General features: G+C 66.3%; 59 protein-coding genes and 1 tRNA gene (2 of these 60 running past the window's edge). 32 read left to right on the plus strand and 28 right to left on the minus strand.

Going from position 1 to position 55,514, the window contains the following annotated elements; genetic code table 11:
* The 6 genes from LE190_RS08125 to LE190_RS08150 form a co-directional block, all read left to right on the plus strand.
* Positions 1-110, plus strand: partial view of a hypothetical protein gene (locus tag LE190_RS08125; RefSeq protein WP_225238253.1) — the end only. The gene continues 178 nt to the left of window position 1, outside the view; the window shows 110 of its 288 coding nt (coding positions 179-288); its start codon lies off the left edge, out of view; its stop codon occupies positions 108-110.
* Positions 111-137: 27 nt separating this feature from the next.
* Positions 138-1,313: a CpaE/TadZ family protein gene (locus LE190_RS08130; RefSeq protein WP_225238254.1), complete on the plus strand. Its 1,176-nt coding sequence runs from the start codon at positions 138-140 to the stop codon at positions 1,311-1,313.
* A gap of 27 nt (positions 1,314-1,340) precedes the next feature.
* Positions 1,341-2,687 (plus strand): TadA family conjugal transfer-associated ATPase, encoded by a 1,347-nt coding sequence (locus LE190_RS08135; RefSeq protein WP_225238255.1) that lies wholly within the window; start codon positions 1,341-1,343, stop codon positions 2,685-2,687.
* 8 nt (positions 2,688-2,695) lie between these two features.
* Positions 2,696-3,673, plus strand: a complete 978-nt coding sequence (locus LE190_RS08140) for a type II secretion system F family protein (protein ID WP_225238256.1) — start codon at positions 2,696-2,698, stop codon at positions 3,671-3,673.
* 15 nt (positions 3,674-3,688) lie between these two features.
* Positions 3,689-4,630, plus strand: a complete 942-nt coding sequence (locus LE190_RS08145) for a type II secretion system F family protein (protein ID WP_225238257.1) — start codon at positions 3,689-3,691, stop codon at positions 4,628-4,630.
* A 117-nt stretch (positions 4,631-4,747) separates the two neighbouring features.
* Entirely contained in the window at positions 4,748-4,927 is a 180-nt protein-coding gene (locus LE190_RS08150; RefSeq protein WP_225238258.1) for a hypothetical protein, read from the plus strand.
* A gap of 48 nt (positions 4,928-4,975) precedes the next feature.
* Here LE190_RS08150 and LE190_RS08155 read toward each other — a convergent pair whose 3' ends face one another.
* Positions 4,976-5,743 (minus strand): GIN domain-containing protein, encoded by a 768-nt coding sequence (locus LE190_RS08155; protein ID WP_225238259.1) that lies wholly within the window; start codon positions 5,741-5,743, stop codon positions 4,976-4,978.
* Between the two features lie 189 nt (positions 5,744-5,932).
* On the opposite strand from LE190_RS08155, the gene LE190_RS08160 reads away from it, so the two are divergent.
* Complete coding sequence (locus tag LE190_RS08160) at positions 5,933-6,643, plus strand: SapC family protein (RefSeq protein WP_225238260.1); 711 nt, start codon at positions 5,933-5,935, stop codon at positions 6,641-6,643.
* 23 nt (positions 6,644-6,666) lie between these two features.
* On the opposite strand, the gene LE190_RS08165 is transcribed toward LE190_RS08160, so the two are convergent.
* From LE190_RS08165 to petA, 9 genes are all read right to left on the minus strand, one after another.
* A complete protein-coding gene (locus LE190_RS08165) occupies positions 6,667-8,265 on the minus strand; it encodes a hybrid sensor histidine kinase/response regulator (RefSeq protein ID WP_225238261.1) in 1,599 nt (532 codons plus the stop codon).
* A 5-nt stretch (positions 8,266-8,270) separates the two neighbouring features.
* Entirely contained in the window at positions 8,271-9,080 is an 810-nt protein-coding gene (locus LE190_RS08170) for an alpha/beta fold hydrolase (protein WP_225238262.1), read from the minus strand.
* Between the two features lie 254 nt (positions 9,081-9,334).
* On the minus strand, positions 9,335-9,883 hold the full coding sequence (locus tag LE190_RS08175) for a DVUA0089 family protein (protein ID WP_225238263.1): 549 nt from the start codon (positions 9,881-9,883) through the stop codon (positions 9,335-9,337).
* A gap of 285 nt (positions 9,884-10,168) precedes the next feature.
* A tRNA-Thr gene (locus LE190_RS08180) sits at positions 10,169-10,244 on the minus strand.
* Positions 10,245-10,271: 27 nt separating this feature from the next.
* Entirely contained in the window at positions 10,272-10,757 is a 486-nt protein-coding gene (locus LE190_RS08185) for a ClpXP protease specificity-enhancing factor (protein WP_225238264.1), read from the minus strand.
* A gap of 125 nt (positions 10,758-10,882) precedes the next feature.
* The gene (locus tag LE190_RS08190) at positions 10,883-11,494 is read right to left on the minus strand and encodes a glutathione S-transferase N-terminal domain-containing protein (RefSeq protein WP_224943868.1); all 612 of its coding nucleotides are present in this window, start codon (positions 11,492-11,494) and stop codon (positions 10,883-10,885) included.
* Positions 11,495-11,593: 99 nt separating this feature from the next.
* Positions 11,594-12,355, minus strand: a complete 762-nt coding sequence (locus tag LE190_RS08195; RefSeq protein ID WP_225238265.1) for a cytochrome c1 — start codon at positions 12,353-12,355, stop codon at positions 11,594-11,596.
* 28 nt (positions 12,356-12,383) lie between these two features.
* Positions 12,384-13,799 (minus strand): cytochrome b, encoded by a 1,416-nt coding sequence (locus tag LE190_RS08200; protein WP_225238266.1) that lies wholly within the window; start codon positions 13,797-13,799, stop codon positions 12,384-12,386.
* A 1-nt stretch (position 13,800) separates the two neighbouring features.
* The gene (petA, locus tag LE190_RS08205; protein WP_225238267.1) at positions 13,801-14,415 is read right to left on the minus strand and encodes a ubiquinol-cytochrome c reductase iron-sulfur subunit; all 615 of its coding nucleotides are present in this window, start codon (positions 14,413-14,415) and stop codon (positions 13,801-13,803) included.
* A 236-nt stretch (positions 14,416-14,651) separates the two neighbouring features.
* Here petA and mscL point away from each other — a divergent pair, with 236 nt between their 5' ends.
* From mscL to LE190_RS08225, 4 genes are all read left to right on the plus strand, one after another.
* Entirely contained in the window at positions 14,652-15,065 is a 414-nt protein-coding gene (gene mscL, locus LE190_RS08210) for a large conductance mechanosensitive channel protein MscL (protein ID WP_225238471.1), read from the plus strand.
* 85 nt (positions 15,066-15,150) lie between these two features.
* Positions 15,151-16,281, plus strand: a complete 1,131-nt coding sequence (locus LE190_RS08215; RefSeq protein WP_225238472.1) for a Do family serine endopeptidase — start codon at positions 15,151-15,153, stop codon at positions 16,279-16,281.
* Positions 16,282-16,297: 16 nt separating this feature from the next.
* Positions 16,298-17,005 (plus strand): DUF2461 domain-containing protein, encoded by a 708-nt coding sequence (locus LE190_RS08220; RefSeq protein WP_225238268.1) that lies wholly within the window; start codon positions 16,298-16,300, stop codon positions 17,003-17,005.
* Positions 17,006-17,025: 20 nt separating this feature from the next.
* Complete coding sequence (locus LE190_RS08225) at positions 17,026-17,400, plus strand: cupin domain-containing protein (protein WP_224943883.1); 375 nt, start codon at positions 17,026-17,028, stop codon at positions 17,398-17,400.
* An 8-nt stretch (positions 17,401-17,408) separates the two neighbouring features.
* Here the strand turns inward: LE190_RS08225 and LE190_RS08230 are convergent, their stop codons facing one another.
* The 5 genes from LE190_RS08230 to LE190_RS08250 all read right to left on the minus strand — a co-directional run bounded on the left by LE190_RS08230 (position 17,409) and on the right by LE190_RS08250 (position 20,286).
* Positions 17,409-18,440 (minus strand): NAD(P)H-dependent glycerol-3-phosphate dehydrogenase, encoded by a 1,032-nt coding sequence (locus LE190_RS08230; RefSeq protein WP_225238269.1) that lies wholly within the window; start codon positions 18,438-18,440, stop codon positions 17,409-17,411.
* 14 nt (positions 18,441-18,454) lie between these two features.
* Positions 18,455-18,907, minus strand: a complete 453-nt coding sequence (locus LE190_RS08235) for an SH3 domain-containing protein (RefSeq protein WP_225238270.1) — start codon at positions 18,905-18,907, stop codon at positions 18,455-18,457.
* Between the two features lie 88 nt (positions 18,908-18,995).
* Complete coding sequence (secB, locus tag LE190_RS08240; RefSeq protein ID WP_225238271.1) at positions 18,996-19,454, minus strand: protein-export chaperone SecB; 459 nt, start codon at positions 19,452-19,454, stop codon at positions 18,996-18,998.
* 143 nt (positions 19,455-19,597) lie between these two features.
* A complete protein-coding gene (grxC, locus tag LE190_RS08245) occupies positions 19,598-19,861 on the minus strand; it encodes a glutaredoxin 3 (RefSeq protein WP_224943897.1) in 264 nt (87 codons plus the stop codon).
* A gap of 23 nt (positions 19,862-19,884) precedes the next feature.
* Positions 19,885-20,286: a rhodanese-like domain-containing protein gene (locus LE190_RS08250; protein WP_224943899.1), complete on the minus strand. Its 402-nt coding sequence runs from the start codon at positions 20,284-20,286 to the stop codon at positions 19,885-19,887.
* Between the two features lie 100 nt (positions 20,287-20,386).
* Between LE190_RS08250 and gpmA the strand changes: the two genes are divergently transcribed.
* From gpmA to LE190_RS08340, 18 genes are all read left to right on the plus strand, one after another.
* The gene (gpmA, locus tag LE190_RS08255; protein WP_225238272.1) at positions 20,387-21,133 is read left to right on the plus strand and encodes a 2,3-diphosphoglycerate-dependent phosphoglycerate mutase; all 747 of its coding nucleotides are present in this window, start codon (positions 20,387-20,389) and stop codon (positions 21,131-21,133) included.
* A 9-nt stretch (positions 21,134-21,142) separates the two neighbouring features.
* Positions 21,143-22,555 (plus strand): murein hydrolase activator EnvC family protein, encoded by a 1,413-nt coding sequence (locus LE190_RS08260; protein WP_225238473.1) that lies wholly within the window; start codon positions 21,143-21,145, stop codon positions 22,553-22,555.
* 10 nt (positions 22,556-22,565) lie between these two features.
* Positions 22,566-24,038 (plus strand): S41 family peptidase, encoded by a 1,473-nt coding sequence (locus LE190_RS08265; RefSeq protein ID WP_225238273.1) that lies wholly within the window; start codon positions 22,566-22,568, stop codon positions 24,036-24,038.
* Positions 24,039-24,134: 96 nt separating this feature from the next.
* Complete coding sequence (locus LE190_RS08270) at positions 24,135-24,893, plus strand: HesA/MoeB/ThiF family protein (protein WP_225238274.1); 759 nt, start codon at positions 24,135-24,137, stop codon at positions 24,891-24,893.
* 136 nt (positions 24,894-25,029) lie between these two features.
* Positions 25,030-25,473, plus strand: coding sequence for a type II secretion system major pseudopilin GspG (gene gspG / locus LE190_RS08275; RefSeq protein WP_224943926.1), 444 nt, complete (start codon positions 25,030-25,032; stop codon positions 25,471-25,473).
* An 8-nt stretch (positions 25,474-25,481) separates the two neighbouring features.
* Positions 25,482-25,961 (plus strand): GspH/FimT family pseudopilin, encoded by a 480-nt coding sequence (locus LE190_RS08280; RefSeq protein ID WP_224943927.1) that lies wholly within the window; start codon positions 25,482-25,484, stop codon positions 25,959-25,961.
* Positions 25,962-25,970: 9 nt separating this feature from the next.
* Positions 25,971-26,351, plus strand: coding sequence for a type II secretion system minor pseudopilin GspI (gene gspI, locus LE190_RS08285; RefSeq protein ID WP_225238275.1), 381 nt, complete (start codon positions 25,971-25,973; stop codon positions 26,349-26,351).
* Complete coding sequence (locus LE190_RS08290; RefSeq protein WP_225238474.1) at positions 26,351-26,983, plus strand: prepilin-type N-terminal cleavage/methylation domain-containing protein; 633 nt, start codon at positions 26,351-26,353, stop codon at positions 26,981-26,983. Before gspI ends, LE190_RS08290 begins: the two co-directional genes overlap by 1 nt.
* Positions 26,983-28,038, plus strand: coding sequence for a type II secretion system minor pseudopilin GspK (gene gspK / locus LE190_RS08295; RefSeq protein ID WP_225238276.1), 1,056 nt, complete (start codon positions 26,983-26,985; stop codon positions 28,036-28,038). Before LE190_RS08290 ends, gspK begins: the two co-directional genes overlap by 1 nt.
* 16 nt (positions 28,039-28,054) lie before the next feature.
* On the plus strand, positions 28,055-29,296 hold the full coding sequence (gspL, locus tag LE190_RS08300) for a type II secretion system protein GspL (RefSeq protein WP_225238277.1): 1,242 nt from the start codon (positions 28,055-28,057) through the stop codon (positions 29,294-29,296).
* The gene (locus tag LE190_RS08305; RefSeq protein WP_225238278.1) at positions 29,293-29,823 is read left to right on the plus strand and encodes a type II secretion system protein M; all 531 of its coding nucleotides are present in this window, start codon (positions 29,293-29,295) and stop codon (positions 29,821-29,823) included. Before gspL ends, LE190_RS08305 begins: the two co-directional genes overlap by 4 nt.
* On the plus strand, positions 29,820-30,593 hold the full coding sequence (gspN, locus tag LE190_RS08310; protein WP_225238279.1) for a type II secretion system protein N: 774 nt from the start codon (positions 29,820-29,822) through the stop codon (positions 30,591-30,593). Before LE190_RS08305 ends, gspN begins: the two co-directional genes overlap by 4 nt.
* Positions 30,593-32,950: a type II secretion system secretin GspD gene (gspD, locus tag LE190_RS08315; RefSeq protein ID WP_225238280.1), complete on the plus strand. Its 2,358-nt coding sequence runs from the start codon at positions 30,593-30,595 to the stop codon at positions 32,948-32,950. Before gspN ends, gspD begins: the two co-directional genes overlap by 1 nt.
* A gap of 7 nt (positions 32,951-32,957) precedes the next feature.
* A complete protein-coding gene (gene gspE / locus LE190_RS08320; RefSeq protein ID WP_225238281.1) occupies positions 32,958-34,391 on the plus strand; it encodes a type II secretion system ATPase GspE in 1,434 nt (477 codons plus the stop codon).
* A gap of 16 nt (positions 34,392-34,407) precedes the next feature.
* The gene (gene gspF / locus LE190_RS08325) at positions 34,408-35,628 is read left to right on the plus strand and encodes a type II secretion system inner membrane protein GspF (RefSeq protein ID WP_225238282.1); all 1,221 of its coding nucleotides are present in this window, start codon (positions 34,408-34,410) and stop codon (positions 35,626-35,628) included.
* Between the two features lie 22 nt (positions 35,629-35,650).
* Positions 35,651-36,316, plus strand: a complete 666-nt coding sequence (locus tag LE190_RS08330; RefSeq protein WP_225238283.1) for a hypothetical protein — start codon at positions 35,651-35,653, stop codon at positions 36,314-36,316.
* Between the two features lie 110 nt (positions 36,317-36,426).
* Complete coding sequence (locus LE190_RS08335; RefSeq protein ID WP_307734692.1) at positions 36,427-37,719, plus strand: Xaa-Pro dipeptidase; 1,293 nt, start codon at positions 36,427-36,429, stop codon at positions 37,717-37,719.
* A gap of 203 nt (positions 37,720-37,922) precedes the next feature.
* The gene (locus tag LE190_RS08340; RefSeq protein ID WP_225238284.1) at positions 37,923-39,929 is read left to right on the plus strand and encodes an ankyrin repeat domain-containing protein; all 2,007 of its coding nucleotides are present in this window, start codon (positions 37,923-37,925) and stop codon (positions 39,927-39,929) included.
* 97 nt (positions 39,930-40,026) lie between these two features.
* Here the strand turns inward: LE190_RS08340 and LE190_RS08345 are convergent, their stop codons facing one another.
* Positions 40,027-40,797 carry a hypothetical protein gene (locus LE190_RS08345; RefSeq protein ID WP_225238285.1) on the minus strand — a complete coding sequence of 257 codons (771 nt, stop codon included), beginning with the start codon at positions 40,795-40,797 and terminating at the stop codon, positions 40,027-40,029.
* A gap of 268 nt (positions 40,798-41,065) precedes the next feature.
* On the opposite strand from LE190_RS08345, the gene LE190_RS08350 reads away from it, so the two are divergent.
* Entirely contained in the window at positions 41,066-42,196 is a 1,131-nt protein-coding gene (locus LE190_RS08350) for a choice-of-anchor E domain-containing protein (RefSeq protein ID WP_225238286.1), read from the plus strand.
* 43 nt (positions 42,197-42,239) lie between these two features.
* Here LE190_RS08350 and LE190_RS08355 read toward each other — a convergent pair whose 3' ends face one another.
* The 12 genes from LE190_RS08355 to LE190_RS08410 form a co-directional block, all read right to left on the minus strand.
* Positions 42,240-42,974, minus strand: a complete 735-nt coding sequence (locus LE190_RS08355; protein WP_225238287.1) for a helix-turn-helix domain-containing protein — start codon at positions 42,972-42,974, stop codon at positions 42,240-42,242.
* Between the two features lie 180 nt (positions 42,975-43,154).
* Positions 43,155-43,355, minus strand: coding sequence for a hypothetical protein (locus tag LE190_RS08360; protein ID WP_225238288.1), 201 nt, complete (start codon positions 43,353-43,355; stop codon positions 43,155-43,157).
* Positions 43,356-43,374: 19 nt separating this feature from the next.
* Complete coding sequence (hslU, locus tag LE190_RS08365) at positions 43,375-44,718, minus strand: ATP-dependent protease ATPase subunit HslU (protein WP_225238475.1); 1,344 nt, start codon at positions 44,716-44,718, stop codon at positions 43,375-43,377.
* A 14-nt stretch (positions 44,719-44,732) separates the two neighbouring features.
* Positions 44,733-45,269, minus strand: a complete 537-nt coding sequence (gene hslV, locus LE190_RS08370; protein WP_225238289.1) for an ATP-dependent protease subunit HslV — start codon at positions 45,267-45,269, stop codon at positions 44,733-44,735.
* 110 nt (positions 45,270-45,379) lie between these two features.
* Positions 45,380-46,672 (minus strand): hypothetical protein, encoded by a 1,293-nt coding sequence (locus tag LE190_RS08375; protein WP_225238290.1) that lies wholly within the window; start codon positions 46,670-46,672, stop codon positions 45,380-45,382.
* A 219-nt stretch (positions 46,673-46,891) separates the two neighbouring features.
* Entirely contained in the window at positions 46,892-47,344 is a 453-nt protein-coding gene (dksA, locus tag LE190_RS08380; RefSeq protein ID WP_224943975.1) for an RNA polymerase-binding protein DksA, read from the minus strand.
* 245 nt (positions 47,345-47,589) lie between these two features.
* The gene (locus LE190_RS08385) at positions 47,590-48,663 is read right to left on the minus strand and encodes a CobW family GTP-binding protein (RefSeq protein WP_225238291.1); all 1,074 of its coding nucleotides are present in this window, start codon (positions 48,661-48,663) and stop codon (positions 47,590-47,592) included.
* 140 nt (positions 48,664-48,803) lie between these two features.
* Positions 48,804-49,739, minus strand: a complete 936-nt coding sequence (gene xerC, locus LE190_RS08390; RefSeq protein WP_225238292.1) for a tyrosine recombinase XerC — start codon at positions 49,737-49,739, stop codon at positions 48,804-48,806.
* Between the two features lie 4 nt (positions 49,740-49,743).
* Positions 49,744-50,409, minus strand: coding sequence for a DUF484 family protein (locus LE190_RS08395; protein WP_225238293.1), 666 nt, complete (start codon positions 50,407-50,409; stop codon positions 49,744-49,746).
* A gap of 106 nt (positions 50,410-50,515) precedes the next feature.
* Positions 50,516-51,796, minus strand: coding sequence for a porin (locus LE190_RS08400; protein ID WP_225238294.1), 1,281 nt, complete (start codon positions 51,794-51,796; stop codon positions 50,516-50,518).
* A 226-nt stretch (positions 51,797-52,022) separates the two neighbouring features.
* Entirely contained in the window at positions 52,023-53,075 is a 1,053-nt protein-coding gene (locus LE190_RS08405) for a porin (RefSeq protein WP_225238295.1), read from the minus strand.
* A gap of 273 nt (positions 53,076-53,348) precedes the next feature.
* Complete coding sequence (locus LE190_RS08410; protein WP_225238296.1) at positions 53,349-54,332, minus strand: LysR family transcriptional regulator; 984 nt, start codon at positions 54,330-54,332, stop codon at positions 53,349-53,351.
* A 70-nt stretch (positions 54,333-54,402) separates the two neighbouring features.
* On the opposite strand from LE190_RS08410, the gene LE190_RS08415 reads away from it, so the two are divergent.
* Positions 54,403-54,774 carry a cupin domain-containing protein gene (locus LE190_RS08415; protein ID WP_225238297.1) on the plus strand — a complete coding sequence of 124 codons (372 nt, stop codon included), beginning with the start codon at positions 54,403-54,405 and terminating at the stop codon, positions 54,772-54,774.
* A gap of 83 nt (positions 54,775-54,857) precedes the next feature.
* Positions 54,858-55,514 carry the 5' portion of an oxygenase MpaB family protein gene (locus LE190_RS08420; RefSeq protein ID WP_225238298.1) on the plus strand. The gene runs 201 nt beyond the window's last position, so only the first 657 of its 858 coding nucleotides appear in the window; it begins with the start codon at positions 54,858-54,860; the stop codon falls past the right edge of the window.

Genomic DNA, 55,514 nt, shown 5'->3' on the forward strand with positions numbered 1-55,514 from the left:
GCATCGATGGCCGCGCGGCCAAGGGCGCGCACGACCGCTACCAGCGCAGCTTCGCCGAGCCCGAGCGCATGCCACCAGCGATCTTCATCAGCGCTGGCGGCGCGCGCTGAAACCTGCCGTCCACTAGCCTGCCCGCCATGAAAGCCTTGCTCATCAGCCGCGCCAGCCAGCTCCATGCGGAGATCGCCTCCCTGGGCGCCGCGCGCGCGCCACTGCTGGAGGTGTGCGCCGTACGCGCCAGCCTGCGCGAGGCGCTCGACCGGCCCGAAAGCGCCAGCCTCCAGCTGCTCATCGTCGACGCCAGCGAGATCGAGCCTTCGGAAGCGGTATTGCTCGAACGCCTCGGACGCCAGTATCCGGGCACGCAGCTGATGCTGCTGGCCGACCAGCACCACCCGGAACTCCTGATCCGCGCCATGCGCGCGGGCGTGCGCGACGTCCTGCAGCTGCCACTGGTACAGCGCGCCTTCCATGAGGCACTGGACCGCGCCGCCGCCGCCGCCGGCATCTCGACCCTGCGCGAAGGGAAGGTACTGGCCTTCATCGCCTGCAAGGGCGGCAGCGGCGCCACCTTCATCTCCACCAATTTCGGATACGCGCTCGCCACCCTGTCGGCCAAGCGGGTACTGCTGATCGACCTGAACCGGCAATTCGGCGATGCCGCGCTGTACGTGTCCGACCAGAAGCCGGCCATGACCCTGTCCGACGTCTGCGCCCAGATCGCGCGCGTGGATGGGCCTTTCCTGGAATCCTGCGTGGTGCACGTGACTCCCGGCTTCGGCATGCTGGCGGCGGCCGACGACGCGGCCCACGCGAAAGAGGCCAGGCCGGAACACATCGACAGCATCCTGCGCGTGGCGCGCCAGCACTACGATTACGTGCTGCTCGACATCGGCCGCCAGATCGACGCGGTGTCGCTGCGCGCACTGGATGTCACCGACACCATCTATCCGGTGCTGCAGCTGGCCCTGCCCGATATCCGCGACGCGCGCCGCCTGCTCGACATCTTCCGCTCGCTCGGCTACGCGCTGGACGACATCCGCCTGGTGGTCAACCGCTACGAGAAGGGCGGCAAGCTGCGCCTGCAGGACCTGCACACGGCGCTCGGCTGCGAAGTCGTGCATACCTTCCCCAACGACTACGTCGCCGTCACCGATTCGGTGAACCAGGGCGTGCCGGTGCTGCAGCTGTCGCGTGCCAGCGCGGCCGCGCGCAGCCTGGTCGAACTGGTTGAACTGGTGACCGGCAGCCGCGTCCAGGAGAGCCGCGGCCTGCTCGAGCGCCTGTTCGGACGCGGCGAGCCGAACGACTGAACGCCATGCCATTTTCGGGAGCAAGCCATGTCGATACGTGAACGCCTCGCGGGCGCCGTCCAGGAGAGCCAGTCCGGCGCCCTGGCAGTGGAAACCGGCACCCAGGCCTACCAGGACCTCAGGAGGCTGATGCACCGGATGATCCTGGAACGCATCGACCTCGAACGCCTCCAGCGCCTCACCGCCGAGCAGCTCAAGCACGAACTGGCCCTGCTCATCCAGCGCATCATCGAGGAAGAGCGGATCGTGCTGAACCAGCACGAGCGCCACCAGCTGGTGCGCGACATCCAGCACGAGATGCTGGGTTTCGGCCCGCTCGAGCCGCTGCTGAACGATCCGTCGGTCTCCGACATCCTGGTCAACACCGCCAGCCAGGTCTATGTCGAGCGCCGCGGCAGGCTGGAGCTCACCGCCATCAGTTTCCATGACAATGCCCACCTGATGAAGATCATCGAGAAGATCGTGTCGCGCGTGGGGCGGCGGGTGGATGAATCGAGTCCGATGGTCGATGCGCGCCTGCCGGACGGTTCGCGCGTGAATGCGATCATCCCGCCACTGGCGGTGGACGGGCCGCTGCTGTCGATCCGCCGCTTCGGCGCCACCCCGCTGGCGGTGCAGGACCTGCTCGGCTACAAGAGCCTGACGCCGCCCATGCTCAAGGTGCTGGAGTGCCTGGGCGTGGCGAAGGTCAACATCCTGATCTCGGGCGGTACCGGCAGCGGCAAGACCACGCTGCTGAACCTGATTTCCGGGTTCATCCCGACCAGCGAGCGGATCGTGACGATCGAGGACGCGGCGGAGCTGCAGCTGCGCCAGCCGCACGTGGTGCGCCTGGAAACGCGGCCGCCGAACATCGAAGGCAAGGGCGAAGTGACCCAGCGCGCCCTGGTGCGCAATGCGCTGCGCATGCGGCCCGACCGCATCATCGTGGGCGAAGTGCGCGGCGCCGAGGCCTTCGACATGCTGCAGGCGATGAACACCGGCCACGAAGGCTCGCTGGCGACGATCCACGCGAACTCCCCGCGCGACGCGCTGGCGCGCCTGGAAAACATGGTCAGCATGGCCGGCATGAACCTGTCGGTGCGCGCGGTGCGCCAGCAGATCGTGTCGGCGGTGACCGTGGTGTTGCAGGTGACACGCCTGACCGATGGCGCCCGCAAGCTGGTCAGCCTGCAGGAAATCACCGGCATGGAAGGGGAGGTCATCTCGATGCAGGAGATCTTCCGTTTCGAGCAGACCGGAGTGGCGCCCGATGGACGGGTCACGGGCCGCTTCAGTGCCACCGGGGTCCGGCCGCGCTTCGCCGAGCGCTTCAGGATGTACGGCGTGCCGGTGCCGGAAGACAGTTTCGACCCCGACCGCAGCTTCGAGTAGGGAGGCGCATGGACGCACTATTCTATGCTTTCGTGGTGTTCCTGTTTGCGGCGGCGGTCCTGGCGATCGAGGGCATGTACCTGTGGTGGGTGGGAAGCCACGGCGCGGCCGCACGCCGGGTGGCGCGCCGCCTGCAGCTGATGTCCGGTGCGCCGGCGCGCGGCAGCGAGCGGATCTCGATCCTCAAGCAACGGTCCTACAGCGGCAACGCCGGCATCGACCGCTTCCTGCACCGCTTCCCGCTGGCGCAGCGCATCGACGCCTTGCTGGTACAGGCCGGCGCCACCCGGACGGTCGCGCAGTTCCTGGCCTGGTCCGCCGCCTGCATGCTCGGTGCCGCCCTGCTGTCGCTGGCATGGCCGCTGCCGGCGCCCGTACAGGCAGCGGCTGCGGCGCTTGGCCTGCTGCTGCCATGGCTCCTGCTGCGCCGGATGCGCCAGCGGCGCCTGGTCCGCATCGAGCAGCAGCTGCCCGATGCCGCCGACTTCATCGCGCGCTCGCTGCGCGCCGGCCACTCTTTCGGCAATGTCCTGCAAATCGTTGGCAGCGAGCTGGCCGAGCCGCTCGGCGGCGAGTTCCGCATCGCGCGCGAGCAGATCAACTATGGGGTGCCGGTGAACGAAGCGCTGCACGCGATGGCGGCGCGCATCCCGCTGACCGACCTGCGCTACCTGGTCATCGCAGTGCTGATCCAGCGCGAATCCGGCGGCAACCTGGCCGAGATCCTGGGGAACATCGGCGCCATCATCCGTGCCCGCCTGAAGCTGGTGGCGCACGTGCGCGTCCTGTCGGCCGAAGGACGGCTGTCGGCGCTGATCCTTACCATCCTGCCCTTCGTGGTGCTGGCCCTGATGCTGGCGACCAATCCGCAGTATGTCAGCCTGCTGTGGACCGATCCGCAGGGCCAGCGCATGCTCGGCTTCGGCCTGGCCATGATCGTGGTCGGCATCGTCTGGCTGCGTCGCATCATCCGCATTCGCATCTGAAGCCTGGAGGCAAGCATGACTTCGCCGCAGCTGATTTTCCTGCTCATCGTCCTGTGCGTCGTATCCGGGCTGGCCTGGCTGGCGCTGGTGCTGTTCGCCCCGCTGGCCCTGCGTGCCCGCCTCGGCCGTCTCCCGGGCGCCGCCGAGCCGGTGCCGCCGGAACCGTCCAGCGGATGGGTGGAGCGCGTCGCCAGCGCCGCCCAGCCGCTGACCAAACTGTCGGTGCCCGAGGAGGGCTGGGAAAAATCCGGCCTGCGCACCCGCTTCATGCATGCCGGCTGGCGCAGCGCCTCCGCGCCGGCACTGTACTTTGCATCGAAGACGGCGCTCGCGCTGGTGCTGCCGGCCATGGCCGCGCCCATTCCCATGCTGTCCGGGGCGGGGCTGAAGGGCGAGCAGTTCATGGCGCTGCTGCTGGTTGTCGCGGCGCTCGGCTACTACCTGCCGAACCTGGTCCTGGCCCATGTGGCGCAGCGGCGCCGGCGCGAGATCTTCGAGACCATCCCCGATGCGCTCGACCTGCTGACGGTCTGCGTCGAAGCCGGCCTGAGCATGGAGCGGGCCATGGTGAAGGTGGCTGCCGAAATCCACCTCAAGAGCGCGGTCCTGGCGCAGGAGCTGCAACTGGTGCTGATCGAGATCCGCGCCGGCTTCAGCCGCGAAAAGGCGCTGCGCAACCTTGCCTTGCGCTCCGGCGTCGAAGACGTCGACAGCCTGGTGGCGATGCTGATCCAGTCGGAACGCTTCGGCACCAGTGTCGGCGATGCGCTGCGCGTGCATTCCGACACCCTGCGCCACAAGCGCCGCATGCTGGCCGAGGAACGCGCCGCCAGGATCGGCCTGAAACTGATGTTTCCCCTAATTTTCTGCATCTTTCCGATGCTGCTGACAGTCCTGCTGGGCCCGGCGATGATCCAGGTGATACGTACCCTGGACACCTTGCCCATCTCACGCTGAAGGCGGTTCAGAGCCGGATTCAGCGAAAAAGCTCCGTTTGCACGTTTGTCGAAAATCAAACGAGGTATCTGCGGCCTCGCGAGAATGGGCACGTCCGCCTGCTCCCGGGAGCCTCCCATGAAGCTTTCCTACCGTACCCACCTGATCCTGCTCGGGGTGCTCCTGGCCATCCTCAGCGCCTGCACCCCTTCGGATGCACACCGTAGCACCAGGATAAGCACCGATCCCGCCGCCATCACCGCGCACGCGGCCTCCAGCGTCAAGGAGGTGCGCAACAGCATGGTGTTCAGAAAATAGCGCTGAGGTATTGGAAGGAGCGGATGCCTGGAGAGTGCGGATTAAGGTTTACTTCCAGGCTACCTTTCCCATGCCGTTGGTGTTGACGTTGCGGGTGGCCGGATTGCCATAGACGGTGGCCGAACCCATGCCGCTCAAATCGACGTCGGCCGCGCGCACCGCGTGTACCGTGGCACCGCCCAGGCCGCTCATATCGAGGTTGACCGACTCGGCGCGCAAGCCCTGCGCTTCGAGGCTGCCGACGCCGCCCAGCTTGGCGCGCAGCAGCTTGCTTTCGCCGTTGACGCTGATGCGGCCGGCGCCGCGCAGGTTGAGGTCGACGCGTTCGGCGCGCACGCCATTCAGGGCCAGGCCACCGACCCCGCCAAGGCGGGCATCGATGTTGCGGTAGTTGCTGTTCAGCGTGACCGAGCCGGCGCCATCGAGCGCGACCTGGATCGCATTGCCCGAGAAGCCGCTAATAGTCGAGGTACCGACTCCCTGCGAAGTCAGTTCGGCCAGGTTCGGCACGGTCAGTTCGGCGCGCAGCTTCTCGTGCGTGTCGCCATGGCGGCTGTTGAAGGATTGGGTGCCGATCTCGAGCGTATCACCACGCTGCGCGGTGGTGATGCGTTGTACGTAGCGGCGGTCGCCCGATACCACCAGCGAGGGTGTGCTGCCCTGGCGCACGACGAGATCGACGATGCCGTCCAGTTTCACCTTGGTCACCCTGGCATCGACGCTGCGGTTTTCACGCACGATATCGTCGGCAAGGGATGGGCTGGCAACCAGTGCGAAGGTGGCGGCGACGGCGGCGGTACTCAACAGTTTCTTCATCTTGTTCTCCGGTATGGGTGGCGATGGAGCCACTATAGGATGCCGGCCGACACCCTCCGAGCCGATTGCGATGAACTGCGCAATCCGCGGTCTGGAGCGCAAAATAGCCGGTCCTATGGCGCCCGCACCCGTGTTCGCGCTACGATACCGAACGCACGGACCAACAACAACCTGAAAGAGACAAACCCCATGGCCAATCCCGTACTGCTGAATAACATCGATCACAAGGACCTGCGCGTGATCACCCGCCATGGCAGCGACATGGACGAGCGCCATCCCTTCGTGCCGACCTTCCCGAACGAATTCCGCGCGCTGCAGGCGCACTACCCGATCATCTTCCGCAAGGAGAGCGCATCCCATCCCTTCGAGCCGATCGTCCTGTTCGGCTTCGAGGCCGACGAGAACCTGTTCCTGGACGAGAAGGACTGGGATGCCGCCACCATCCCGCTGCTGGTGCAGCGCCTGCCTTTCCTGATCGGCCGCAACGGTGGCGAGCTGATGATCCACATCGACCTCGACAGCCCGCGCCTCAGCAAGACCGAAGGCGAGCCGATCTTCCTGCCGGAAGGCGGCATGAGCCCCTACCTCGAGCACGTGAATGCGATGCTGGTCACCGTGCACCAGGGGCTGGAATCCAACGCCGCCTTCTGCGACGCGCTGGTCAGGCACGACCTGCTCGAAGGCTTCTCGCTCGACATCACGCTCGAAGACGGGACCAAGAACCGCCTGGACGGTTTCTACACCATCAACGAGGACCGCCTGGGGGCGCTGGACGCAGCGGCGCTCGACAGCCTGCACCATGTCGGCTACCTCGGGCCGATCTACTTCCAGCTTGCCTCGCTGTCGAACTTCCGCGCGCTGATCGACCGCAAGAACGCGCGCCGGGCTGCGCGCGGCTGAATCACCCGGCCACGCAGCGCGGATCAGCGAGGCTGCCTGGCCGCGCCTGTTTCCCTAGCGTGCAGCAGGGGCTGCAGCAACGCAAAATCGATCGGCTTGGTGAGGTGATGGTCGAACCCGGCCTCGAAAGCGCGCTCGCGGTCCTTTTGCTGGCCCCAGCCGGTGCTTGCAATCAGGACCGTGCCCTGTCCCTGTGGCAGCTGGCGCATGCGACGCGCCAGTTCGTAGCCGTTCAGGTCGGGCAGGCCGATGTCCAGCAGCGCGACCTCGGGGGAGAAGGCGGCGAGCAGCTCCAGTGCCTGCGCCGCCGTATGGGCGATACGCAGCTCGCAACCCGCGCATTCGAGCGCCAGCGCCAGGGTCTGGGCCGCGTCTTCGTTGTCGTCCACCACCAGCACCCGCACCCGCGCCGCAGGCGCGAGTGCAGACTGCCCATCGGCCACCGGCGGAGCAGGGCAATCCGCCCGCGCCGCCAGGGGCAGGCGCACGCTGAAGCAACTGCCCTGGCCCAGGCCGGCGCTGTGCGCCGCGATGCTGCCGCCATGCAGTTCGACGATGCCGCGCACCAGCGCCAGGCCGATGCCGAGGCCGCCCCGCGCGCGCTCCAGTGCGGGTTCGAGCTGCGAGAACATGTTGAAGATGTTGGCCAGCGCATCGGCCGGGATGCCGATGCCGTTGTCGCTCACCTCGATCTCGGCCATGCCGTCCACGCAGCCCAGCCGCAGTTCGATCCGGCCGCCATCCGGCGTGTACTTGGCGGCGTTCGTCAGCAGGTTGAGCACCACCTGGGACAGACGGGTCGCATCGCCATCGACGCTGAGCGGCGCCGCCGTCACCGACAGGCGCAGCGTATGGCGCGCCGCCTCCATGGCGGGGGCCAGGTCCTGCGCCGCCCCGCGCACCAGTGCATTCAGGTCGACCGGAGCACGGCGCAGCTGCATGCGGCCCTGGGTGATGCGCGAGACTTCCATCAGGTCGTCCACCAGGCGCGTCAGGTGGCGCAGCTGGCGGTCGAAGGCCTGCAGCAGGCGGCTGTCGGCGCTGTGCGCGAACTTCAGCGTCAGCACGTCCAGCGCGCTGCGCATCGGCGCCAGCGGATTGCGCAGCTCGTGCGAGAGCGTGGCCAGGAATTCATCCTTGCGGCGGTCGGCCACCGACAGCTGGGCATTGAGATGCTTGAGGGCCTCATCGGCCTCGCGGCGCGCTTCCAGCGCCGCTTCGGCAGCCTTGCGCGCATGCAGCAGCTCGCGCTCGTAGGCCTTGCGGTCGGTGGCCTTGAAGAAGGCCCAGTGATCGAGTACGTGCCCTTCGTGCTGGCGGCGCACGATATTGATCAGGACCGGCAGGCGTTCCTGGCTGCGGGTACGCAGGTCGACCTGGATCTCGGCCACCGAGCCCTGCACCTCCAGGATGGGCTGGCAATGGGTATGGTAGAACAGGCGCGCGCCAACCGGCAGCAGCTCGCGCATGCGCACCGTGCCAGCCAGTTCCGCATGCTCGTAGCCAAGCCAGGTGCAGGCCGTGTCGTTGGCGCGCAGGACGAGGCCATCGGTGGCAGTGATCAAGAGTGCGCAGGCGGCATCGGCGAACAGCAGCTCGCCGTGGGGGAGGGCAGGGGGCACGGCATTTAGCGCAGGGTCTGCGCCAGGAAGTCGTCGATCGCGCGTGAACTCTTGGTGGGTGCGCTCATGTGCGGGCAGTGGCCGACGTTTTCGATGATGTGCAGGCGGCTGGCCGGCAGGTGCCGGTGCAGGAACTCGCCCACGGCAAGCGGCGCCACCAGGTCGTCGCTGCATTGCAGGATCAGGGCTGGCACGCTCGACTTCGGCACGTCCGCACGGTGGTCAGAGGTGAAGGTGACGCGGGCGAAATGCTTGGCGATTTCAGGGTCGTTGCGGCAGAAGCTGCTGGTCAGTTCCTCACGCAGGTCGGGCCGGCTGGGCGCGCCCATGATGGCGGGCGCCATGTTGCTCGACCAGCCGAGGTAGTTCGCGTCCATCGTCTCCAGCAGTTCCTCGATGTCCTCGTGGCTGAAACCCCCGACGTAGTCGCCGTCGTTGATGTAGCAGGGCGAGGGGCCGACCATGACTTGGGCCGCAAACGCTTCCGGTGCCTTGATCGTGGCCAGCAGGCCGATCATGGTACTGACCGAATGGCCGACGAACACCACCGGGCCGGTCGCGAAGGCGTCGATGATCTCGAGCAGGTCGTCGGCGTAGCCGTGCAGGCTGCCGTACTTGGTGCGGTCGTAGGCGCCCAGGTCGGAGCTGCCGCTGCCGACCAGGTCGAAGGACACCGTGCGGTAGCGGTCCTGGTAAACCGGCGCCAGGAAGCGCCACATGGTCTGGTCGCAGCCGAAGCCATGGCCGAACACCATGGTGGCCGGGCCATTCCCGGTCACACGAACGTTGTTGCGTTGCTGGATACGGGAGCTCATCGGAGGGCAATGAAAAAACATTAACACGGCGATTATAGCCAGTTAATGCCATGCGTGAGCGTACGGTTGACCCGGAATTGTCCTGTATTGGATTTGCTGGCGGTTTGGGGATGCCGAACGGTCCAGGTCTGTGATTCTTCAGCAACTCGGTCAAGCCTGCGCAGAAGCGCAGGCCCTTTTGCCGAGCAATGCAGCGTGTCAGGAATCGCTGGCTGCGGCAATCGTGGCAGCCAGCGAGGGTGAAGCCAGACGGATCAGGCTTGCTTGCGGCGGCGCGCCAGGCCGAGGCCGATGGCGGCCAGGCCCAGCAAACCCAGGGTCGCCGGTTCTGGAACGTCGGTGCTGTCGACCTGGCTCAGGTTGATTGTATAGGTGCCATTACGACCCGGGACGCTTGGTGCACCGGCAAAGCCTGCGAGATTGCCGCCGTAGTTATATGAATACGCGTTAATTGCGAGCATGTAGTCGCCTGCGCTCAGGGTCCGGGAAATATACGAGGCCAAGCCACTATAATCGTCGTTGAAGGCTAGCGTGTTGCCGTCTTGATCGAAGAGGAACAACATCGTGTCGAAAGTGATGTTCGTCGTCGATGCGCTGAAGTCGCCACCGTTCCATTTGAATTTGAAGAGATCCACCGAATCGGTGATGCTCATGGCGCCCTTGATTTGTGTCGTACCGTTCTTGACCGATTGCGCGGTCAGCGCGGTATGGCCCGCATCGCCGTCTTCATTATAGGTGGTGGCACTTGCTGCAGCTGAACCGAGAGTGGTAGCGACAACCATTGCGCCGATAATTTTTTTCATTTGGAATCCCTAGGAGTAGTTTTAAAATTGCAATTTTCTAAAAGCAATAATCATGCCTGGGAAAAATATTTTTTAAAATCAATGATTTAATGAAATATAGAAAAATACACAATAAATTGTGTAAAAATTTTCGACAGGAATCGTTGGGGATGGATTGGTACGCTGTCCAGGCAAGGCAGTCCGCGTTTGGATGTCTCGCTGCCGAGCGAATCCGGATTGACGCGCGTACATGGGCCAGAAAGCAAAAAGCCCAACCATGAAGGCTGGGCTAGTGCTTGATTGTATTGGTGCCGACTGCAGGACTCGAACCCGCCACCTGATGATTACAAATCAACTGCTCTACCTGATGAGCTAAGTCGGCTGTGTTCTGAAGAACGACGATTATACGCTATTTAATACGTGTCAAGGTCGGCCGTCCGCCCTTCTTCGGCGGCTCGTCATCGCCATCCGGTGCCGTGGTACCCGGCTCGGCCGGCGAATCCGCCCCGGTGCCCGGTACCGCCGACAGGGATGGTGCCGAGGCCTCGTCGCCCGAGTCGAGCGGCGCCATCTCCGCTGCCGTCGCGTTCACCTCGAAGGCCATGCCCTGGCCATTCTCGTTGGCATAGATCGCCAGCACGTTCTGCACCGGAATGTACAGCTCGCGCGAGACGCCATTGAAGCGCGCCCGGAAGTGGATCGCATCGTTGTCCATCTTCAGGCCCGAGGTGGCGCCATAGCTGATGTTCAGGATGATCTCGCCCTTGCGCACATATTCCATCGGCACCGTGGTGGCGGCGTCGACCTTGACGGCGAGGTAGGGCGTGTAGCCGCTGTCCGTGCACCATTCGTAGATGGCGCGCAGGAGGTAGGGCTTGGTGGAGATCTCTGACATGGATGTGATTAAAAAAGCAAAGCTGTGCGCCAGTGTAGCGGATTCACCGCGAGGGCGTCCGCAACCGGCGCATGGAGAATCGTCGAATGCGGCATGCGGGCGAGGCGGCTCGCCCGCAGCGGGCATCAACGGCGCATCACCTTCTCGGACGGGGTCAGCGCTTCGATGTAGGCCGGACGCGAGAAGATGCGCTCGGCGTACTTCATCAGCGGCGCCGCGGTCTTCGACAGTTCGATGCCGTAGTGGTCCAGGCGCCAGAGCAGCGGGGCGATCGCCACGTCCAGCATCGAGAACTCGTCGCCCAGCATGTACTTGTTCTTCAGGAACAGCGGGGCCAGCGTGGTCAGGCGGTCGCGGATTTCATTGCGCGCCTTGTCGTGGCTCTTGTCGTTCGCCTTGTTGCGCTCGCTTTCCAGCACGTGCACGTGGACGAACAGTTCCTTCTCGAAGTTGAACAGCATCAGGCGGGCACGGGCGCGCATGAGCGGGTCGGCCGGCATCAGTTGCGGGTGCGGGAAGCGCTCGTCGATGTATTCGTTGATGATGTTCGACTCGTACAGGATCAGTTCGCGCTCGACCAGGATCGGCACCTGGCCATAGGGGTTCATGGTCGAAATGTCTTCCGGCTTGTTGAACAGGTCGACGTCGCGCACCTCGAAGTCCATGCCCTTTTCGAACAGGACCAGGCGGCAGCGTTGGGAGAACGGGCACGTGGTGCCGGAGTAGAGAACCATCATGGTTTGTAGTTCCTCAAGAAACAATGGGGTGAAGCGCCTAGCGATTCACCCCGAAAAATGATTGCCCGTATTATAGCCAACCGGGCAATGAAAGCGAATTTACTTCACTTCTTTCCAGTACGACTCGTTCAGGCGCCAGGCCAGGAAGGCGAAAATCGACAGGAAGAGCAACACAATAACCCCCAACTTCTTACGTTGGTCTTGCGCTGGCTCAGCCATCCAGCTCAAGTAGGCAACCAGGTCGGCGGTAGCGGTGTCGAATTCCTGCGGGCTCATCGTGCCGGGGGTGACCGTTTCGAAGCCGACGAACTTGTGGACGGTCTTGCCCTGCTCATGCGGGTCGGCCACTTCCTGGAACTTGGCCTGGCGCACGCCTTGCTGCTGCCACATCACGTGCGGCATGGCCACGTTCGGCAACACCATGTTGTTCCAGCCGGTCGGGCGGTTGTCATCCTTGTAGAAGGTGCGCAGATAGGTGTACAGGTAGTCCGCACCCGAGCCCGCAGGCGAGGATTTCGCGCGCGCGATCACCGACAGGTCCGGCGGCACCGCGCCGAACCAGGCTTTGGCGTCGTCCGGGCGCATGGCCGTCGTCATCATGCCGCCAACCTTGTCTTGCGAAAACAACAGGTTGTTCTTGATCTGCTCTTCGGAGAGACCCAGGTCGCGCAGGCGGTTGTAGCGCATGCTCGATGCCGAGTGGCAGTTCAGGCAATGGTTGATGAACAGCTTGGCGCCGTTCTGCAGCGACGACAGGTCGCTGCGCTTTGGCGCCGGCTCGAGTGGGAAGCCGCCCTCGGCAGCGAATGCCAGTCCCGGCAGCAGGGCCAGGACGGCGATCAGTTTCTTCGCAAGTTTCATGTTCTTGTCCTTGTGCTCTGGTCCGCGATTAGTGGGGCGTGAAGGTCAGGCGCGTCGGGACCGGCTTGAACCGGCCCATCGTGCTCCACCACGGCATCAACAGGAAGAACGCAAAGTACAGCAGGGTCGCCACTTGCGAGATGATCGTGTAGGTCGGGGTCGGCAGCTGGGTACCCAGGTAGCCCAGGGCCACGAAGCACAGGCCGAACACGATGTACACCCACTTGTGCCAGTCCGGACGGTAGCGGATCGAGCGCGCCGGCGAGTGGTCCAGCCACGGCAGCAGGGCGATGATCACCACCGACGAACCGAACAGCACCACGCCCCAGAACTTCGCATCCAGCACCTGCGGCAGCATGCCGACGATCAGGACCAGGCCGATCACGGACACGATCATCTTGGCCTTGTGCGACAGGCGCGACTTCATCCAGATGAAGACGACATAGGCAGCGACCGCGATCATCAGGACGTACATGAAGTCGGCCGTGGTGGCGCGCAGCACCGAGTAGAACGGCGTGAAGTACCAGGTCGGCGCGATGTGCGGCGGGGTCTTCATCGAGTCGGCCGGCAGGAAGTTGTTGTATTCCAGGAAGTAGCCGCCCATCTCAGGCGCGAAGAACACGATCGCCGAGAAGATCAGCAGGAACACCGACACGCCGAAGAAATCCTTGGTCGAGTAGTACGGGTGCGACATGATGCCGTCTACCGGGTGGCCGTTCGCATCCAGGTTGTCCTTGATCTCGATGCCGTCCGGGTTGTTCGAGCCGACTTCGTGCAGCGCGATCAGGTGCGCCGCCACCAGGCCCAGGATCACCAGCGGCAGGGCGATGACGTGGAAGGCGAAGAAGCGGTTCAGGGTGGCGTCGGAGACCACGTAGTCGCCGCGGATCCACAGCGACAGGTCCGGGCCGATCACCGGGATCGCACCGAACAGGTTGACGATCACCTGGGCGCCCCAGTACGACATCTGGCCCCATGGCAGCAGGTAGCCGAAGAAGGCTTCGGCCATCAGGCACAGGAAGATCGCGAAGCCGAACAGCCAGATCAGCTCGCGCGGCTTGCGGTAGGAGCCGTACATCAGGCCGCGTGCCATGTGCAGGTAGACCACGATGAAGAACATCGACGCGCCGGTCGAGTGCATGTAGCGCACCAGCCAGCCCCACGGCACTTCGCGCATGATGTATTCGACCGAACCGAAGGCCAGGTTGGCGTCCGGCTTGTAGTGCATGGTCAGGAAGATGCCGGTGACGATCTGCAGCACCAGCACCAGCATGGCGAGCGAACCGAACAGGTACCAGACGTTGAAGTTCTTGGGGGCGTAGTACTTGCCCCACTGGTCATTCCACAGCTTCGACAGCGGGAAGCGGTCGTCGACCCAGGCCAGCGCCTTCTGGCCGACCGGTGCGTCCGCAGCTACCTGCGTTTCCTTGAATGGGCCGCCCATGTTATGCCTCGCCTTTCTCGTCTTTGCCGATCACCAGCTTGTTGTCGGACAGATACATGTAAGGAGGAATGTCCATGTTGGTCGGCGCCGGCTTGTTCTTGAACACGCGCGCCGACAGGTCGAAGGTCGACCCGTGGCAGGGGCACAGGAAGCCGCCCGGCCAGTTGTCCGGCAGGTTGGGCTGCGGTCCGGATGACAGGCGCGAGGACGGCGAGCAGCCGAGGTGCGAGCAGATGCCGACCGTGACCAGCACTTCCTTGTGCTCCTTGCGGGCACGGTAGGGATTCTGGGCGTATGCCGGCATGGGCAGCTGGTACACCTTTTCGGAGTTCGGGTCGGCCAGTTCGGCGCTGTCCTTTTCCAGGGTGGCCAGCATTTCCGGCGTGCGGCGCAGGATCCAGACCGGCTTGCCACGCCATTCGACCACTTTCATTTCGCCCGGCTTGACGTCGGAGATGTCGACCTCGACCGGGGCGCCAGCGGCTTTCGCGCGCTCCGACGGCTGGAAGGTACTGACAAGAACTCCCGCCGTGGACACCCCGACGACGCCACCTGCAGCGCATGTCGCGACGAGCAGTCCGCGTCGGCCTGAATCGACCTGCTTTTCATTACTCATACCAACCCCACTCCGTGAAAAACGAATCTTAAGAATCAATAAAGAGCTTTCAGCAACACAAAATTATATGTGAAGGGCAATACCGATTGGAAAAAAATTATCAAGCGGATACATCCGGCACGAATAGCTGTGCGCGGAACACACAGTCTGAAGGCAGTGCGGACGTCGTTTTCGGCTTGCGGTATGATGATTTCGTTTGTATCAAGTTTGTATCAATAACAATGAAAGAGATGACCATGTCCATGATGGGAGAGTTCAAAACCTTTGCAATGCGCGGCAACGTCGTCGATCTCGCGGTTGGCGTGATCATCGGCGGCGCGTTCGGGCGCATCGTCGATTCGCTGGTGAAGGATGTGATCATGCCGCCGATCAGTATGTTGTTTGGCGGTCTCGATTTCGCCAATTACTACCTGCCGCTGAATGGCCAGGACAGCAGCCTGCCGCTGGCGGAAGCGCAGAAGGCCGGCGCCGTACTCGCCTACGGGAATTTCCTGACCATTCTGATCAACTTTATCCTGCTGGCCTTTGTCATCTTCCAGATGGTGCGCCTGGTAAACCGCCTGCGCGGCCCGGCCCCGGTGCCGGAAGCACCGGCCACCCCGGAAGACATCGTCCTGCTGCGCGAGATCCGCGACTCCTTGAGGAAATAAACCGGTGAACGACGGCGTCCACGAACTCAGGCCGCAGGGCACGCGCCCGCGGCGCCGGCCGGGAACGCTCAGGCGTTTCTGGCTGCTGTTCGCGCAGGCCGTCACGGTTGCGCTGGCGCTGTATTTCGTGGTGGCCGCGCTACGCCCGGACTGGCTGCAGCGCGCGCCGGCCCAGGTCACGCTGGGCCCACCGGGCAAGTCGGTGCCGCTGCTGCAGGGCGCCAGCGTGCCGGCCAGCGGCAGCTACCGCGAGGCGGCCGGGCGCGCCATGCCGGCCGTTGTCAACATCCTCACCAGCAAGACCTCGCGCGAGACGCATCCGCTATTGAAGGATCCGTTCTTCCGCCGCTTCTTCGGCGACCGGCTGCCGCCCGACGAGCGCATGGCCAGCCTCGGTTCGGGCGTGATCGTCAGTGCCGACGGCTACATCCTGACCAACAACCACGTGGTCGAAGGGGCCGACGTCATCGAGGTCGGCCTGGCCGACGGGCGCAAGGCGCCGGCACGCATCGTCGGCACCGACCCGGAAACCGACCTGGCCGTGATCCGCATCGCGGCGCGCCAGCTGCCGGTGATGGTGCTGGGCGACCCGGACGCGGCGCGCGTGGGCGACGTGGTGCTGGCCATCGGCAACCCATTCGGGGTGGGGCAGACCGTCACCCTGGGCATCATTTCGGCGCTCGGACGCAACAACCTGCACATCAACCATTTCGAGAATTTCATCCAGACCGACGCCGCGATCAATTTCGGGAACTCGGGCGGGGCGCTGGTCGACACCCATGGCCAGCTGCTCGGGATTAACTCGGCGATCTATTCGCAGACCGGCGGCTCGGTCGGGATCGGCTTCGCGATTCCCGTTACCACGGCGAAATCGGTGCTGGACGCCATCGTCAAGCATGGCCAGGTGGTGCGCGGCTGGATCGGCATCGAGTCGCAGGACATCACGCCCGAGCTGGCCGAGAGCTTCGGCCTGGGCCGTTCGAGCGGCGCGATCATCGCCGGCGTGGTGCGCGGCGGGCCGGCCGACCGTGCCGGCATGCGCCCGGGTGACATCCTGGTGGCCGTCGGCGGCAAGACGGTGGCGAACACGGGCGAGATGCTGAACCTGATCGCCCAGCTCGAGCCGGGAGAAAAGACCCCGATGCGCGTCCTGCGCAAGAACCGCGAGTCCACGCTCGACGTCACCGTCGGCAAGCGGCCGCGCCCGCCCCAGTAATTTTTTGGAAGCCCGCATGCACCTGCGTGACCTGACGCAATTCCTGACCGAACTCAGCGAAAACAACAACCGCCCCTGGTTCCTGTGGAACAAACCCCGCTACGACATCCTGCGCGCGGAATTCCTGCAGGTGGTCACCGAACTGATCCAGGAACTGGGCAGCTTCGACAAGGCCGTGGCCGGCTGTGATCCCAAAAAAGCCCTGTTCCGCATCCACCGCGACGTGCGCTTCGCCAAAGACAAGCGTCCCTACAAAACCCATTTCTCGGCGGGGATCGCGCCGCTGAACAAGCGCCGTCCGAGCGCGGCCGGCGGGCCGACCTATTACTTCCATATCGAAGCCAACGGCACCCTGCTGTTCGGCGCGGGCGAGTACCTGCCGCCGGCGCACCGGCTCAAGGCGATCCGCCAGCACGTGGTCAACGATGCGACAGGCTTCAGCAAAATGTTGAAGAATAAGCATCTCCGCGCGACCTATGGCGACCTGCAGGACGAGGATAAACTGCAGCGCCCGCCGAAGGGCGTCGATCCCGCCCACCCGCTGGTGGAATACCTGAAGCTGAAGAGCTTTTTCGTGTGGGTCGAGGTGCCGCTGCTGCTGAACGCGCCGGAGCTGCTGGTGCCGCAGCTGGCAAGCGGCATGCAGGATGCGTTCGCGCTGGTCAGCTGGCTGCGCGGCGTGCCCGAGCTGCCCGAGCCGGCCGGGGAAAGCGCCGGAGATTAACCGTACAAAGGAGGGGCGACATGGCCTTGCAACACGCAGTATCGGGCGAGCGCATCGCATTGCAGCGCGGCGACGACGACATCGCCCATTTCACGTCGATCGCGCTGGTCAAGACCGAGCACATGGAACTGATCCGGCTCGTGCTGCCGAAGGAAAAACCGATGCCGGAGCACCGGGTCGAGGGCGAGATGACCCTGGTCTGCCTGGAAGGCGAGATCGCCTTCGATGCGCACGGGCGCACCACGATCCTGCGGCCGAACGAAATGGTCTACCTGGCCGGCGGCGAGCCGCATGCCGTGCGCGCCAACAAGGATGCGGTGGCCCTGCTCACCATCCTGCTGGGACCGGTGCGCACGGGCGGGCCGACCCGCGATCCGCGCGGTTCGGGCAACTGATCCATGTACTAGGCCAGCTCGTCGCGCGGATCGCGCGCCAGCAGCTGCTGCGTCATCTCGGCGGCCGATTCGCCGTCGAACAGCACCGCCGCCACCGCATTCGTGATCGGCATGTCCACCCCCAGCCGCTGCGCCAGCATGCGCACCGATTTCGCACACGGCACGCCTTCCGCCACATGGCCCAGTTCGGCCACGATGGTGTCCAGCTGCTTGCCCTGGGCCAGCGCCAGGCCGACGCGGCGGTTGCGCGAGAGGTCGCCCGTGCAGGTGAGGATCAGGTCGCCCATGCCGGCCAGGCCCATGAAGGTGGCGGGCTGGGCGCCGAGGTGCACGCCAAGCCGGGTGATCTCGGCCAGGCCGCGCGTGATGAGGGCCGCACGCGCGTTCAGGCCCAGGCCCAGGCCATCGGCGGCGCCGGTGGCGATCGCCATCACGTTCTTCACGGCGCCGCCTACTTCCACGCCGACCATGTCGTCGCAGGAATAGACACGCAGATTGTCGCCATGCGCCGCCGCCACCACGCGTTCGCGCAGCGCTTCCGAGGTGGAGGCGACCGTCAGCGCGCAGGGCAGCCCGCGCGCCACTTCCTGGGCGAACGAAGGGCCGGACAGGGCCGCGCCCGGCACCGCCTGGCCCAGCACCTCGTCCTTGACCTGGTGCGGCAGCAGGCCGGTACCGGCTTCGAAGCCCTTGCACAGCCAGACCACGTTCGGCACCGCGCGCCCCTTCAACTGTTCCAGCAGCGGACGCAGGCCGGCCACCGGGCAGGCCAGGACCAGCAAGGGGGCCTGCTCCGGATACGCCTCGACCACGTGCGCCAGGGCGGCATCGAAGTCGGCGCCCAGCTTCAGGTCCGCGGGCAGCGGGTGGCCGGGCAGGTAGTGCAGGTTTTCGCGCGCCGCTTCGGTTTCGGCCATCTGGGCCGGGTTGCGGCCCCACAGCAGGACATCGTGGCGGCGGGCCAAGGCGATCGCCATGGCCGTGCCCCAGGCGCCGGCGCCGAGGACGGTGATCTTGGAGGGAGTTTTTTGTTCTTGCATGCTTGAGCTGGGCATCACAGGCCCCAGACGTCGTTGGCGCGGACATAACCGTCGATGCCATCGCGGTGGCGCACCCGGGCCCAGGCGGCGGCATTCGGATCGAGCAGGTCGAGGACGACACCCTTGTCGGCGGTCATCAGGACCTGGCTCGATTCATCCGGGCCGGCGTAGACCCGGGTGCCGGGCGTGCGCACCACCAGCCTGCGCACCGCGCTCAGGCCCCTGGCCTGGGTCCAGGCCAGGTCGCCGCTGGCGTCGCGCACCTTGACCCAGTCGCCATAGCTCGACACCACCTGCAGCGGCATGCCGCGCGGCGCCAGGTACATCCGGGTGCCTTTGGCCGAGGGAGTGTCGTACAGGATCACGGAGGCCGCGCCGACGCTCTTGAAGTCGAGGGCGAACGCGGACGGCGTCGCCGGCAGGAGCAGGAGCAGGAGCAGGCTGGCGAGGAGACGGGCTGGCATCATGGCGGGCCGAAGACGAACGGGAGACCGTAAATGAACCGGGGCGCCGGAGGAACGGACGCCGCGCTGCGGCGTCCGCGAGAGGTAGTGCTTATTGTGCCGGAGCGGCGGCAGCCTGGGCCATTGCCTGCTGGCGCTGCTGGTAGAAGGCTTCGAAGTTGATCTCGGCCAGGTGCACCGGCGGGAAGCCTGCGCGGTTGATGATGTCGGCGATGTTGGCGCGCAGGTACGGGTACACGATGTTCGGGCAGCCGATGCCCAGCAGCGGATCCATCTGCTCGGCCGGGATGTTGCGTGCTTCGAAGATGCCTGCCTGCTTGCCTTCGACCAGGAAGGCGACCTTGTCCTTCAGCTTGGCGGTGACGGTGATGGTCACGGTGCTTTCGTAGATGCCGTCGGCGATGCTGTCGGCGCCGACGTCCAGCGACACTTCGATGCTCGGAGCTTCTTGCTCGAGGAAGATGGCTGGCGAATTCGGTTGTTCCAGCGACATGTCTTTCAGGTAGACGCGTTGGATTTGGAATACGGGTTGCAGGTTTTCGTCAGACATGGAACGCTTTCTAAATTAAGGGTGGACGGGCGCGCCGTCCCGGTACTTTGGTCAAACGCGACGGCAATTGTATCAAAATCAATTTGGATGCAATACCCCTGCCGCCGTTGGCCGGAGCCCGTCAAATCGGGCTCTCCTGTCGTTCAGGCGCCTTTCAGCATCGGGTCGAGACGGCCCGCCTGGTCGAGTGCGTACAGGTCGTCGAAGCCGCCGACGTGGGTGTCGTCCACATAGATCTGGGGCACGGTGCGGCGGCCGGTGCGCTGCATCATGATCTGGCGCTGCTCCGGGTCGAGGTCGACGCGGATGCGTTCGATGTCGGTCACGCCCTTGGCTTCGAGCAGGCGCTCGGCGCGCACGCAATAAGGGCAGTTGGCGGTGTGGTAGAGAACGACGTGTGCGGACATGGATGCTTCCTCCTGAATGTTTGTTACTTGGTCACCGGCAAGCCGGCCGCAACCCAGGCTGCCTGGCCGCCTTCGAGCGCGTGCGCGTCCGCGAAGCCGGCCGCCGTCAGCAGGCGCACGGCCTTGTCGGCGCGCGCGCCGCTCTGGCAGACAACGATCACGGTGCGGTTCTTCGACTTCTCCAGCTCGCCGATCCGGTTGCCCAAGTCTGCCAGCGGGATGTTTTTCGCGTCGCGCAGGTGGGCGCTGCCGAATTCCTCGGCGGAACGCACATCGAGCACGAGGGTCTTGCCGCGGTTGATCATCTGCGTGGCCTGCAGCGCGGTAGCGCGCTTGCCGCGCGGGGCCAGTGCCGGCCAGAGCAGGGCGCCGCCCGAGATCACGGCGATCGCTACCACGAAAATATTATCGAGAATGAAATTCACAAGGGTTCCGTTGGTTGAAGTGAATCGGGGCATTATAAAATAAGATGCTGGACCGGATTTCAATCGCAGTTTCGCACTTGTTCAACTTAAAGAAGAGCTTATGTACAAAATCGTATTCATGCGCCATGGCGAGTCCACCTGGAACCTGGAAAACCGCTTCACCGGCTGGACCGATGTCGACCTGACCGAAAAAGGCGTCAAGGAGGCGAAGACGGCCGGCCGCGTGCTCAAGGAAGCCGGTTTCACCTTCGACCTGGCGTATACCTCGGTGCTCAAGCGTGCGATCCGCACCCTGTGGCTGGCGCTGGACGAAATGGACGAGATGTACCTGCCGATCAAGAACGACTGGCGCCTGAACGAACGCCACTACGGCGCCCTGCAGGGCCTGGACAAGGGCGAGACCGCCGCCAAGTACGGCGACGAGCAGGTGCTGGTCTGGCGCCGCAGCTACGACACCCCGCCCCCGGCGCTGGAAGAAAGCGACGAGCGCACCTCGTTCAAGGATCCGCGCTACGCCGGCCTGGACAAGGCGCAGATCCCGCTCACCGAATGCCTGAAGGACACCGTGGCGCGCGTGATGCCAGCCTGGGAAGAAGAGATCGCCCCGGCCATCCGCGCCGGCAAGAAGATCCTGATCTCGGCCCACGGCAATAGCCTGCGCGCTATCATCAAGATGCTGGACAACATCAGCGACAGCGACATCGTCGGCCTCAACATCCCGAACGGCCAGCCGCTGGTGTACGAACTGGACGACAACCTGAAGCCGATCCGCCACTACTACCTGGGCGACCAGGAAGCGATCGCCGCCGCGATGGCGGCCGTGGCCAACCAAGGGAAGGCGAAGTAAGTCTTGCGTTTGCCATCCACGAAGCCAGCCGGCGCGCTGCTGTGCGCGCTGCTGGCGCTTGCCTTCTCCGATTCCGCCCTCGCCCAGCGCCAGACCGACCGCAGCCGCCAGAAGGCGACGGCGGAAAAGCAGCGCGCCGGCATCCAGCAAAAGCTGGAAGCGATCAAGCGCGACATCGCCCGCACCGAAGACGCGCGCGACGATGCCGCCGACGAACTGGCGGCCTCGGAAGCCGCCATCTCCGACGCCAACCGCGCCCTGCGCGACCTGGCCGAGGAACAGGACGCGACCAGCACCCGCCTGCACGCGCTGTCGACGCAAGGCGAGCGACTGCAGCAAACAATTGTTAATCAAAAGAAACAATTGTCACAGCTGCTGCGCGAGCACTACGTGGCCGGCAACGAAGACCGGATCAAGCTGCTGCTGTCGGGCGACAACCCGAACCGCATCCACCGCGACCTGCAGATGATGGCCTATGTATCGCAGGCCCAGGCGAAACTGCTGACCTCCCTGCGCGCCAACCTGGCCGAGGTCGAGACCAACCGCGACAAGGTCGAGAACGCCCAGCAGGAATTGCAGGAAATCGCCGACGAGCAGCGCCAGCAGAAGGACGTGCTGGAAAAGGAAAAGGCGAAACGCGCTGCGCTGCTGCAGAACCTGTCGACCCGCCTGGCCGACCAGCGCAAGCAGGCCGACCGCCTGCAGCGCGACGAGCAGCGCATGTCCGGCCTGGTGAACCGCCTGACGCGCCTGATCCGCGAGCAGGAAGAGGCCGAACGCCGGCGCCAGGCCGCGCTGGCCGCGGCCAAGGCCAAGGCCGAGGCGGAAGAAAAGGCGCGCGCCCTGGCCCGCGCCAAGGCCGCCGCCGAGAAGGCCGAGCGCGAGCGCATCGCGCGCCAGAATGCCAAGCCCGGCAGCAAGCCGGTGCCGGAACCGGAACGGCCGCGGGTGGCCGAGCAGCCGGTGCCGGAAACGAAACCAAGCGCGCCGCCGCCGCCCGAGGTCGCGCTGCCGCCAGTGCCGGCCGGCGCCTTTGCCGGCATGAAGGGCCGGCTGGCGGTGCCGGTGCACGGCAGCGTGGCGGCCCGCTTCGGCAGCCGCCGCGGCCAGGGTCCGAGCTGGAAGGGGATGTTCATCAAGGCGCCGGAAGGGGCCGAGGTGCGCGCCGCCGGCCCGGGCCGCGTCGTGCATGCCGACTGGCTGCGCGGCTGGGGCAATGTGATCATCATCGACCATGGCGGCGAATACCTGACCACCTACGGCAACAACTCGGCCCTGCTGAAACGGGCCGGCGACATGGTCAAGGCCGGGGAGGTGATCGCGAGCGCGGGCAACACCGGCGGCAACGAGGAATCGGGGCTATACTTCGAGCTCAGGCATCGCGGCCAGCCCCTGGATCCGGCCGGCTGGATCAAATTCTAGGGACACGATTATGGGTAAGGCAAAGAACATCGGGCTGATCGGACTGGGCATGGTGGCCGGCGTGGCCGTCTCCTTCCAGTTCTCGGCCCATGCGCAGAAGGAAACCGCCGCGCCGCTGCCGCTCGACGAGCTGCGCCAGCTGGCCGACGTGTACGGCCTGATCAAGTCCGACTACGTCGAGCCGGTCGAGGACAAGAAGCTCCTCACCGAAGCCATCGGCGGCATGGTCGCCTCGCTCGACCCGCATTCCGTCTACCTCGACCAGAAGTCCTTCCGCGAGATGAAGGAATCGGTGCAGGGCAAGTTCGTCGGCGTCGGCATCGAGGTCGCCAGCGAGGATGGTTACGTGAAGATCGTCGCCCCGATCGAGGATTCGCCGGCGCACAAGGCCGGCATCAAGTCTGGCGACCTGATCACCCGCATCGACAATGTCCCGGTGCGCAACATGTCGCTCGACGAAGCGATCAAGCGCATGCGCGGCAAGGCCGGCAGCAAGGTCACGCTCACCATCGCCCGCCGCGGCGAGGACCGCCCCTGGGTGGTGCAGGTAGAGCGCCAGGAAATCGCGGTGGCCAGCGTCAAGGCCAAGATGGTCGAGCCGGGCTATGCCTGGCTGCGCGTGAGCCAGTTCCAGGAAAACACGGTCGAAGAACTGGCGAAGAAAGCCAAGGGCCTGTATGCCGAGAATCCGGACATCAAGGGCCTGGTGCTCGACCTGCGCAACGACCCGGGCGGCCTGCTGCCGGGCGCGATCGGCGTCTCGGCCGCCTTCCTGCCCCAGCCGGAACAATTGATCGTCTCGACCAAGGGGCAGTTGCCGGATTCGAACCAGCAGTTCTTCGGCCGCCGCGAATACTATGCGCAGCGCGGCGCCGACCCGCTGGCCGGGCTGCCGGCTGGCCTGAAAACCGTGCCGATGGTGGTGCTGGTCAATGGCGGCTCGGCCTCGGCTTCTGAAATCGTGGCCGGCGCGCTGCAGGACTACAAGCGCGCGATCGTGATGGGCAGCCAGACCTTCGGCAAGGGCTCGGTGCAGACCCTGCGCCAGCTGTCGCCCGACACGGCCGTGAAGCTGACGACGGCGCGCTACTACACGCCGAAGGGCCGCCCGATCCAGGCGGTGGGCATCGTGCCCGACCTGCGGGTCGATGAAACGGCCGAGGGCGACGCGCTGGCCGCGCTGCGCGTGCGCGAGGCCGACCTCGAGCGCCACCTGGCCGGGGAGGCCGAGAAAACCCCGGCCGCCAAGGACAAGAAGGCCGCCTTCGACGCCCAGCAGCGCGCCCTGGCCCAGCTGAAGGACCGCAAGCCGCTCGACTACGGCAGCAAGGACGATTTCCAGCTGATGCAGGCGATCAATCATTTCAAGGGGCAGCCGGTGCAGCTGGCCAAGTCCGCGCCGCAGGCCGCCAAGCCCGCCGCCCCCAAGACCCTGCCCGGAACGGAGCAGAAACCGCCAGAACTCAAGGCACCCAAAAAGTAGGGTGGGCGGATCCTCCGCCCACGCGGTGATCGCTACAGGCTCCGAGGTCGCGCAGTCGATCTCGCCCTGCCCCTTGATGCAAGCCCATCCCGCCGCATGAACGACTCCCAACTCCTGCGCTACTCGCGCCACATCCTGCTCGACGAGATCGGCATCGACGGCCAGCAGCGCCTGCTCGACGCCCACGCCCTGCTGATCGGCGCCGGCGGCCTCGGCTCGCCCGCCGCCCTGTACCTGGCTTCCGGCGGCATCGGCCGCATCACCCTGGTCGACGACGACGAGGTCGACCTGACCAACCTGCAGCGCCAGGTGATGCACACCACCGCCCGCATCGGCCAGCCCAAGGTCGAATCGGGACGCGAAGCCCTGCTCGCCATTAACCCGGACATCGACGTGCGGGCCCTGCGCGAACGCGTTGCCGGGGAACGCCTGCGGGAACTGGTACGCGAAGCCACGGTCGTACTCGATTGCAGCGACAACTTCGCCACCCGCCATGCCGTCAACCGTGCCTGCGTGGAAGAGGGCAAGCCGCTGGTGTCCGGCGCCGTGATCCGTTTCGACGGCCAGCTCGCGGTGTTCGACACGCGCCGGCCCGAGGCGCCGTGCTACGCCTGCCTGTTCCCCGAGGACAGCCCGGTCGAGGACGTCGCTTGCAGCAGCATGGGCGTGTTCGCGCCCTTGGTCGGAGTGATCGGCACCATGCAGGCGGCCGAGGCGATGAAGCTGGTGGCCGGCATCGGAGACAGCCTGGCCGGGCGCCTGCTGCTGCTCGACGGCCGCGCGATGGCGTGGAGCGCGATGCGCATCGGGCGCAACCCGTCCTGCCCGGCCTGCGCCAGCCGCGCTGGGAAATGAGTACAAAAACAAGACCGCTTTAAGACAGAATTAAATCCGCGTCGCGCGTACAATTTCTGACGCACACTGGATAGCCCTCCTTCCGTGTGTGGCCTTATACTGTTAGGCTTCAGCGACGTCCTTACAAAGATTACTCATGTACATTGATTTGCAACGCAAGCAGCGCCGCTCCCGCGGTTTCACCCTGGTCGAGATCATGGTGGTCGTGGTGATCATCGGCATCCTCGGCGCCCTGGTGGTGCCCAAGCTGCTCGGCCGTACCGGCGAGGCTCGCGTGACCGCCGCCCGCACCGACATCGCGACCATGATGCAGGCGCTCAAGCTCTACAAGCTCGACAACCAGCGCTACCCGACCACCGAGCAGGGCCTGCAGGCCCTGATCACCAAGCCCACTTCGGGCCCGGCCGCCAACGGCTGGAAGGCCGGCGGCTACATGGAAAAGTTGCCGAAAGACCCGTGGGGCAATCCTTACCAGTACCTGTCGCCCGGCATCCATGGCGAAGTGGACATCTTCTCGCTGGGCGCCGATGGCCAGCCGAGCGGTACGGGCGAGGATGCCGACGTCGGTTCCTGGGAATAAGGTAGCCGATGCGGGCCGGGCGCGCCCAGGGACGCAGCGGCGGCTTCACCCTGGTGGAGCTGCTGGTCGTGATGGTCATCATCGGCATCACGCTCGGGCTCGCTTCGCTGAACGCCATCCCCTCGCCGCGCCAGGACCTGCAGCAGGAAGCCCAGCGCCTGGCCTTGCTGCTGCAGCTGGCGCGTGACGAAGCCATCGTGCGTAACCGCCAGGTCGCCTTCGAGGCCAATCCCGAGCGCTACCGTTTCGTGGTGCGCAACGATACCGGCTGGGAGCCGGTCACGCGCGACGACCTGCTGCGCGAACGCACTTTCCGCGGCGCCCCGCTGCAGCTGGCCCTGGAACCCTCCACCACTGTCGAGCCGGGAACCGTGCGCGTCACCTTCGGCCGCGAGCCGGTCGACAAGCCTTTCGTGCTGACCCTGGCCACCGGCGGCAACGCGGTGGCGATCCGGGCCGACGGCATCGGCCATTTCACCGTCGAGTAAGGAGCGGGCATGCACGCACGCACCACGTCCGGCTTCACCCTGCTCGAAGTGCTGGTGGCCCTCGTCATCGTCGGCACCGCGCTCGGCGCCGGCCTGCGCGCGGTGGGCAGCCTGACCGCCAATAGCGACGGCTTGCGCGCCTCCATGATGGCGACCTGGTCGGCCGAGAACCGGCTGGTGCAGATCCGCCTCGGCAAGGAATTCCCGGAAGTCGGCAAGCGCAACTTCCCTTGCGCGCAGGGCGACCTGAACCTGGTCTGCGAAGAGGAAGTGCTGACCAGCCCGAACCCGCAGTTGCGCCGGATCGAAGTCTCGGTGTTCGACGCCGAACGTCCCGAGCGCCGCATCGTCAAACTGGTCCAGCTCGTGTTGAGGCCTGCCCGGACATGATGCCCGCCCGCTCCCGCCATGGCCGCGCGCGCCGCGGCTTTACCCTGGTCGAACTGCTGGTGGCGATCAGCATCCTGGCCATCCTCGCCGTGCTCGGCTGGCGCGGCCTGGACGGCATCGTGCGCGCCCGCATCGCCCTGACCGCGCAGATGGAAGTCACGCGCGGCATGCAGCTCGCCTTTGCCCAGATGCAAAGCGACTGCGAGCACCTGGCCGGGCGCGAGATCGTCGGCCGCCGGCCCAACCTGGCATGGGACGACGGCCGCCTGACCCTGGTGCGCAAGGTCTACAACGAGAACCAGCCCGCGCAGCTGGTGGTCGTGAGCTACCGCGTGGCGGACGGCATCCTGGTGCGGCGCGAAACCCCGGGCACGCGCGACCTGGCCCAGCTCGAGGCGCTGTGGCAGGCCGCCGCCGGCGATGCGCCGTCCGAATCGGCGCCGCCGGTGGCGCTGCAGACCGGCGTGGCGGCGATGCAGGTCCAGGTCTGGCAGGCCAATGCCTGGCGCGCGCAGGCGCAGGCCGCGCCCGACGGCGCCCAGGCCCCGGATCCGGAAGGCATCCAGGTCGGCCTGACGGCGGCCGGGCTGGCCCAGCCCATGGTCAAGTCCTTCCTGCTGGGAGGCACCTGATGCGGCGGCGGCACGTCCGGCGCCAGCGCGGCGTGGCGGTGGTCACCGCGCTGCTGCTGACCACGCTGGCGATCTCGATCGTCGCCAGCCTGTTCTGGCAGCAGCAGGTGCAGGTGCGCTCAATGGAAAACCAGCGCCTGCACCTGCAGACCAAGTGGATCCTGCGCGGCGCGCTCGACTGGGCCAGCCTGGTGCTGCGCCAGGACGCCTACACCTCGCAATACACCTCGCTCGACCAGGTCTGGGCCACCCCGCTGGCCGAGACCCGGCTCGACCAGTACATCGAGCGCGAGCGGGTGGCGGGCGAAAACTTCGATGCTACGCTGTCCGGCAACATTCTCGACGCCACCTCGCGCTACAATCTCGCCAACCTGGCAAGGAACCGCAAGAAGGATGGCGAGCAGGTCCGGATCTTCGGCCGCCTGCTGGACAACCTGCGCCTCGACCGGCGCCTGGCCAACCGGGTGGCGGATTTCGTGGCCCAGGGGCAGCAGGTGGTGGCGCAGGTGGACCTGGACAATCCGAATCCGGTGGTGACGCCGGAGACCAAGGACGGGCAGGAGGCAACGGATCAGGATGGGACCAGCCCGGCGACCGCCTTGCCGCCGGTGCCGGCCACGGCGGGCGTGCCGATGCCCTTGCTCGGAGTGGACGACCTGCTGGCGGTGGAGGGCGTCACGCCCCAGGTGCTGGCGCAGCTGCGCCCCTTCCTGGTGGTGCTGCCGCAGCGGGCCGAGGCGACGAAGCTGAACGTGAATACCGTGCCGGCCGAGCTGCTGGCGGCGATCGTGCCGGGCATGTCGCTGTCCCAGGCCAACAGCCTGGTGGCGCGGCGCAGGACGGCGGCGTGGCGCACGCCGCTGGATTTCGCCAGCCAGGCGGGCGGCAGCGGCCAGCTGCCTACCGAGACCTGGGATGTCAAGAGCAGCTGGTTTATCGTACAGAGCCGTATCCGGCTCGACCGCGCGGCCCTGAATGCGGAAGCGCTCATCGAGCGTACCCCCGTCATCAGCGTCGGCGGAGGCACCAGGGTCATCTGGACCCGCCAGAACTAGAAGAAAGCGAGACAGTTTGACGACTCTTTATATTCGGCACCCGGCCCGCGCGGAAGGCGAGGGCGCGCTGTGCCGCTTTGCGGTGGTGCACGATGGCGGCAGCATCGCGCAGCAGGGCGAGGGCGCCCTCGACAAGCTGGGCGACCTGGTTGCCGCCAGCCGCCGCGTGGTGCTGCTGCTGGCCGGCGCCGACGTCAGCCTGGTGCCGGTGCAGGCCCCGCCGCTGGCCGGCGCGCGCCTGCGCGCGGCGCTGCCGGCCCTGGTCGAGGAACACATCCTGGGCGATCCGCTCGACTGCGTGCTGGTGGCCGGCCCGGCGCTGCCGGACGGACGCCGTCCGGTGGCCGTGGTGCAGCGCGACTGGCTGGAACCTATCGTCCGTACCCTGCTGGGCATGGGCGCGCGCGCCGTGGCCGCCGTGCCGGCCCAGCTGTGCCTGCCCCTGCAGCCGGGCAGCGTCAGTGCCGCGATCGGCCATAACGAATTGCTGCTGCGCCAGGGCCAGTACGAAGGCTTCGGCCTGGCCCTGGACGGCAACCCGACGCTGACCCTGCAGACGGCGCGCGCGCTGGCTGGCGATGCGCCCCTGCACCTGTACGTGCCGCCCGCCCAGCGCGGCGAATACCAGGCCCTGCTGGCGGAGGCAGGTCCCGGCATCACCCTGGACAGCGAGGCCTGGGAACACTGGATCGCCGGCGCCCGCAGCAGCGGCATCGACCTGGTGCCCGGCCTGGGCACGGCCGGCGTCGCCCAGCGTGACTGGAGCCGCTGGCGCTGGCCGCTGCGCCTGGCGCTGGCCGCGATCGTGGTCAACATCGTCGGCCTCAACATCGAATGGATGCGCCTGAAGCGCGAAGCGGATGCGGTGCGGCAGGAGATGGCGCAGACCTTCCGCAGCGCCTACCCGGGCCAGCCGGTGATCGATCCGGTGGCGCAGATGCGCCAGAACATCGCGCGCGCCAAGGCGGCCAGCGGCCAGGTCAGCCAGGAAGAATTCGGCTGGATCGCCGGCGCCTTCGGCGAAGCGGTGCGCGGCCTCGGGCGTCCGCCCGGGATTGCCTCAATGGAGTTCCGGGAACAGGCCCTGACCGTGCGCGTCAAACCCGACACCATCGACCCGGCTTCGACCGGCCAGTTGCGCGCCGCCCTCGGCGCGCGCAACCTGGGCCTGGAAGAGACGCCGCCAGCCACCTGGGTCATCCGCAGCACCGGCCCCGCGGCCGCGCCCGCAGCCGCCACGACAGGAGCGACGCCATGAAGGCCGCCACCAATCTCCGCACCCAGGCCGCCGCCCTGCGCGAGCGCGCGCTCGCCTGGTGGCTGGCACGCACCGACCAGGAGCGCAAGTTCCTGGCCGTGGGCGGGGCCATCGCGCTGGTCGCGCTGGTTTACGCGCTGCTGCTGGCGCCCGCCATCGAAGGCCGCGACCGCCTGCGCCGCTCGCTGCCGGAGCTGCGCCAGCAGGCCGCCCAGCTGCAGACCCTGGCCGCCGAAGCCTCGGCCCTGGCCGCCAACCCGGCGCCCCAGGTACCGCCGATGACGGCCGAGGCCCTGAACGCCAGCATGGCCCAGTACAGCCTGAAGGCGGGCTCGCTGACTATGACCGGCGAATACGCCAAGCTCCAGTTCAACGGCGTGTCCTTCGCCAACCTGGTGACCTGGCTCGATGCCCAGCGCCGCGAAAACCGGGTGCAGGTGCAGGATGCCGCCTTTACCGCCCTGGCCGCCGCCGGCCAGGTCGACGCCACTCTCACGCTGCGCCAGGCCAGCGCCCCGGCCCCATGAAGCGCGCACTGCTGTGGTTGGTGCTGGTGCTGCTGGCCGTGCTGCTCACGGTGCTGGCTTTCCTGCCCGCATCCTGGCTCGGACCGCTGGTCGAGAAGCAGACCGGCGGCCGTTTGACGCTCGGGGATGCGCAGGGTACGCTGTGGAACGGCTCGGCCTTCGTCGGTGGCGCGCCGGGCGAGGGCGGGGCCGTCACGCCATTGCTGCCGGGACGTTTTTCCTGGCGCCTGTCGCCGCTGGTGCTGTTCGGCCAGGTCGACATGGAAATCGCCAACCCGCAGGCGCTGGCCCATCCGGTGCGCATCGACGGCAACTGGTCGCAGTGGCAGGTGAGCAGCGGCGAACTGCTGCTGCCGGCCGCCGGGCTGGCCGGACTCGGCGCGCCGCTCAACACGCTGGCGCCGACCGGCACCATCCGCCTGGCGTGGAACACCCTGGACCTGCTGCGCCAGCCGAATGCGGTGGCGGTGCAGGGCAGGACGGTATTGAGCATGAGCGACATGGGTTCGCGCATGTCGCCGATCCGGCCGCTGGGCAGCTACGAAATGGCCTTCGACTGGCGCGGCAGCCAGGCCGACCTGAGCCTGCGCACCGTACGCGGGGCCTTGCTGCTGTCAGGCTCGGGTATGCTGCGCAATGGCCGGCTGCGCTTTTCCGGCCAGGCATCGGCCGCCGAAGGATATGAACAAACGCTGGGCAATATGCTCAACCTGCTGGGCCAGCGCCGCATGGTGAACGGCAAAAACATAATCGCACTCGAGTTCAGATAATGAATAACACATTCCGTACCACCGCACGCCCGACCCGCCACCTGCCGGCGCTGCGCCGCCTCGCCGCCGGTGCCATGCTGTGCTGCTTCGCCACCACCACCGTGGGCAGCCTGGTCGCCCTGCCGGCCCGGGCCCAGGACAGTGCGAACGCCGCGGCGCTGAGCTTCGTCAACGCCGACATCGAGTCGGTGATCAAGGCGATCGGCCACTACACCGGCATGACCTTCATTATCGATCCGCGCGTCAAGGGCACGATCACGCTGGTGTCGGAACGGTCGCTGACCAAGACCCAGGCCTTCGCCCTGCTGACCTCGACCCTGCGCCTGCAGGGCTACGCGGTGGTCACCAGCGGCGACGGCTATGCCAAGGTGGTGCCGGAAGCGGAAGCCAAGGCGCAATCCTCGCCGACCCAGGTGGGCGGCGTGCGCGCCAGCCGCGCCACCGGCGACCAGATCGCCACCCAGGTGTTTTATTTGTCCTACGAATCGGCGGCCAACCTCACCGCCGTGCTGCGGCCCCTGATCTCGCCGAACAACATGATCATGGCGAACCCGGGCAACAACACCCTGGTCATCACCGACTACGCCGACAACCTGCGGCGCCTGGCCAAGATCATCGCCGCGCTCGACACGCCGGTGGCGGCCGACCTCGACGTGATCCCGATTCGCAACGCAATCGCCAGCGACATCGCGACCCTGGTCACGCGCCTGATGGAACCGAGCGGGGCCGGCGACTCCGGCCGCGTCACCGTGCTGGCCGATCCGCGCACCAACTCGGTGGTGGTGCGCGCGCCCTCGCAGGCGCGCGCCAACCTGGCCAAGTCGCTGATCGCGCGCCTCGACCAGCAGACTTCGACGCAGGGCAATATCCACGTTGTCTACCTGAAGAATGCCGACGCCTCGCGCGTGGCCCAGACCCTGCGCGCCGTGGTGTCGCAGGACGCATCGGCGGTGCCGGTGCAGCAGCAGGGCACCTCGGGCGGCTCGATCCAGGCCGGCGCCGCCACCGGCACCGGCGGCACGGGCGGCCTCGGCGGCCAGCAGGGCCAGCAGAGCAGCATCGGCATGGGCGGCACCGGCAATACCTACGGCCAGCAGAGCCAGCTCACCGCGGGCGGTGCCGCCGGCGGCCAGGGTTCCGGCTTCATCCAGGCCGACGCTTCGACCAACAGCCTGATCATCACCGCGCCGGACGCCGTGTACCGCAACCTGCGCAGCGTCATCGACCAGCTCGACGTGCGCCGCGCCCAGGTCTACATCGAGGCGCTGGTGGTCGAGGTCACGTCCAACAAGGCTTCCGAATTCGGCGTGCAGTGGATCGGCGCCTCGGGCGACAACGACAGCAAGTACCGCGTCGGGGGCGTGCAGTCCTTCACTGGCGGCGCCCAGGGCAGCAACATCCTGAACCTGGCGGCGGCGGCGCGCAGCGGCCTGTCCGGCACCAGCCTGCCGACCGTCCCGGGCGGCCTGACCTTCGGCCTGTTCCGCCAGGTGGGCGGCGAACTCGGCCTGGGCGCGGTGGCGCGCGCCCTTGAAAACGATGGCAATGCCAACATCTTGTCGACGCCGAACATGATCACGCTGGACAACGAGCTGGCGACCATCAAGGTGGGGCAGAACGTTCCGATCATCACCGGCTCCTACACCACGACGGCGACCACCGGCGGCGGCAACCCGTTCACCACCGTCGACCGGCGCGACGTCGGCCTGCTGCTCAAGGTGCGTCCGCAGATCTCGGAAGGGGGCACGATCAAGATGGCGATCTACCACGAGAACTCGAGCGTCGACCCATCCACCCGGAATGCACCGTCGGGACTGACCACCAACGTCCGCGCGATCGAAAGCAATGTGCTGGCCGACGACGGCCAGATTATCGTGCTCGGCGGCCTGATCGAGGATACCGAGGGCGATGGCGAAGAGAAAGTACGCGGCCTGGGCGACATTCCGGTGCTGGGCAACCTGTTCAAGTACCGCAACCGCACACGGGTCAAGACCAACCTGATGGTGTTCCTGCGCCCGGTGGTGGTGCGCAGCAAGGAAGCCTCGCATGCGCTGGCCATGGACCGTTACGAATACATGCGCGCCGCCGGCGCGTCCGGCCAGATCTCGCAGGAGGATTCGCTCCTGCTGCGCAACCTGGGTTCGCCGCAGTTGCCGCCGCTGACGGGCGGCCAGCCGCCGGTGGGCGGCACCATGGCCACCGCGCCGGTGCAGGCGGCGCCGGCCGCCGGCAGCGCCCCGGGCGCGGCCACCGGGCAGGCGACCCAGGAGCAGATGCGGCGCGGACAGCCGGTGCCGGTACCGCCGGTACCGCCGGCCTCGCAGTTCCGCCCGGCGACGCCATCGAACCAGAAATAAGCTGACCATGAACAATTTGTTGCCTTTCGCCTTTGCCCGTGACCACGGCGTGCTGGCGCGTGGCGGAGACGAACCCGGCCAGGCAGTCGAAGTGCTGGTGTCCGGCGCCACGGCGCCGAGCGCGATCGCGGAAGTCTCGCGCCGCTTCGGCCGCATCACCCTGCGCCGCCTCGAGCGCGGCGAGCTCGACGACGCCATCGCCAAGGCCTATGCCGGCGCCGGCGGCGATGCCTCGCAGGTGGTGGACGAATTCGACGCCGACCTCGACCTGACCCGCCTGCTGCAGGACGTGCCCGCCATCGAAGACCTGCTGGAATCCTCGGACGACGCACCGGTGATCCGCATGATCAATGCGCTGCTGACGCAGTCGCTGCGCGAAGGCGCGTCCGACATCCACATCGAGCCCTTCGAGCAAACGTCGGTCGTGCGCTTCCGCGTCGACGGCGCGCTGCGCGACATCGTGCGTCCGAAGAAGGCGATCCACGCCTCGCTGATCTCGCGTATCAAGATCATGTCGCAGCTCGACATCGCCGAAAAGCGCCTGCCGCAGGACGGCCGCATCACCTTGCGCATCGGCGGTAAACCGGTCGACGTGCGCGTCTCGACCCTGCCCACCGGGCACGGCGAGCGCGCGGTGCTGCGCCTGCTGGACAAGGAAGCGGGCCGCCTCGACCTGGGCCACCTGGGCATGAGCCCGGACATGCTGCCCCAGTTCGACCGCCTGATCAACCAGCCGCACGGCATCGTGCTGGTCACCGGCCCCACCGGTTCGGGTAAAACCACCACGCTGTACGCGGCGTTGTCGCGCCTGAACGCGTCCACCACCAACATCATGACGGTGGAAGATCCGATCGAATACGACCTCAACGGCGTTGGCCAGACCCAGGTCAACGCCAGGATCGACATGAGCTTCGCCAAGGCCCTGCGCGCCATCCTGCGCCAGGACCCGGACGTGATCATGATCGGCGAGATCCGCGACCTGGAAACGGCGCAGATCGCGGTGCAGGCCTCGCTCACCGGCCACCTGGTGCTGGCCACCCTGCACACCAATGACGCGGCCTCGGCCGTGACGCGCCTGCTGGACATGGGGATCGAGCCGTTCCTGTTGTCGTCCTCGCTGCTGGGTGTGATGGCGCAGCGCCTGGTGCGCAAGCTCTGCGTGCACTGCCGGGTCAGCGATGCAAGGGATGGCACCGGCGGCTGGCACGCGGTCGGCTGCGAGCGCTGCGGCCACACCGGCTACCACGGCCGGGTCGGCGTCTACGAGCTGCTCGAGACCACCGAGGAAATCCGCGCCCAGATCCACAACCAGGCCTCGGAAGCCGAGATCCGCGCCGCCGCCCAGAAGACCGGCATGAAGATGATGCGCGAGGACGGCGAGCGCTGGCTGCGCGATGGCACCACGACGCGCGCCGAGCTGGTGCGCGTGACCAAGGACTGAGCCCAGGACCGACCAGATGCCAGCATTTCGCTACGAGGCCGTCGACGCCGGCGGCGCTACCAGGAAGGGCGTGGTCAATGCCGACAGCCCGCGCTCGGCGCGCGCCGACCTGCGCACCCAGGGCCTGACGCCGCTCTCGGTCGAGCAGATCGCGGCCCAGGTCGACGCCAGCGGCGCGACCCGTTCGCGCGGCCTGGGCGAGCGCCTGTCGCAGGTGGAGCTGGCGCTGTTCACGCGCCAGCTGGCCAGCCTGCTCGAGGCGGGACTGCCGCTGGAACAGGCGTTTACCGCCCTGCTGGAGCAGGCCGAGCGGCCCTATGTGCGCGACCTGATCGCCTCGATCCGCTCGGAAGTCATCGGCGGCTCGGCCTTTTCCAGCGCGCTGGCGCGCCATCCGCGCGACTTCGCCGAGATCTACCGCGCCCTGGTGTCCTCGGGCGAGCAGATCGGCCAGCTGGCGCGCGTGCTGTCGCGCCTGGCGGACTACATCGAGCGCCGCAACGCGCTGGTGCAGAAGGTGCGCCTGGCCTTCACCTACCCGGCCATCGTCACTGTGGTGGCGTTTGCCATCGTGATCTTCCTGCTTACCTACGTGGTGCCGCAGATCGTCTCGGTGTTCGCCAATACCAAGCAGAAGCTGCCTTTCCTCACCGTGATGATGCTGGCGATCTCCGACTTCGTGCGGGCCTACGGCATTTATGTGGGCATCCTGCTGGTGGGAGCCTTCTGGCTATGGCGGCGCGCGCTGCGCAACCCGGACCTGAAGCGCCGCTGGCACACCTGGCTGCTGAGTGCCCCGGTCTACGGAAAATTCGAGCGCAGCCTGAACACGGCGCGCTTTGCCAGCACGCTGGCGATCACCACCGGTTCCGGCGTGCCCATCCTGCGCGCCCTGGAGACCAGCCGCGACACACTGTCGAACGTAGCGATGCGCGAGCTGGTCGAGTCGGCCACCGCCAGCGTGCGCGAAGGCGTCAGCCTGGCGCGCGCGCTGTCGGCGCAGAAGCATTTCCCGCCGATGCTGGTGCACATGATCCGCGCCGGCGAGATCACCGGCGAGCTGCCCGCCATGCTGGAGCGCGCCGCCAACTCGCAGCAGGCCGACCTCGAGCGCCGCACGCTCACCATCGCCGGCCTGCTGGAGCCGGTGCTGATCCTGGCCATGGGCCTGGTGGTGCTCCTGATCGTGCTGGCGGTCCTGATGCCGATCATCGAGATCAACCAGCTGGTGCGCTAACGCGAACAATAACAAGGAAACCATGAACAAGCGTTTGCCTCTCCTGTTTACCCTGCTGGCGCTGGTGCTGCTGGCGGCCTCGGTCGCCTACTGGTTCCTGCAGCTGTACAAGCCGGCCCAGCGCCCGCTGGCCCCGCCACCGGCCATGGCCCAGGCCGAGCCGAGCCCGGAAGCGGCGGCCTACCTGTTCGGCGGCCAGCCGACGGCGGTGGCGATTTCCAACTACCAGCTGACCGGCATCATTTCCGCCGGCCCCAACAGCGCAGTGATCCTGGTGGCCGAAGGTTCGCCGCCAATGGCGGTGCGGATCGGCCGCGAAATCGTGCCGGGCGTGACGGTGGCCGAAGTGCATCCGCGCTACGTGATGCTGTCCGAAGGCGGCGTCCTGAAACGGGTCGACCTGGCGCCCGATACCGGATCTTCGTCCGGTGGCATGCCGCCGCCACCGGCGCCGCAGCCGGTCGTCATGCCGGACGCCGACACCCAGGCCGGACCCGGCGCCGTCACGGTGCCGCCCACGATGCAGTCGGTGCCGCCACCGGGCGGCGGACCGCAGGGCACGCCGACCACGCCGGAGAATGCCCAGCCGGTGCCCGAGCCAACCGCGGGTCCGGGCGTGCCACAGGCGCCGCCGCCGCAAGGCGCTGCGCCGGGCAGCCCGGTGGCGCAGCCCGGCCAGGTGCAATGAACGCCGCCGCTAGGCGGCGTTTTTGTTGAACGGGAAGGCGCTGGACGCGCCGTGCATATCCCGGTATAAAGTTGCAAGTTGTTAATAACATTGCACACCGGAGATCAGCCTTGAAACCACCCCACGTCCTGTTGTCGCGTATTGCCCTGTCCTGCCTGGCTGTGCTGGGCTGCTCCGCCGTGCAGGCGGCTGACGTCACCATCACCGCCGACCGCCTGCTCGACGTGCGCAGCGGGCGCATGGTGCAGAACCCCGAAATCCTGGTGCGCGACGGCCGCGTGCTCAGCATCCGCCAGGCCGGCACCGCTCCGGCCGCCGAGGGCGCCACCCGCATCGCCCTGCCGGGCATGACCCTGGTGCCGGGCCTGATCGACATGCACGTCCACCTCGATGCCGACCCGACCTACGGCGGCTACAGCAACCTCGAGTACAACGACCGCTTCTGGTCGGCGCTCGCCGTCGCCCACGCCGGCAAGACCCTGGATGCGGGATTCACGACAGTGCGCAATGTCGGCGCCTCGGACTGGAACGACGTCGGCCTGGGCCAGGCGATCGCGGCGGGCAAGGTGCGCGGACCGCGCATCATCCCCGGGGCCTGGTCCTTCGGACCGACCGGCAGCCACTGCGACAGCACCTACTTCCCGCCCTCGATGGAAGAAAAGAATCCGTATACGGCCGATGGTCCGGACGAGGTGCGCAAGTCGGTGCGTGCGCTACGCAAGTACGGCGCGCAGGTCATCAAGGTGTGTGCCACCGGCGGCGTGTTCTCGCGCAATACCGAGCCGGGGCAACAGCAGATGAGCTATGCGGAGCTGCGCGCCGCGGTGGAGGAAGCAAGCCAGTGGGGCCTGCGGGTGGCCGCCCATGCGCATGGCGCGGCCGGCATCAAAGATGCGATCCGCGCCGGCGTCACCACCATCGAGCACGCCAGCCTGATCGACGACGAAGGCATCGCCCTGGCCAAGAAGCACGGCGCCTGGCTGTCGATGGATATCTACAACGGCGACTACACGGCGGCGGAAGGCAAGAAGAACGGCGTGCTGGAAGACAACCTGCGCAAGGACCGCGAGGTGACGGAAATCCAGCGCCAGAATTTCAAGAAGGCGCACGCGGCCGGCGTGAAGATGGTGTTCGGCACCGACGCTGGCGTGCATCCGCACGGCGGCAACGGCAAGCAGTTCGCGATCATGGTGAAGTACGGCATGAGCCCGCTCCAGGCGATCCAGGCTGCCACCGTGAATGCGGCCGAGGCGCTGGGCAGCAAGGATGTCGGCATCGTCGAGGCCGGCCGCTACGCGGACATGGTGGCGGTGCGGGGCGATCCACTGGCGAACGTGCAGCTGCTGGAGGCACCGGCAGTGGTGATCCAGGGCGGAACGGTCGTGAAGGGCAGTGCTCCCTGAGCCACGCGCCTTGATGGCTTAGTTGCCTATAATCAATGCCTCACTGAACTCCTTCGCTAAGCTGGGCTGACGACGGATTCCAGTGAGGAGGCACCAGTATGCCGCGCGGATGGACGAAACGCAGTCACTGGGCGCTTGCCCTGTTCCTTGTCCTGCTACTCGCTGCGATCGGATGGCTGGCCCGTGCCGCCCATGTAGCCCACGTGGCACGTGCGCCAGCCGCGCAGGCGCTGCTGCCGCCAGCCCCGCTCCTCGAAGGAGGACTCGACAATCCGGCATTCCTTGCCTGGCTGGGGCCACTGCCTCGCGGGCTGACGCAGGCGTCCCTGGATGCACGGCTGGAAGCGGTAGCGAGCAAGATCGTCAAGGATATGTCTGACGAACCGGTGCTTGCGCGCTTCCGGTGCAAGAAACCGGCCGAGGTCGGCAACGTGGCCTTGATGAATGCGGTAGAGGCTTACATCGATGGACTGCCGGAAAGCCGCGATGACGACACGCTGCTGCATGGCCTCAACGAAGCCGCGCGCAATGGTAACTGGGTCGCGCGTGCGCAATTGTTTCTCCTGCTGAGCGAGCGCCGCGATGCGGACCTGGCGACCCAATACCGCAGCGTCCAGCTGATGGAATGGATGGTTGAACGCCGGCTCGGTTCAGTCTATGCCTACATGGGCGATGCCATCGCCGCATCCGGCTTTTACCAGGGCCATGCGCGCAACGAGGCGACCGGTCCGGAACTGTTCGCCGCCTTGCATGGCAGCTATCCGGCCCAGTTCAAGGTCGGCGGTCACCTCCGCAACAGCGATGACCCGCAACGCGCACGCATCGGCAAGCGCATGCAGGACTGTGCGCTGGCCTCGCTTCCCGCCTTTGCGCGCGTGTTCACTGGCGAAGCGGAACAGGCGCGTGCGCGCCGGGGCGAGCACGCGCATGAAGCGAGTTTCCAGCCGCTGCACCGCGCCGTGCGCGACCGTGACCGCGCGCTGGTCGAGCGCTTGCTGGCCATGGGCACCACCGACGTCAATGGCAAGACCGGGCGCGGCCAGACCGCGCTGGACCTGGCCTTTCTCGGCGCCACACCGGACGCCGCGATCATCGGGGCGCTGATCGCGCATGGCGCCGACGTGGCCGGCAATGGAGCGGTCGACAAGCGCGCCGGCCCGCACGACGATGACGAGCTGCTGAACCGGGCGGTGAACGCGCGTCCGGTCGATCTCGATGTCGTCGCAATGCTGGTGCGCGCCGGTGCGGAGCCGTTCAAGACGACCGAGGTCAACGACTTCATCGGCGCTACGCCGTTTCGCGATGCATTCGATGCCTACGAATCGGGCGAGAACACGGAAATGCTCGACTTCTTCCTGCGGACCGGCAAGCTGGATCCGCGTTCCGAGCTGGCTGCCGAGTACCTGGAAGATGCGGTCGCCTACCCGAAGGTCATGGCGCGCCTGCTCGCCTACGGCATCGCGCCGGAGCATGCGGAGGATCTGCTGTCCGAGTTTGCGCAGGTAAGCGCGCGTGCCGTAACCCCGGTGCTGCGGCAGCGCTACATCGACAAGGTGTCGGAACTGGTCCGTACGTATCCGGCGCTGCTGCGCGCGGTCCGTGGTGAAGCCGGCAGCGAAGCCCTCGACCAGGCCGCCTACGTCTGCAACTTCGAATACGCCAGCTGGCTGCTGGACACCGGCGCCGTGCCGGACGCGTCCAGGTCGCACACACCGGGGACACTGCTGTCGACCGTGGTCGAGCGCTGCGACAAGGAGCACGCGCGCGACCCCGACCTGGCCGCGCTCGCCGACCGCGACCGCTGGCGCCAGGTCTTTCTTGAAAAGCTGAAGACGAAGCGCTATGACTTCAATGCCAGGGTCGGCCGCTGCCCGGCATGGTCGTCGAACGGCAGCCTTTGCGAGGCACCCGAGGATGACGCGCTGGTCGCGCTCCTGCTCAAGCTCGGCGCCGACCCTTATCTGCTGTATCCGGACCAGGAGGACAGTGCGCTGGCCTCGGTGATCCAGCGCTGCAGGCGGGGCATGGTCGACCTGATGCTGGCCAGGCCCCCTGCCAGGCTCGATAGGCAGGTGCGGCACGGGCTCGCACTGGCTCTCGAAGAGACCACCCGCGAGCCCTGGTCCGGCCTGCATTGTCCGAGTGACTTCATGAGCAACACGGCCAGGAAACTCGTTTCCTATGGCGCGCAGCCCGGCGGAAGGCCGTGAAGGCCGGGGTGGCCATGAACAGGAACCACGTGCCAGTTAACGCTCCACAGGCAGCTTGTGCCCGCCTGCCATTCCCGGCCGTGCGAGAAAGCGCCTGTCAATCGCGCGCCGTACGCCACACCTGTGCTTTGGCCGGTGTTTCATCGCGCGGGCAGTTGGTCAGCCTGATCTTGCCGTGCATTTCAATCATCTCGACGTTCGTGACGGGTGAGCGTTCCGTGACGCAGTAAGTGCCGCGGCCGGTCACCACGCGCGTGCGGCGCGCGCCATCGCCCGTGTTGTTCACCAGCTCCTCGACCTTGGGCGCTTCCCACAGGCGCGTCGGGGCCAGTGCACGCGCCTGCTCCATGCCCTCGCGCATGCGCAGCGTCGGACTGTCGGGTGGCGCGATGATGAGGGGCTTGCTCTCCTTACGCAGCGCGCGGTCGATGGCGCCGGCACTGCGCACGGCGGTTTCCAGGATGGACCGGGCATTCTGCGCAGGAGCAGCGGGCGCCGCCGGCGCTTCCGTTACCAGTCCGGGATCGGACGGTCCTGGCGAGCCGGCAGGCACGACCGGCAGGACGTCCGCACGGGCAGCGCGTGCCGGCCCGGGCTGCGCAGGGCGCTTCAATGGGGACAGCGAACCCGAAAGCCTCGTTGGTGCGGGCACAGGTAGCGCATCCTCGCGTAGCGCCGGGGCCGGCAGTTGAAGCCACTGCATGCCGTCTTCCCTTCCTTCCACATCCGTCTTCACGGGCGTGCGTATTTGCTGCCAGCCGATGACCAGGACCGCGTGAATCAGCAGGGCAAGCAAGGCGACACCGAGGCGACGACCGCGCACCGGGCGCAGGGCAGAAGACGGATACAGGAAGGGAGAATAGGACATTCGGCACAGTATAACGACGGAAAGTAGCCGCTGGCCAAGCGTCGAGCGCCTGCTCGGCGATAGAGCGCTCGCTAAAAATACACATTATTTCTCTAAGGTACTATTTTTGGTGTCGAAGAAATTTACATGTATTAGTTTCTATGAAATTTATTCCTGAGTAATCGTTTTAAAATCAAGAGCATAGTTTTCTGGCATGCAACTTGCATTCGGTAACGGAGCAATCAGAAATATAAATTTCTCATTTACCAATGTCCAGATAGGGAAGTCCATGTCCAAGTTACTCAACACCGCACTGTTCGCCGCCATCGGTGCTCTTGCTTCCATGCCAGCCCATGCTAGCTTGCTCAAGAAAGCATCGGAAAACGACGTCAAGTTCACAGCCAAGCACAGCCAGAAAGACAGTAGTACCAATGGCCAGGCGTCGACCGTTCAAAACGTGACGATGCAGACCACCGAGCTTGCCAAGTTCGACAAGAACCTGGGCGTGCTGACTGGCGTGTCCGTGAAACTCGACTCGAAGTACAAGCAATCGACCCATGTCACCGTGGCGTCGACAACCAATGGCAACAATCCAAATGGCAACTTCGAAGCTGCAGGCACCGGCGGCGGCGCCGTCAAGATGGTCCTTCCAGGCGGCCAGGTGGCCGGGGCGGCGTCGCTGACAAACGTGAGCGACAACTGCACGGGTACCAAGCCGAAAGACGCATGCACTGGTACCGCCACCCAGAGTTCCGTCGACGTCGACGGTCCGGTTGCCGGCACTAACCTGAATGCCTACGTGGGCACCGGTAACTTTAGCGTCGACCACGTGGCCGTGTCGAACTCGGCCAATCTGACCAAGAACACGTTCAATGGCACCGCCACGGCCAGTTCGGACATCGACTGGACCGGTTTCTTGAACGCTGAATACAGCTACCTGCTGCACGCCGCACAGTCGTTCAGCCTCGATGCCGACCAGAACGAGCTGACCCTCGATTTCGGCACGCTCTACATTGGCGACACCTTCGGCGGTATCGACTACGGCATCGCCAATCGCGCCGGCGACCGCGTCGGCCTGCGCCTGACCAATATTGCCGGTTCCGGCGACACCGACATGTTCTCGTCGGGCCTCAGCCTGTTCGGCAATCTCGGCCAGGGCGCCAGCAACCAGTTCAGCGCTTCTTTCCTCGGCACCCAAGCCGGCGCCTACGCCGCCACCTACCAGCTGACCCTGGCTGATGTCGCACCGTCGGTCTATGCGTCGGAATCGCTGTTTACCAACCATGGCCTGACGCTGAAGCTGCAGGCCAACCTGGTGCAGCGCGAAGAGCCGGTGAACGACGTGCCGGAACCGGCATCGCTGCTGCTGCTGGGCCTGGGCGCTACCGCAGCCGGCATCGCGCGCCGCCGCAAGTCCTGAGCCGATTCCTCCGCCCGGCAAGCTGCCGGGCGGAGTCTACACCTCATCCGCGGCGCAAGGCCGTGAACGCCGCAAACTCCCACGACCGGAAACCCAGCAGCAGGGTATAGCCCTCGCGCTCCTGCGCCGGCAGGCGCCGGTCGTTGCGGTGCAGGCGCGCCAGCTCGCCCGCCAGTTGCGCGATCTTCTGGCCCAGTTCCTGGGCGCTGGCGCCGGACAGGCGCGCCGGCAGGCACATCAGGGCATCGCCGGGACGGTCGAAGCCGCCCGCAAAATAATCCTGCACCACGTGTTCGCGGAAGAAGCGCTGTACCGGGCCATCCGGCAGCCAGCGGAAGGCGTTCGACACCCGCAGGCTGTAGCGGTTCAGGGGTTTCAGCTCGATCAGCCCTAGCCGGTCGAGTTCGGCGAGCAGGGTGATGCATTCCGGTTCGCTCAGGCGATAGGTTTCGATCACCTGTTCCATCGACCAGTGCCCGAGGCAGCAGATCGCCATCAGGAGCAGGCGCGGATTGGCGACCAGCGAGGTTTCCTGCGGCAGCGTGAGGGTGTCGGCCTGCGGGCGCGCGTCGGCGGCGCGGCGCAGCACGTCTTCCAGCGCGATGCCGGTCACCTGGCAGATCTGGGCCAGGCGCGAGAGCGTCATGTCCTTTTGCCCGAACATGCGCTTTACGCTCGACTCGCTCACGCCGATACGCTCGGCCAGGCCCTTGTAGGTGATGCCGGTGGCACGCAGTTCGGCGCGCAAGACGTCGAGGACCTGTTCGGGAGAGCTCATGGTGTTCCTGTAATGGATGGCGACGGCTGAATGTACCTGCGAATGCGGTGCCGGGCAATATGCCGGATGCCGCGCCATGCTGCTGCGCCCATGAACGCAGCGGCGCGTTCACCGTGCGGGCGTAAAAAAGGCGGGCACGCTTGCGCGGCCCGCCAAGGGGAAATCGTACCGGACGATGGATTAATCTTCGTCCGCGACCAGTGTTGCTTTCTTCAGCAGGCGCTTGGCCTCCTGCCGTTCGCTGGAGAGCGGTTTGGCATGCGGCCCGGCCGACCTGGCCTTGGCCAGCGCCGCAATCGGGTTGCGCGGCTTGCCGAACGCCTGGGATGGTTCCACCCGCAGCCGCATCTTTTGCCGGGTTGCCAGAGCCTTGTTTGCCATTTCCTCTCTCCCGCCTTGCTTACAGGACGTAGCGCGACATGTCCTCGTTGACCGCCAGCGCATCCAGGCGCGCATTGACGTAGGCGGCGTCGATGGTGACCAGCTGGTCCTTCTCCAGGCCGGCCGAGAACGAGACTTCCTCGAGCAGCTTTTCCATCACCGTGTACAGGCGGCGCGCGCCGATGTTCTCGGTGCGTTCGTTCACGGAGAAGGCGATTTCCGCCAGACGGTGGATGCCCTCGCTCGTGAAATCGACCTTCACGCCCTCGGTTGCGAGCAGCGCCTCGTACTGCTTGGTGAGACTCGCGTCGGTCGAGGTCAGGATGCTCTTGAAGTCGTCGATCGACAGCGATTCGAGTTCCACGCGGATCGGGAAGCGGCCCTGCAATTCAGGAATGAGGTCCGACGGCTTGGACAGGTGGAAGGCACCCGAGGCGATGAACAGGATGTGGTCGGTCTTGATCATGCCGTACTTGGTGTTCACCGTCGTGCCCTCGACCAGCGGCAGCAGGTCGCGCTGGACGCCGGCGCGCGAGACGTCCGCGCCGCCGTGTTCGGAACGGGTGGCGATCTTGTCGATCTCGTCCAGGAACACGATGCCGTTCTGCTCGACGTTGGCGATCGCCTTCTGCTTCAGTTCGTCCTCGTTGACGAGCTTGGCGGCTTCCTCGTCGACCAGCAGCTTCATCGCGTCCTTGATCTTCATCTTGCGCGGCTTCTTGCGCGCGTTGCCGACGCCGGCGAACATCGACTTGATCTGCTCGGTCATTTCTTCCATGCCCGGTGGCGCCATGATCTCCATCTGCGGCGCGGCGTCGGCCACGTCGATCTCGATCTCGCGGTCGTCGAGCGAGCCTTCGCGCAGGCGCTTGCGGAAGGTCTGGCGGGTAGTGTCGCCGTCCTTGCCGTCGCCGCCCGCGCTGCTAGCGACGTTGAAGCCGAAGTCGCGCGCCGGCGGCACCAGGATGTCGATGACGCGGTCTTCGGCCGCATCCTCGGCGCGCTGGCGCACTTTCTTCTGCTCGCTCAGGCGGGTCTGCTTGACGCCGATGTCGATCAGGTCGCGGATGATGGTGTCGACGTCGCGCCCCACGTAGCCGACCTCGGTGAACTTGGTCGCCTCGATCTTGATGAAGGGCGCGTCGGCCAGCTTGGCCAGGCGGCGTGCGATCTCGGTCTTGCCGACGCCGGTCGGGCCGATCATCAGGATGTTCTTCGGGGTGATCTCGTGGCGCAGCGGCTCCGCTACCATCTGGCGGCGCCAGCGGTTGCGCAGCGCGATCGCGACCGCGCGCTTGGCCTTGCCCTGGCCAACCACGTGCTTGTCCAGTTCCGAGACGATCTCGGGCGGGGTCATGTTCATGATGGGTGACTGGTTCATTCCAGGGTCTCGATGATGTGGTTCAGGTTGGTGTAGATGCACAGCTCGCCGGCGATGGTCAGCGCCTTCTTGACCACTTCGCCGGGTGGCATGTCGGTATTCTCGTACAGGGCCTTGGCTGCCGACTGGGCGTACACGCCGCCCGAGCCGATCGCGCCGATGCCGTCGGTCGGCTCGAGCACGTCGCCATTGCCGGTGATGATCAGGGTCGATTCGCGGTCGGCGACCAGCAGCATCGCTTCCAGCTTGCGCAGCATGCGGTCGGTACGCCAGTCCTTGGCCAGTTCGACCGAGGCGCGCATCAGGTTGCCCTGGTGTTTTTCCAGCTTGGCTTCGAAGCGGTCGAGCAGGGTGAAGGCGTCGGCGGTAGCGCCGGCAAAGCCGCACAGGACCTTGCCCTGGTACAGGGTGCGCACCTTGCGCGCCGAGCCCTTCATGACGACGTTGCCCAGCGTGACCTGGCCATCGCCGCCCAGCGCAACCTGGTTGCCGCGCCGCACACTGACGATGGTGGTGCCGTGAAATTGTTCCATTTTATGCCTCGTGGTTGTCTAGCATCCCGCAGATGGGGTGGGGGCATAAAATTGCAAGACAAACGCGGCTAAAAACTGTCGAGCAGGCAAAACCGCCCGCGTGACCGGCCTCAATAGCGGTGCGGATACAGGCGGATCGTATCGCCACCCTGTCCATAGCCGAGCAGGCGCAGCAGGGCCGCTACCAGGTGGTTCAGCTCGCGCAGCTCGACGCGCCGTTCCTGGCCCGTATGGACGCGCAGCCGGGACTGTAGCGCGGTGGCGAAGCCGTAGTCCATGCGCGCCAGGCGCGCGCAGTCCAGCACCAGCAGCGTGCGTCCGTCGGCATAGGCATCAATAGCGTCCAGCAGGGCGCCACCGTCGCCGAGCGCCAGCGCGGGCAGCAGGAAGCGGTCGCCCGCCCGCGGCGCCGGGGGCGCGGTCGAGACCCGTTTGGGCGCCTCGAACGAAGGCGGCGACACCTCGAAGGTGACGCAGTAATCCATCGCCGACTCTTCGAAATCCTTCTCGCGGTTCGACAGCAGCAGCAGTTCCAGCAGCAGCAGCCAGGGCGCCTGGCCGCCCGCGCGCTCGCCGACGGCGAGCATGGGACGCAAGGTCGCCATCAGGGTCTCGGCGCCGGCCAGCACCAGTTCGCGGCCGTCCTCCCGCAGCGCCTGCAGGGCCGCCAGCAGGCGCGCGCAGCCGTCGGCATCGGCGCTGCGCACCGCGCCCAGGTCGATGCGCACCAGCGGGGAGCTGGCCGCCAGCAGGCGCGCCAGGCCGGGGCCGATGCCGGCGTCCAGCACCGGGCCGAAGCGCTCGGCGGCGGCCACGCCGGCCAGCGGGGGCGCGTCCTGGTCCGGCACCAGTGGCTGCCAGGCCGGCGGCGAGGTTTCGAAATGGCTGGCGTAATCGATCGCGATGCTCTCGAATTCTGCTTCCTGTCCGGTGGCCTGGTACAGGTCGAACAGCATCCACCATGGCAGGCGTTCGCTGTGGCCAAAGCCGGCCAGGCTGTCGCGCAGCAGGCTCTCGGCGGCGGCGGCCTGGCCGTTGGCGTACAGGATGGCGCTTTCCTCGACGGCCGGCGCGGTGGCCGGCTGGGCCGCGGCGTCGGGCAGCTCGTCCATGCCGGTTTCCGGCGCCGCCAGCGGCGCGCTGGCCGCGGCCGCGGCGGGGTGGCGCGCGCCGCTGCCCCAGGCCGGCTCGTCGTCGAAGATCACCGAGGCCATCTCCAGCTCGATCTCGTCAATCTTGGCCGCGGTGGCGCGCGCGATGGCACGCTGGCGTTCGCGTTCTTCCTGCGCCTGGGCGCCGCCAAGGCGCGAGGGCGTGCCCGCGCGCAGGCGCGTGTCGATGCCCTCCAGGAGCTCTCCGGCCGGCGCGCCGCTCTTTTTCTTCAGGAAGGAAAACAGCCCCATGACCCCAATGGATGAATGGACAAGTCCGTCGTACGGACATGACGGTAACACGGCTGTGCGCAGTCCGCGCTGCGCGCACGCGCCCATGGCGCCAGTCGTATCACGCTAGTATCCCATAGGAAATACAAAGATATGCACACTTGAAAACGGTGCGCAAAAGAAAAAAGCATGCGCCTCGCGGCACATGCTTTCTTCATTGGAGCGCAAGGGAAAACGCGATCAGTCGCCGTACAGTTTCTGCTTGAGCTCGCGGCGCTGCTGGGCTTCCAGCGACAGGGTCGCGGTCGGGCGGGCGATCAGGCGCGCGACGCCGATCGGTTCGCCGGTTTCATCGCACCAGCCGTATTCGCCGTTCTCGATGGCCTGCAGCGATTGCTGGACCTTCTTGAGCAGCTTGCGCTCACGGTCGCGGGTACGCAGCTCCAGCGCGTGTTCTTCCTCGATGGTCGCGCGGTCGGCCGGGTCTGGCACGAGCACGGTTTCGCGCAGGTGCTCGGTGGTCTCGCCGGCATTCTTCAGCAATTCCTTCTCGAGTTCCTGCAAGCGGTGGCGGAAGAAGGCCAGCTGCGCCGGATTCATGTAGTCGTCGTCGCCCATCGCCCGAATTTCTTCTTCCGTCAGAAGGCGTTCTTCAGGCTGCGCGGCGGTATTCGGTTTCGTTGTTTTAGTCATGATGCCTTCGATACGACAGAGGTTTTCATTTTAGCAGCAAACTCAGCATTAACACCCTTGCAACAGGTGCGTGCGGAGAGCCGCTGCCCCGGACGGCATTTGCCGTCCTGCACTGCCTGTCCCGGCCCGCCCGCGGCGCGCCGGACGCTGTCCGGAATAACGCTTGGCGCCTTGGGGGCGCCCGGCCGCCAACTGTCGCGGCTAGCCGTCAGCGGGTTCGGACCGACCCGCAAAACTGATGTAGTTTATACCAAACACTGTTCAAGTCCGCTGATAAATACGTCTTTTGGCAAATTTTTACCAATAAAGACCATTTTACTGGTGCGGGTCTCGCCCTCGGCCCATTTTGCGCCAAGGTCGCTGCCCATGATCTGGTGCACGCCCTGGAACACGACCTTGCGATCGGCGCCCTGCATCGACAGCACGCCCTTGTAGCGCAGCATCTGCGGACCGAAGACCTGCACCATGCTGCCCAGGAACTGGTCGAGGCGCTCGGGATCGAAGGCGCGCTCGCTCCTGAATACGAAGGCGGCGATGTCGTCGCTGTGGTGGCTGTGATGGTGGTCGTGCGCATGGTCGTGGTGCGCGCAGGCTTCGCCATGGGCGTGATCGTGGCCACAGTCTTCGCCATGCGCATGATCGTGATCGTGCGCGTGTTCCTCGGCGCGCAGGAAGTCCGGATCGAGCTCCAGCTTGTCGTTCAGGTTGAAGCCGCGCAGGTCCAGCACCTCGGCGATCGGCGCGCGGCCGAAGTCGCTGGTGGCGATCGGGGCGCGCGGGTTGATGCGGCGCAGACGCGCCTTCAGGGCTTCGACGGCGGCGGCATCGACCAGGTCGGTCTTCGACAGCAGGATCTTGTCGGCGAAACCGACCTGGCGCTGGGCTTCCTCGTGGCGGTCCAGCTGGTCCATCGCATGGCGCGCATCGACCACGGTCACGACCGCGTCGAGCATGTAGTTGGCGCCGACTTCCTCGTCCACGAAGAAGGTCTGCGCCACCGGCCCCGGGTTGGCCAGGCCCGTGGTCTCGATGACCACGCGATCGAAAGCGATCTCGCCGGCGGCGCGCTTTTGTGCCAGGTTGCTCAGGGCCACGATCAGGTCGCCGCGCACGGTGCAGCAGATGCAGCCATTGTTCATTTCGACGATCTGTTCGCCGCTGTCGCGCACCAGGATCTCGTTGTCGATGTTTTCCTGGCCGAACTCGTTTTCGATGACGGCGATGCGCAGGCCGTGTTCCTCGTGCAGGATGCGGTTGAGCAGGGTGGTCTTGCCTGCGCCGAGGAAGCCGGTGAGGATGGTGCTGGGGATGGGTTCCATGTTCGCTTTGCTGTCGGTGACGTCCGCACAGGCGGAAGAATCGGGCGATTATGCCGGATTTCGTGTCACACCACCATCAACCGTGTAGCGTCTTGACGCCGCTCATGCCTGCGTTGTGAGCCAAGCCCAGCTCAGCGCGCTCACTTGGACTTCGCGCGCGGATGGGCCCGGTCGTACACGGCAGCCAGGTGCTGGAAGTCGAGCGCCGTATAGATCTGGGTCGAGGTGATGCTGGCGTGGCCGAGCAGTTCCTGGACGGCGCGCAGGTCGCCCGAGGATTGCAGCAGGTGCGAGGCGAAGGAGTGGCGCAGCACGTGCGGGTGGACGTGCACCGGCGTGCCCGCCCGCAGCGCATGGGCTTTCAGGCGGGCCTGCACGACGCGCGGTGTGATGCGCACGCCACGCGCGGACAGGAACAGGGCGGCGCTGCCGTCGCGGGCAGCGGGCCGCACGGCCAGCCAGGTCGCCAGGGCGCTGCGCGCCGGCGCGCCGACCGGCACGCGGCGCATGCGCCGGCCCTTGCCGGTAACGACCACCTCGCCTGCCGGCAGGTCGAGCCAGCCGAGCGAGGCGTGGACGCCATTGCCGCCTTCGGTATAGACCATGTCGAGCCCGACCAGTTCCGCCACCCGCAGGCCGCTCGAATACAGCAATTCGAACATGGCACGGTCGCACAGTTCGGCCGGTTCCGGATGGCCGCGGGTATTCGCTTCCATCAGCTGCACCGCATCGTCCACCGACAGTGCCTTGGGCAGGGTCTTGGGGCGGCGCGGCGCGCGTACGCCGTCGACCGGATTGGCCGGCAGCGCCTGCTGGCCGGAGAGCCAGTCGTAGAAGCCGCGCCAGCCGGACAGCTTGCGCGCGATCGAGCGCGCCGACTGGCCGCCGGCGTGCAATTTCGCCGCAAAGCGGCGGATATCGTGGTGGGTCAGGCGCGCCCAGTCGGCATGGCCAGCCAGGGCGGCCAGTTCCTGCAGGTCGCGGCGGTAGGCCGCGACCGTGTGCGGCGACAGCTGGCGCTGGGTGGCCAGTTCGCCCAGGTAGCGCGCGGCCAGTCCGTCCTGCGCCGCCGTCATGGCGTCAAGCGCGCAGCGGCGCCAGCGCAGTGCTGGCGGTGGCGGCGATGTGGGCCAGGAAATCGGTCGCCATGGTCGAGGTGAAGCGCTCGGCATCCGGCGCGCCCAGTACCAGCAGGCCGAAGGTCTTGCCTTCCAGGGTGAGCGGCATCAGCACGGTCGAACGCACCGCGGCCGGGTCGTCGAGCCAGCGCACCGCCTCGAAGTCGTTGTTCAGGCCGCAGTAAGGGGCGCGCAGGCCGTTCGCGAACAGCCGGGCGTCTTCCGACACGCTGCTGGCGAACCAGGCCTCGCGGTGTTCCGGAGCCAGGTTCCACAGGCGCAGCGTGACCTGCGGCACCATGAATTCGGTGCGCAAGGCGTCGACCAGGTTGCGCGCCATCGCGGCACCGCCACCGGAGGCGAGCAGGGCCTGGTTCCAGGCGTGGAAGCGGTTCGCGATCGCGTGGTTTTCCTCGGCGCGGCGGGTCAGTTCGGCCAGGCGCAGTTCGAGCACCCGGTATTTTTCGCGCATGACTTCCATCTGCCGTTCCTGCAGCGATACCGCGCGCCCGGTCAGCGGGCTCGACAGCTTCACTTCGCCCAGCAGCCTGGCGTGTTCCTCGAAGAATTGCGGGTGGTCGATCAGGTATTGGGCGACGGCCTGGGCGTCGAGGGTCTCGTTGGTCATGAAGTAAGAAAGAGAAGATATCCGTCCGTCATTTTAACCGACGGGCCAAGCGCGAAGGACATAAAAAAAGACGCCCCGCAGGGCGTCTTCTCTGGACGGCGAACGCTTAGAAGCGGTGACGCACGCCGATCTGCAGGGCGCGCCCGTCTTCGCCCGGACGCTTGGTGAAGCCGCCCGGATTGCCCGAGGTGCCCGGCGAGTACTGGGCATCGTTCGAGTTCTTGATGATGGCTGCCACGGTGTACAGGTCGGTACGCTTGGACAGGAAGTGGTTGTAGCCGATGGCGTACAGGTCGGCGTCGCTGTTCGACACCAGGCGGTCGTTCTGGTGCGCGTAGGATGCCATGATGCGGCCGTTGCCCACCTTGTAGTGGCCGCCGACCTGCCAGCTGTTGGCGTCCTGCTTGGTGTTGTTGGTGATATTGGTCACGAACACGTTACGCAGGAAAGCCTGGGTGGTGGCAGGCAGGCCTTGCTGCACCAGCGCCGGCGTCACGCCGGTGTCCCAGCCGTTGATGTAGTCTGCCAGCAGTGCCGAGTTCTGGTTGCGCTGGCTGTGGAAGCCGGCGAACAGTTTCCAGCTGTCGTTGATGGCGTAGGAGCCGCCCACGGTGGTGGTGCGCAGGCTCGGACGGTTCTGCTGGTCGTAGCCGTGGTTGTAGCCGATGCCGACGTCGAAGCCGTTCGCGCTGTAGGTCACGGCGCCGGCGCGGAACTTGTTGTAGCGGCCCAGGTAGCCCGAACCCTTCGGACCGTACATCAGCGAAGCGCCGACGCCATTCGGCAGGGCGATGCGGTACTGGATGGCTTCCTGCGAGCGGATGTCCGCGCCCAGTGCGGTAAAGCCGGCGGTGCCGCCGGTCACGTGACCCCAGGTACCGGCGGTGCCGGATTCGAAGGTGTCGGCCTTGTTGAAGACTTCATAGCCCGGGGTGTACATGCGGCCCAGCAGGATGGCGCCGACCGGGGTGATCACGCCGACCATGGCGGTACGGTCGAACAGGGCGCGTTCCTGGTTGACGGCCGGGCCGCCCGGCGGCTGGATCAGGGACTGCAGGCGCGAGCGGATGGCGACCGGAATCGCATCCATGCCCTTGAGCAGGTAGACACCCGGATTGTCGTTCATCAGGGTCGGCTGCTGGGTACCGGTGTCGAGCTCGACGCGTGCCTCGAGATTGAAGATGGCCTTGTAGCCGTTGCCCAGGTCTTCAGTGCCCTTGAAACCGATGCGCGAACCGTCGGCGCCGCCGCTGAAGATCTTGGTCGGGCCACCTTTCTGCCACATCACGCCGGCGTCGGCGATGCCGTAGATTTGCACGCTGGTCTGCGCGAAGGCCGAGGTTGCGAAACAGGTGCCGAGCAGCGCGGCCAGGATACTTTTCTTCATTGCATCTCCATTGATTTACGAACGAGCGTTTTCTTACATGCCTTGCCAATATGCCATTGCTACTGTGCACTGTACAGATTCGCAATGCGCGACAGGCGGAAGGACGTGCTAACGTTGCTTAAAAACTACAAAAGCGCGCTTAAAACAACAGGGGCGGGCATGGTCGCCCATGTCCGCCCCTGTTGGGAGCGTGGGCCCGGTGTCCCACGCTTTACCCGGAAACCGGTTAGAACGAGTGGTTGACGCCCACGTCGTAGTGGTTGACGGTCGACGGCACCGTGGTCAGGCCTTTCTTGCGCGAAGCGTCGACGTAGAGGTAGGTACGCTTCGACAGACTGTACTCGTAGCCGAGCGAGAATTGCTTGACCTTCTGCAGGCCGTCCGTGTCTTTCTGGCCGTAGCCGGCGAGGAACTTGCCTGGGCCCATGGTGTAGTTCGCGCCCAGCACCCATGCATTGGTGTTGGCGTTGGCGAAGCGGTTGTGTTCCTGGTCCTGCTTCGAGTACAGGCCCATCAGCTTCAGTTCCGGGGTGGCGGCAAAGGATGCGCCGATCGACCAGACCTTCGATTCGATGGCGTTGCGCTCGTAACCGGCCATGAACGCGGCCGGGCCATTGTTGTAGGTGCCGGTGATCGAGAACGGATTGACCGATGCCTCGGCGCCTACCGGATACTGCGGCGCGGTCGCGGTGCCGCGGCCGATCACGGCCGGGCCGCCGCCGTTTTCCTTGGTAGCGAAGGCGGCATTCACCTGGAAGCCGTTGGTCAGCGGCGAGTTGTACCAGGCCGCGTTCGAGAAGCGGTTGTTCGAATAGCCTGCCACGTCCAGCGGTTGGGAGGTATAGCCGGCGACCGCCAGGTCGGTCCAGAAACCGGCCGGGCTCGGCGAAGCGTGGAAGGGCTCGAACGCACCCACGGTTTCGTGGTACGGGGTCAGGCCGCGGCCGATGCGCACCATGCCGAAGTCGCCCTGCAGGCCGACCCGGCTCTGGCCCTGGAACAGCGGACGCTGGGTGCCATTGGCGCCGATTTCATTGGTGCCGGTATCCGGCTCGTAACGCATTTCGAGTTGGAACAGTGCCTTGAGGCCATTGCCCAGTTCTTCGGTTCCCTTGAAGCCGAGGGTATTCGAGGCGCGCTTGCCGATGTTCAGGCTCTGGCCGCTGCGCTTGATGAGGCCGGCGTCGACGGTGCCGTAGATCTGCACCGCGGTTTGTGCATGGACGCTGCCGGCAGCGATTGCGCCAAGCAGTGCGACGACCATGAGGGATTGTTTCATTGTTCGTGTTCCTTTTCTTAAGTAAATCTCAGTGGCCTACAGCGAGGCAGGCAGGGCGCGATGCCTCCTGTCCAAGGCCACCAACCGTCAATACTTGACGCGTCAAGATTGTCGGTTTTGTCAATTATGACGGTCGGGATTGGCCGAAAGCCAATAATTCCAATCGTGCTGTTGTATTTTTGAAACGCGGATCGCGGCCGTGTCACATTTTTCCTGCATAAAAACAGGCTGCCAATTCGCGTTCTGCACCGGCTCAAAAAAGCTTGGCTTGCGTCAACACGTTTCGTCCACTCCCCTTGCAGCAGGGCTGGCACCGGCGCCGGCCGGGCATCCTGCCCCCGCCTGGTCGCAGAACATTTCACGGGCCATGTCCAGGAAGGCGCGCGTCTGTGCCGGCAGCCAGGGTGCGCCGGAAAATACCAGGTTGACCTGGAGCGGCGCCGGCCGGTAGCCGGACAGGACCTCTAGCAGCCGCCCCGCGTCGATCTCGGCCTGTACCAGCAGCAGCGGCACCTGGATCAGGCCGAAGCCAGCGAGCGCCGCCTGCACCAGGGCCTGGCCGTCATTGACGATCGCCTGGGCCTGCCACGAAGCGGATTCCGGCAGCAGTTCCACCGGGCGCGCGGGGCCGATGTCGGGCCGGCGGAACAACACGCCCTGGTGCCGCGCCAGCTCGGCCGGCGTCGCCGGCGTGCCGGCCTGCGCCAGGTAGGCAGGCGCAGCGCACACGACCAGCGGCGACTCGGTGAGCCTGAGCGCGCGCAGCCTGCTGTCCTTGAGCTGGCCGAAGCGCAGGGCAAGGTCGTTGCGGTCGCGCACCAGGTCGCTGCGGCCGTCGGTCACGTTCAGGCACAGCTGGACGCGCGGCCAGGCGGCGCGGTAGCGGGCGAGCAGGGGCGCGAGCCAGGTCAGGCAGCCGCTGGGAATCGACAGCGCAAGCTGCCCGGCCAGGCCGTCCGGCGCCGCCAGTTCCTGCTGGACCTGGTCGAGCCGCGCGATCAGTTCGCTCCAGGCCTCGAAAGCCTGCTGGCCGCGCACCGTCGGCGCCAAGTGGCGGTTGTCGCGCGCCAGCAGGCTGGTGCCGAGTTCCGCCTCCAGGCGCGCGATATTCTTGCTCACCGCCGAAGGCGTCAGCCCGAGCAGGCGTGCGGCGCTGCTGATGCCGCCGGTGCGCACCACCTGGACGAAGCAGCGCTGCTTGACCAGTTCCGGCGCCCCGTCGCCGCCTTTGACTTTGTGTCCATCCGGTTTGGACATGCCGTGTAGTGTTCCCGATCCGTGCGGACGGCGATAATCCGCTCCATTCCCTGTCAATACGGAGTCCGCCATGCAAGTACGCCACCTGCACACCATCCCGGCCGTCGAACTGCCGGGCATCACGCACCAGACCCTCGCCTCGCGCGCCGGCCAGATCGGCTCCTTCGAGGTATGGCAGCAGTCGCTGTCGCCGGGCGCGGTCACGCCCCTGCATCGCCATGATTGCGAGGAAGTTATCATATTTACGGGCGGTACAGGCATCATGCGCCACGACGGCCAGGACACGCCGTGCGGCGCCGGCACGGTGCTGCTGTGCCAGCCGAACGAGCTGCACCAGATCCTCAACACCGGCAGCGCGGTGCTGACCCTGTACGGCATCCTGGCGCTGTCGCCGGTCCCGGTGGTCGACGAACACGGGGAAGCGATTCCCTTGCCCTGGTAGCGTGCCTCGGTGGCGCCGCGGCAGGCGCATCCTCCCTTATTGTCTGCTGGCTGGCGCAAGCACGAACCTGCCGAAGGAGGAGCATGCCGATGCTGGACAGGATACGGGAACTGATGGCGCCGCCGCCGGGCATGGCCTTTGACTTCAGCCAGCCGGCGGGCGAGCCGGCGCTGGCGCCGCGCGATGGCGTGGCCTGGCAGGTGTTCGCCAATCCGGTAGCGCTGTTCATTGGCGGGGTGGCGGCGGTGCTGCTTGAGCTGGCCGAGCCCTCGGTGCGGGCCGGGGTGTGGGACCACAGCAGCTTCCGGCGCGATCCGGTGATGCGCCTGCGCCGCACCGGCTTCGCCGCCATGATGACGGTGTACGGCCCGCGCACGGCAGCCGAGGCGCTGATCGCGCGCGTGGTGCGCATGCACGGCCGGGTCGAGGGCAGCACGCCGGACGGCGGGCGCTACCATGCAAGCGATCCGCGCCTGCTCGACTGGGTGCATGCGACCGCCACCTTCGGTTTCACCGAAGCCTATCACCGCTATGTGCGGAAGCTGTCGGCGGCCGAGAAGGATGCCGCCTTCGCCGAAGGCCGGCCGGCCGCCCTGCTGTATGGCGCGGACGGTTCGCCCGCCAGCTGGCACGAATGGGAAGCGCTGCTGGCCGCGACCGCGCCCGGCCTGCGCGGCTCGGAGACGCTGGACGCCTTCCTGCACACCATGGACGCGGCGCCGATCGCACCCGCGCCGCTG

The organism is Massilia hydrophila, from assembly GCF_020208145.1.
Taxonomy (GTDB): Bacteria; Pseudomonadota; Gammaproteobacteria; order Burkholderiales; family Burkholderiaceae_D; genus Telluria; species Telluria hydrophila.

Coding starts and splice junctions, on each gene's coding strand:
- LE190_RS08135 (WP_225238255.1), top strand. CDS start 1,341: ATGTCGATACGTGAACGCCTCGCGGGCGCCGTCCAGGAGAGCCAGTCC.
- LE190_RS08385 (WP_225238291.1), bottom strand. CDS start 48,663: ATGGAACCCATCCCCAGCACCATCCTCACCGGCTTCCTCGGCGCAGGC.
- LE190_RS08400 (WP_225238294.1), bottom strand. CDS start 51,796: ATGAAGAAAAGTATCCTGGCCGCGCTGCTCGGCACCTGTTTCGCAACC.
- mscL (WP_225238471.1), top strand. CDS start 14,652: ATGTCCATGATGGGAGAGTTCAAAACCTTTGCAATGCGCGGCAACGTC.
- gspK (WP_225238276.1), top strand. CDS start 26,983: ATGCGGCGGCGGCACGTCCGGCGCCAGCGCGGCGTGGCGGTGGTCACC.
- grxC (WP_224943897.1), bottom strand. CDS start 19,861: ATGTCCGCACACGTCGTTCTCTACCACACCGCCAACTGCCCTTATTGC.
- LE190_RS08395 (WP_225238293.1), bottom strand. CDS start 50,409: ATGACCAACGAGACCCTCGACGCCCAGGCCGTCGCCCAATACCTGATC.
- hslV (WP_225238289.1), bottom strand. CDS start 45,269: ATGGAACAATTTCACGGCACCACCATCGTCAGTGTGCGGCGCGGCAAC.
- LE190_RS08170 (WP_225238262.1), bottom strand. CDS start 9,080: ATGAGCTCCCGTATCCAGCAACGCAACAACGTTCGTGTGACCGGGAAT.
- gspD (WP_225238280.1), top strand. CDS start 30,593: ATGAATAACACATTCCGTACCACCGCACGCCCGACCCGCCACCTGCCG.
- LE190_RS08305 (WP_225238278.1), top strand. CDS start 29,293: ATGAAGGCCGCCACCAATCTCCGCACCCAGGCCGCCGCCCTGCGCGAG.
- gspF (WP_225238282.1), top strand. CDS start 34,408: ATGCCAGCATTTCGCTACGAGGCCGTCGACGCCGGCGGCGCTACCAGG.
- LE190_RS08140 (WP_225238256.1), top strand. CDS start 2,696: ATGGACGCACTATTCTATGCTTTCGTGGTGTTCCTGTTTGCGGCGGCG.
- LE190_RS08345 (WP_225238285.1), bottom strand. CDS start 40,797: ATGTCCTATTCTCCCTTCCTGTATCCGTCTTCTGCCCTGCGCCCGGTG.
- LE190_RS08155 (WP_225238259.1), bottom strand. CDS start 5,743: ATGAAGAAACTGTTGAGTACCGCCGCCGTCGCCGCCACCTTCGCACTG.
- LE190_RS08280 (WP_224943927.1), top strand. CDS start 25,482: ATGCGGGCCGGGCGCGCCCAGGGACGCAGCGGCGGCTTCACCCTGGTG.
- LE190_RS08355 (WP_225238287.1), bottom strand. CDS start 42,974: ATGAGCTCTCCCGAACAGGTCCTCGACGTCTTGCGCGCCGAACTGCGT.
- LE190_RS08290 (WP_225238474.1), top strand. CDS start 26,351: ATGCCCGCCCGCTCCCGCCATGGCCGCGCGCGCCGCGGCTTTACCCTG.
- LE190_RS08330 (WP_225238283.1), top strand. CDS start 35,651: ATGAACAAGCGTTTGCCTCTCCTGTTTACCCTGCTGGCGCTGGTGCTG.
- LE190_RS08230 (WP_225238269.1), bottom strand. CDS start 18,440: ATGCAAGAACAAAAAACTCCCTCCAAGATCACCGTCCTCGGCGCCGGC.
- gspI (WP_225238275.1), top strand. CDS start 25,971: ATGCACGCACGCACCACGTCCGGCTTCACCCTGCTCGAAGTGCTGGTG.
- dksA (WP_224943975.1), bottom strand. CDS start 47,344: ATGACTAAAACAACGAAACCGAATACCGCCGCGCAGCCTGAAGAACGC.
- LE190_RS08190 (WP_224943868.1), bottom strand. CDS start 11,494: ATGATGGTTCTCTACTCCGGCACCACGTGCCCGTTCTCCCAACGCTGC.
- LE190_RS08350 (WP_225238286.1), top strand. CDS start 41,066: ATGTCCAAGTTACTCAACACCGCACTGTTCGCCGCCATCGGTGCTCTT.
- LE190_RS08235 (WP_225238270.1), bottom strand. CDS start 18,907: ATGATGCCAGCCCGTCTCCTCGCCAGCCTGCTCCTGCTCCTGCTCCTG.
- hslU (WP_225238475.1), bottom strand. CDS start 44,718: ATGAACATGACCCCGCCCGAGATCGTCTCGGAACTGGACAAGCACGTG.
- LE190_RS08410 (WP_225238296.1), bottom strand. CDS start 54,332: ATGTCCAAACCGGATGGACACAAAGTCAAAGGCGGCGACGGGGCGCCG.
- LE190_RS08185 (WP_225238264.1), bottom strand. CDS start 10,757: ATGTCAGAGATCTCCACCAAGCCCTACCTCCTGCGCGCCATCTACGAA.
- gpmA (WP_225238272.1), top strand. CDS start 20,387: ATGTACAAAATCGTATTCATGCGCCATGGCGAGTCCACCTGGAACCTG.
- LE190_RS08415 (WP_225238297.1), top strand. CDS start 54,403: ATGCAAGTACGCCACCTGCACACCATCCCGGCCGTCGAACTGCCGGGC.
- LE190_RS08225 (WP_224943883.1), top strand. CDS start 17,026: ATGGCCTTGCAACACGCAGTATCGGGCGAGCGCATCGCATTGCAGCGC.
- LE190_RS08405 (WP_225238295.1), bottom strand. CDS start 53,075: ATGAAACAATCCCTCATGGTCGTCGCACTGCTTGGCGCAATCGCTGCC.
- LE190_RS08360 (WP_225238288.1), bottom strand. CDS start 43,355: ATGGCAAACAAGGCTCTGGCAACCCGGCAAAAGATGCGGCTGCGGGTG.
- LE190_RS08145 (WP_225238257.1), top strand. CDS start 3,689: ATGACTTCGCCGCAGCTGATTTTCCTGCTCATCGTCCTGTGCGTCGTA.
- LE190_RS08175 (WP_225238263.1), bottom strand. CDS start 9,883: ATGAAAAAAATTATCGGCGCAATGGTTGTCGCTACCACTCTCGGTTCA.
- gspG (WP_224943926.1), top strand. CDS start 25,030: ATGTACATTGATTTGCAACGCAAGCAGCGCCGCTCCCGCGGTTTCACC.
- LE190_RS08375 (WP_225238290.1), bottom strand. CDS start 46,672: ATGGGGCTGTTTTCCTTCCTGAAGAAAAAGAGCGGCGCGCCGGCCGGA.
- xerC (WP_225238292.1), bottom strand. CDS start 49,739: ATGACGGCGGCGCAGGACGGACTGGCCGCGCGCTACCTGGGCGAACTG.
- petA (WP_225238267.1), bottom strand. CDS start 14,415: ATGAGTAATGAAAAGCAGGTCGATTCAGGCCGACGCGGACTGCTCGTC.
- LE190_RS08150 (WP_225238258.1), top strand. CDS start 4,748: ATGAAGCTTTCCTACCGTACCCACCTGATCCTGCTCGGGGTGCTCCTG.
- gspN (WP_225238279.1), top strand. CDS start 29,820: ATGAAGCGCGCACTGCTGTGGTTGGTGCTGGTGCTGCTGGCCGTGCTG.
- secB (WP_225238271.1), bottom strand. CDS start 19,454: ATGTCTGACGAAAACCTGCAACCCGTATTCCAAATCCAACGCGTCTAC.
- LE190_RS08130 (WP_225238254.1), top strand. CDS start 138: ATGAAAGCCTTGCTCATCAGCCGCGCCAGCCAGCTCCATGCGGAGATC.
- LE190_RS08270 (WP_225238274.1), top strand. CDS start 24,135: ATGAACGACTCCCAACTCCTGCGCTACTCGCGCCACATCCTGCTCGAC.
- gspE (WP_225238281.1), top strand. CDS start 32,958: ATGAACAATTTGTTGCCTTTCGCCTTTGCCCGTGACCACGGCGTGCTG.
- LE190_RS08160 (WP_225238260.1), top strand. CDS start 5,933: ATGGCCAATCCCGTACTGCTGAATAACATCGATCACAAGGACCTGCGC.
- LE190_RS08200 (WP_225238266.1), bottom strand. CDS start 13,799: ATGGGCGGCCCATTCAAGGAAACGCAGGTAGCTGCGGACGCACCGGTC.
- LE190_RS08265 (WP_225238273.1), top strand. CDS start 22,566: ATGGGTAAGGCAAAGAACATCGGGCTGATCGGACTGGGCATGGTGGCC.
- LE190_RS08220 (WP_225238268.1), top strand. CDS start 16,298: ATGCACCTGCGTGACCTGACGCAATTCCTGACCGAACTCAGCGAAAAC.
- LE190_RS08195 (WP_225238265.1), bottom strand. CDS start 12,355: ATGAAACTTGCGAAGAAACTGATCGCCGTCCTGGCCCTGCTGCCGGGA.